The 56,863-nt window shown below is 65.1% G+C and carries 47 protein-coding genes and 6 pseudogenes (1 of these 53 cut by a window edge); 23 read left to right on the top strand and 30 right to left on the bottom strand.

The features are described from left to right. A protein-coding gene (locus tag ACFPOB_RS11470; protein WP_377798402.1) for a LysR family transcriptional regulator crosses the window boundary here: on the top strand, positions 1–782 show its 3' portion. It extends 133 nt beyond the left edge of the window; the window shows 782 of its 915 coding nt (coding positions 134–915); its start codon lies beyond the left edge, outside the window; it ends in the stop codon at positions 780–782. A 3-nt stretch (positions 783–785) separates the two neighbouring features. On the opposite strand, the gene ACFPOB_RS11465 is transcribed toward ACFPOB_RS11470, so the two are convergent. Then, on the bottom strand, positions 786–1,583 hold the full coding sequence (locus ACFPOB_RS11465; RefSeq protein WP_377798400.1) for an undecaprenyl-diphosphate phosphatase: 798 nt from the start codon (positions 1,581–1,583) through the stop codon (positions 786–788). A gap of 237 nt (positions 1,584–1,820) precedes the next feature. Here ACFPOB_RS11465 and ACFPOB_RS11460 point away from each other — a divergent pair, with 237 nt between their 5' ends. From ACFPOB_RS11460 to ACFPOB_RS11450, 3 genes are read left to right on the top strand one after another with little or no spacing between them, the layout of a single operon-like run. Beyond that, positions 1,821–2,513 carry a glutathione S-transferase family protein gene (locus ACFPOB_RS11460; protein ID WP_377010928.1) on the top strand — a complete coding sequence of 231 codons (693 nt, stop codon included), beginning with the start codon at positions 1,821–1,823 and terminating at the stop codon, positions 2,511–2,513. Continuing rightward, the gene (gene queG, locus ACFPOB_RS11455) at positions 2,411–3,649 is read left to right on the top strand and encodes a tRNA epoxyqueuosine(34) reductase QueG (protein WP_377798399.1); all 1,239 of its coding nucleotides are present in this window, start codon (positions 2,411–2,413) and stop codon (positions 3,647–3,649) included. The genes ACFPOB_RS11460 and queG overlap by 103 nt, the downstream gene beginning before the upstream one ends. Beyond that, a complete protein-coding gene (locus ACFPOB_RS11450; protein WP_377798397.1) occupies positions 3,646–4,512 on the top strand; it encodes an SDR family oxidoreductase in 867 nt (288 codons plus the stop codon). Before queG ends, ACFPOB_RS11450 begins: the two co-directional genes overlap by 4 nt. Before the next feature lie 4 nt (positions 4,513–4,516). Here ACFPOB_RS11450 and olsB read toward each other — a convergent pair whose 3' ends face one another. The 3 genes and pseudogenes from olsB to ACFPOB_RS11435 form a co-directional block, all read right to left on the bottom strand. After that, entirely contained in the window at positions 4,517–5,473 is a 957-nt protein-coding gene (olsB, locus tag ACFPOB_RS11445) for a l-ornithine N(alpha)-acyltransferase (protein ID WP_377798396.1), read from the bottom strand. Between the two features lie 124 nt (positions 5,474–5,597). Further along, a complete protein-coding gene (locus tag ACFPOB_RS11440; protein WP_377798394.1) occupies positions 5,598–7,694 on the bottom strand; it encodes a response regulator in 2,097 nt (698 codons plus the stop codon). A gap of 108 nt (positions 7,695–7,802) precedes the next feature. Beyond that, positions 7,803–8,498 (bottom strand): annotated as a pseudogene (locus tag ACFPOB_RS11435) (ATP-binding protein); the annotation flags it as partial. A gap of 128 nt (positions 8,499–8,626) precedes the next feature. Here ACFPOB_RS11435 and ACFPOB_RS11430 point away from each other — a divergent pair. From ACFPOB_RS11430 to ACFPOB_RS11390, 9 genes are all read left to right on the top strand, one after another. Further along, positions 8,627–9,280 (top strand): TnsA endonuclease N-terminal domain-containing protein, encoded by a 654-nt coding sequence (locus tag ACFPOB_RS11430; RefSeq protein ID WP_377798392.1) that lies wholly within the window; start codon positions 8,627–8,629, stop codon positions 9,278–9,280. Then, complete coding sequence (locus ACFPOB_RS11425; protein WP_377798390.1) at positions 9,277–11,235, top strand: Mu transposase C-terminal domain-containing protein; 1,959 nt, start codon at positions 9,277–9,279, stop codon at positions 11,233–11,235. Before ACFPOB_RS11430 ends, ACFPOB_RS11425 begins: the two co-directional genes overlap by 4 nt. After that, positions 11,232–12,125: a TniB family NTP-binding protein gene (locus tag ACFPOB_RS11420; protein WP_377798388.1), complete on the top strand. Its 894-nt coding sequence runs from the start codon at positions 11,232–11,234 to the stop codon at positions 12,123–12,125. Before ACFPOB_RS11425 ends, ACFPOB_RS11420 begins: the two co-directional genes overlap by 4 nt. Before the next feature lie 7 nt (positions 12,126–12,132). Continuing rightward, positions 12,133–13,308, top strand: coding sequence for a TniQ family protein (locus ACFPOB_RS11415; protein ID WP_377798387.1), 1,176 nt, complete (start codon positions 12,133–12,135; stop codon positions 13,306–13,308). Then, positions 13,305–14,876: a hypothetical protein gene (locus tag ACFPOB_RS11410; protein WP_377798385.1), complete on the top strand. Its 1,572-nt coding sequence runs from the start codon at positions 13,305–13,307 to the stop codon at positions 14,874–14,876. The genes ACFPOB_RS11415 and ACFPOB_RS11410 overlap by 4 nt, the downstream gene beginning before the upstream one ends. 174 nt (positions 14,877–15,050) lie before the next feature. After that, the gene (locus tag ACFPOB_RS11405) at positions 15,051–15,419 is read left to right on the top strand and encodes a hypothetical protein (RefSeq protein ID WP_377798383.1); all 369 of its coding nucleotides are present in this window, start codon (positions 15,051–15,053) and stop codon (positions 15,417–15,419) included. Then, entirely contained in the window at positions 15,416–17,911 is a 2,496-nt protein-coding gene (locus ACFPOB_RS11400) for an Hsp70 family protein (RefSeq protein WP_377798381.1), read from the top strand. The genes ACFPOB_RS11405 and ACFPOB_RS11400 overlap by 4 nt, the downstream gene beginning before the upstream one ends. Before the next feature lie 37 nt (positions 17,912–17,948). Further along, the gene (locus ACFPOB_RS11395; protein WP_265057350.1) at positions 17,949–19,313 is read left to right on the top strand and encodes an AAA family ATPase; all 1,365 of its coding nucleotides are present in this window, start codon (positions 17,949–17,951) and stop codon (positions 19,311–19,313) included. A gap of 16 nt (positions 19,314–19,329) precedes the next feature. Next, positions 19,330–19,974 (top strand): hypothetical protein, encoded by a 645-nt coding sequence (locus tag ACFPOB_RS11390; protein ID WP_265057349.1) that lies wholly within the window; start codon positions 19,330–19,332, stop codon positions 19,972–19,974. Here the strand turns inward: ACFPOB_RS11390 and ACFPOB_RS11385 are convergent, their stop codons facing one another. The 3 genes and pseudogenes from ACFPOB_RS11385 to ACFPOB_RS11375 all read right to left on the bottom strand — a co-directional run. After that, positions 19,975–21,633, bottom strand: coding sequence for a hypothetical protein (locus ACFPOB_RS11385; RefSeq protein WP_265057348.1), 1,659 nt, complete (start codon positions 21,631–21,633; stop codon positions 19,975–19,977). 156 nt (positions 21,634–21,789) lie between these two features. Further along, a complete protein-coding gene (locus ACFPOB_RS11380; RefSeq protein ID WP_377798377.1) occupies positions 21,790–23,406 on the bottom strand; it encodes a hypothetical protein in 1,617 nt (538 codons plus the stop codon). A 169-nt stretch (positions 23,407–23,575) separates the two neighbouring features. Beyond that, positions 23,576–23,788 (bottom strand): annotated as a pseudogene (locus tag ACFPOB_RS11375) (ATP-binding protein); the annotation flags it as partial. Between the two features lie 108 nt (positions 23,789–23,896). Between ACFPOB_RS11375 and ACFPOB_RS11370 the strand changes: the two are divergent. From ACFPOB_RS11370 to ACFPOB_RS11360, 3 genes are all read left to right on the top strand, one after another. After that, complete coding sequence (locus ACFPOB_RS11370; RefSeq protein WP_377798375.1) at positions 23,897–25,453, top strand: recombinase family protein; 1,557 nt, start codon at positions 23,897–23,899, stop codon at positions 25,451–25,453. Further along, positions 25,450–25,902 (top strand): hypothetical protein, encoded by a 453-nt coding sequence (locus ACFPOB_RS11365; protein ID WP_377798373.1) that lies wholly within the window; start codon positions 25,450–25,452, stop codon positions 25,900–25,902. The genes ACFPOB_RS11370 and ACFPOB_RS11365 overlap by 4 nt, the downstream gene beginning before the upstream one ends. A 173-nt stretch (positions 25,903–26,075) precedes the next feature. After that, positions 26,076–27,617, top strand: a complete 1,542-nt coding sequence (locus ACFPOB_RS11360; RefSeq protein ID WP_377798372.1) for a type IV secretory system conjugative DNA transfer family protein — start codon at positions 26,076–26,078, stop codon at positions 27,615–27,617. A 16-nt stretch (positions 27,618–27,633) separates the two neighbouring features. Here the strand turns inward: ACFPOB_RS11360 and ACFPOB_RS11355 are convergent, their stop codons facing one another. The 3 genes from ACFPOB_RS11355 to ACFPOB_RS11345 are packed head-to-tail and all read right to left on the bottom strand — an operon-like array spanning position 27,634 to position 29,357. Continuing rightward, positions 27,634–28,173, bottom strand: coding sequence for a hypothetical protein (locus tag ACFPOB_RS11355; protein ID WP_377798370.1), 540 nt, complete (start codon positions 28,171–28,173; stop codon positions 27,634–27,636). Further along, positions 28,170–28,889 carry a P-loop NTPase family protein gene (locus ACFPOB_RS11350; protein ID WP_377798368.1) on the bottom strand — a complete coding sequence of 240 codons (720 nt, stop codon included), beginning with the start codon at positions 28,887–28,889 and terminating at the stop codon, positions 28,170–28,172. Before ACFPOB_RS11350 ends, ACFPOB_RS11355 begins: the two co-directional genes overlap by 4 nt. Before the next feature lie 6 nt (positions 28,890–28,895). After that, a complete protein-coding gene (locus ACFPOB_RS11345; protein WP_377798367.1) occupies positions 28,896–29,357 on the bottom strand; it encodes a hypothetical protein in 462 nt (153 codons plus the stop codon). Between the two features lie 127 nt (positions 29,358–29,484). Between ACFPOB_RS11345 and ACFPOB_RS11340 the strand changes: the two genes are divergently transcribed. After that, entirely contained in the window at positions 29,485–29,754 is a 270-nt protein-coding gene (locus ACFPOB_RS11340) for an FCD domain-containing protein (protein ID WP_377798365.1), read from the top strand. A gap of 270 nt (positions 29,755–30,024) precedes the next feature. Here the strand turns inward: ACFPOB_RS11340 and ACFPOB_RS11335 are convergent, their stop codons facing one another. The 8 genes from ACFPOB_RS11335 to ACFPOB_RS11300 all read right to left on the bottom strand — a co-directional run bounded on the left by ACFPOB_RS11335 (position 30,025) and on the right by ACFPOB_RS11300 (position 39,951). Then, positions 30,025–31,434 (bottom strand): FAD-binding oxidoreductase, encoded by a 1,410-nt coding sequence (locus tag ACFPOB_RS11335; protein ID WP_377798363.1) that lies wholly within the window; start codon positions 31,432–31,434, stop codon positions 30,025–30,027. After that, entirely contained in the window at positions 31,424–33,106 is a 1,683-nt protein-coding gene (locus tag ACFPOB_RS11330) for an ABC transporter ATP-binding protein (protein ID WP_377798361.1), read from the bottom strand. Before ACFPOB_RS11330 ends, ACFPOB_RS11335 begins: the two co-directional genes overlap by 11 nt. Then, on the bottom strand, positions 33,096–33,947 hold the full coding sequence (locus ACFPOB_RS11325) for an ABC transporter permease (protein WP_377798359.1): 852 nt from the start codon (positions 33,945–33,947) through the stop codon (positions 33,096–33,098). Before ACFPOB_RS11325 ends, ACFPOB_RS11330 begins: the two co-directional genes overlap by 11 nt. After that, positions 33,944–34,915, bottom strand: coding sequence for an ABC transporter permease (locus ACFPOB_RS11320; protein ID WP_377798357.1), 972 nt, complete (start codon positions 34,913–34,915; stop codon positions 33,944–33,946). The genes ACFPOB_RS11325 and ACFPOB_RS11320 overlap by 4 nt, the downstream gene beginning before the upstream one ends. Before the next feature lie 75 nt (positions 34,916–34,990). Continuing rightward, positions 34,991–36,541: an ABC transporter substrate-binding protein gene (locus tag ACFPOB_RS11315; protein ID WP_377798356.1), complete on the bottom strand. Its 1,551-nt coding sequence runs from the start codon at positions 36,539–36,541 to the stop codon at positions 34,991–34,993. Continuing rightward, the gene (gene hisC, locus ACFPOB_RS11310) at positions 36,516–37,745 is read right to left on the bottom strand and encodes a histidinol-phosphate transaminase (RefSeq protein WP_377798354.1); all 1,230 of its coding nucleotides are present in this window, start codon (positions 37,743–37,745) and stop codon (positions 36,516–36,518) included. The genes ACFPOB_RS11315 and hisC overlap by 26 nt, the downstream gene beginning before the upstream one ends. Positions 37,746–37,759: 14 nt before the next feature. Next, positions 37,760–38,899: a 2Fe-2S iron-sulfur cluster-binding protein gene (locus ACFPOB_RS11305; RefSeq protein WP_377798352.1), complete on the bottom strand. Its 1,140-nt coding sequence runs from the start codon at positions 38,897–38,899 to the stop codon at positions 37,760–37,762. 8 nt (positions 38,900–38,907) lie between these two features. Beyond that, complete coding sequence (locus ACFPOB_RS11300) at positions 38,908–39,951, bottom strand: aromatic ring-hydroxylating dioxygenase subunit alpha (protein WP_377798350.1); 1,044 nt, start codon at positions 39,949–39,951, stop codon at positions 38,908–38,910. Between the two features lie 129 nt (positions 39,952–40,080). Between ACFPOB_RS11300 and ACFPOB_RS11295 the strand changes: the two genes are divergently transcribed. After that, positions 40,081–40,992: a LysR family transcriptional regulator gene (locus tag ACFPOB_RS11295; protein ID WP_377798348.1), complete on the top strand. Its 912-nt coding sequence runs from the start codon at positions 40,081–40,083 to the stop codon at positions 40,990–40,992. 285 nt (positions 40,993–41,277) lie between these two features. Here the strand turns inward: ACFPOB_RS11295 and ACFPOB_RS11290 are convergent, their stop codons facing one another. From ACFPOB_RS11290 to ACFPOB_RS11270, 5 genes are all read right to left on the bottom strand, one after another. Next, positions 41,278–42,216 (bottom strand): ROK family protein, encoded by a 939-nt coding sequence (locus ACFPOB_RS11290; RefSeq protein ID WP_377798346.1) that lies wholly within the window; start codon positions 42,214–42,216, stop codon positions 41,278–41,280. Further along, positions 42,213–43,244 carry an SIS domain-containing protein gene (locus ACFPOB_RS11285; protein WP_377798344.1) on the bottom strand — a complete coding sequence of 344 codons (1,032 nt, stop codon included), beginning with the start codon at positions 43,242–43,244 and terminating at the stop codon, positions 42,213–42,215. The genes ACFPOB_RS11290 and ACFPOB_RS11285 overlap by 4 nt, the downstream gene beginning before the upstream one ends. A gap of 2 nt (positions 43,245–43,246) precedes the next feature. Further along, a complete protein-coding gene (locus ACFPOB_RS11280; protein WP_377798343.1) occupies positions 43,247–44,068 on the bottom strand; it encodes a carbohydrate ABC transporter permease in 822 nt (273 codons plus the stop codon). After that, the gene (locus ACFPOB_RS11275) at positions 44,068–44,961 is read right to left on the bottom strand and encodes a carbohydrate ABC transporter permease (protein WP_377798342.1); all 894 of its coding nucleotides are present in this window, start codon (positions 44,959–44,961) and stop codon (positions 44,068–44,070) included. Before ACFPOB_RS11275 ends, ACFPOB_RS11280 begins: the two co-directional genes overlap by 1 nt. 61 nt (positions 44,962–45,022) lie before the next feature. After that, a complete protein-coding gene (locus tag ACFPOB_RS11270; RefSeq protein WP_377798340.1) occupies positions 45,023–46,285 on the bottom strand; it encodes an extracellular solute-binding protein in 1,263 nt (420 codons plus the stop codon). A gap of 131 nt (positions 46,286–46,416) precedes the next feature. On the opposite strand from ACFPOB_RS11270, the gene ACFPOB_RS11265 reads away from it, so the two are divergent. Then, on the top strand, positions 46,417–47,631 hold the full coding sequence (locus tag ACFPOB_RS11265) for an ROK family transcriptional regulator (protein ID WP_377798338.1): 1,215 nt from the start codon (positions 46,417–46,419) through the stop codon (positions 47,629–47,631). 221 nt (positions 47,632–47,852) lie between these two features. Here the strand turns inward: ACFPOB_RS11265 and ACFPOB_RS11260 are convergent, their stop codons facing one another. The 4 genes from ACFPOB_RS11260 to ACFPOB_RS11245 form a co-directional block, all read right to left on the bottom strand. Next, positions 47,853–48,542, bottom strand: coding sequence for a substrate binding domain-containing protein (locus ACFPOB_RS11260; protein ID WP_377798336.1), 690 nt, complete (start codon positions 48,540–48,542; stop codon positions 47,853–47,855). A gap of 73 nt (positions 48,543–48,615) precedes the next feature. Beyond that, positions 48,616–49,440, bottom strand: a complete 825-nt coding sequence (locus ACFPOB_RS11255) for an IS3 family transposase (RefSeq protein ID WP_377798735.1) — start codon at positions 49,438–49,440, stop codon at positions 48,616–48,618. Next, the gene (locus ACFPOB_RS11250) at positions 49,413–49,763 is read right to left on the bottom strand and encodes a transposase (RefSeq protein ID WP_377798334.1); all 351 of its coding nucleotides are present in this window, start codon (positions 49,761–49,763) and stop codon (positions 49,413–49,415) included. Before ACFPOB_RS11250 ends, ACFPOB_RS11255 begins: the two co-directional genes overlap by 28 nt. A gap of 33 nt (positions 49,764–49,796) precedes the next feature. Further along, positions 49,797–50,024, bottom strand: a complete 228-nt coding sequence (locus tag ACFPOB_RS11245) for a helix-turn-helix domain-containing protein (RefSeq protein ID WP_377798333.1) — start codon at positions 50,022–50,024, stop codon at positions 49,797–49,799. Between the two features lie 114 nt (positions 50,025–50,138). On the opposite strand from ACFPOB_RS11245, the gene ACFPOB_RS11240 reads away from it, so the two are divergent. The 3 genes and pseudogenes from ACFPOB_RS11240 to ACFPOB_RS11230 form a co-directional block, all read left to right on the top strand. Further along, positions 50,139–50,513 (top strand): Dabb family protein, encoded by a 375-nt coding sequence (locus ACFPOB_RS11240; RefSeq protein ID WP_377798331.1) that lies wholly within the window; start codon positions 50,139–50,141, stop codon positions 50,511–50,513. Between the two features lie 44 nt (positions 50,514–50,557). Continuing rightward, positions 50,558–50,971, top strand: a pseudogene (locus ACFPOB_RS11235) (iron-containing alcohol dehydrogenase); the annotation flags it as partial. Positions 50,972–51,016: 45 nt separating this feature from the next. Beyond that, positions 51,017–52,083: pseudogene (locus tag ACFPOB_RS11230) on the top strand (IS3 family transposase); the annotation flags it as partial. Between the two features lie 1,039 nt (positions 52,084–53,122). Here ACFPOB_RS11230 and ACFPOB_RS11225 read toward each other — a convergent pair. Next, positions 53,123–54,202 (bottom strand): annotated as a pseudogene (locus ACFPOB_RS11225) (recombinase family protein); the annotation flags it as partial. Continuing rightward, positions 54,192–54,425 carry a hypothetical protein gene (locus tag ACFPOB_RS11220; protein ID WP_377798329.1) on the bottom strand — a complete coding sequence of 78 codons (234 nt, stop codon included), beginning with the start codon at positions 54,423–54,425 and terminating at the stop codon, positions 54,192–54,194. The pseudogene ACFPOB_RS11225 and the gene ACFPOB_RS11220, both read right to left, overlap by 11 nt. Before the next feature lie 360 nt (positions 54,426–54,785). Here ACFPOB_RS11220 and ACFPOB_RS11215 point away from each other — a divergent pair. Beyond that, positions 54,786–54,920, top strand: a pseudogene (locus ACFPOB_RS11215) (IS3 family transposase); the annotation flags it as partial. 255 nt (positions 54,921–55,175) lie between these two features. On the opposite strand, the gene ACFPOB_RS11210 reads toward ACFPOB_RS11215, so the two are convergent. Next, positions 55,176–56,771 (bottom strand): methyl-accepting chemotaxis protein, encoded by a 1,596-nt coding sequence (locus ACFPOB_RS11210; protein WP_377798734.1) that lies wholly within the window; start codon positions 56,769–56,771, stop codon positions 55,176–55,178. Between the last annotated feature and the right edge of the window lie 92 nt (positions 56,772–56,863).

Here is a 56,863-nt window from a genome sequence, read left to right as displayed (position 1 = left end):
GCGCGGTCGGGGCGGCGCTGCTGGAGCGGACGACGCGCCGGGTCGCGCTGACTATGGTCGGGCGCGAGATGCTGCCGCTGGTCCGGCGCATGCTCGACGAGTTCGATACCTCGATCTTCGCGATGCGCGATCTCGGCAGCCGGCGTGCCGGACTGATCGCGCTCGCCTGCGTACCGACGGCCGCCTTCTACTTCCTGCCTTCGGTGATCGCGCGCTTCCAGGCGCAGTACCCGAACATCCGCTTCCGCATCCTCGACCTCTCGGCCAATGACGGCCTCGAGGCGGTGGCGCGCGGCGAGGTCGAATTCGGCATCAATCTGATCGGCGGCTCCGATGCCGAGCTGACCTTCGAGCCACTGATCGACGATCCCTTCGTACTCGCCTGCCGCCACGATCATGCGCTGGCGCAGAAATCATCACTGGGCTGGGCCGATCTCGAAGGCGATCCGCTGGTCACCGTCAGCCGCAGCAGCGGGAACCGCGCCATCCTCGATGCGGCTTTGGTCAAGATCGGCGTCAGGCTCGACTGGTCGTTCGAGGTGACGCACCTCTCGACCTCGCTCGGGCTGGTCGAGGCGGGCCTCGGCATCTCGGTGCTGCCGAAACTGGCGACGCCGGGCGCCGATCACCCGATCATCGTGACGCGGCCGATCCGCGATCCGGAAGTCTCTCGCACCATCGGCGTGGTCAGGCGCCGCGGCGTCAAGCTGGCGCCGGCAGCGGAACGGTTCCTCGAGATGTTGCTGGGAACCTGGCGGGGGCCCCTGCCTGCTTCAGGCTGACGCTCAGCCGAAGACCCAGAGCCCGGCGAGACCGGCCGAGCCGACGATGATCCGCCACCAGGCGAAGGGCGTGAAGCCGCGCTTCGAGACGAAATCGAGGAAGCTGCGGACCACGATCAGCGCCGAGATGAAGGCGGTGACGAAGCCGATCGTGATCAATGTGAGATCGTTGGTCGTCAGCTCCTTGTAGTTCTTCAGCAGGTCATAGGCGAAGGCGCCGGCCATGGTCGGCATCGCCAGGAAGAAGGAGAACTCGGCCGCGGCCCGCTTGTCGGCGCCGAGCAGCATCGCGCCGACGATGGTCGAGCCGGAACGCGACACGCCGGGCACCATCGCAAGGCACTGGATGAAGCCGATCTTGAGATACATCGGCAGCGGGAACTTGGTGGCGTCGTGATGCTTCACCTCGAGCTCAAGCTCGTCGATGACGAGCAGGACGAGGCCGCCGGCGATCAGCGTGCAGCAGACCAGGAAGGGGTTGAACAGCACGCCCTTGATGAAGCCGTGCGCCAGCGCGCCGATCACCGCCGCGGGCAGGAAGGCGACGAGCACGCCGAGGACGAAGCGCCGCGCCGAAGGATCGCTGCGCAGCCGCAGGGCGATGTCGAGCAGGCGGCGGAAATAGACCAGCAGGATCGCCAGGATCGCGCCGAGCTGGACCAGGATCTCGAAAGCCTTGCCCTTGGATTCGAAGCCGAGGAAATGCCCGAGCAAGAGCAGATGGCCGGTTGAGGACACCGGCAGGAATTCGGTCAGCCCCTCGACCACGCCGAGAATGGCGGCGACGAAAAGGTCATACATTGGAGGGTCCTTCCGAGCCTGCGCGTGCGGCGCAACAAAGCTGAGCCGAACGCGTTAAAGCTATCGCGCAGTGTCTTTGCAAATTGGTTACCAGATCGGCAAGGATTTCTGCGCAATCCGCCACTTCACCCCGTGCCGGGTTGTGAGGCTTAGCCGGCAGGCCTATACGGGGGCGCTCTATTGCGCTGCATCAGCGCCGGCCTACCTCATCCGAACCGTCCTCTGTTCCAGTCATCGATGGCCACGCTTCACCATTATCCGCTCTGCCCGCATTCGCGCTTCATCCGGCTCGCCCTCGGCGAGTTCGGCCTCGACGCCACGCTGGTCGAAGAGCGCGTCTGGGAACGGCGACGCGAGTTCCTCGAACTCAACCCGGCCGGCACGACGCCTGTGCTGCGCGAGGATAGCGGCCTCGTCATCCCCGGGCCGGGGCCGATCGCCGAATATCTCGACGAGACGCGCGGACTGGCCTTGGCCGAGCGCCGCCTGCTGCCGGAAGGCCCGGGCGGACGGATCGAGGTGCGCCGGCTGCTCGACTGGTTCAACATCAAGTTCAATGAGGAGATCACCGCTCCGCTCGTGCTGGAGAAGGTGATGAAGCGCTTCATGAGCCGGGACGAGGGCGGCGGCCCGCCGGAGATGAGCGCGATCCGCGCGGCGCGCGGCAATGTGCGCTATCATCTGCGCTACATCGCCTGGCTGACGGCGAAACGGAACTGGCTCGCCGGCGACAATCTGAGCTATGCCGATCTCGCCGCCGCGGCGCATCTTTCCTGCGTCGACTATCTCGGCGACGTGCCCTGGGACGAGGATGAGGCAGCCCGCGCATGGTATGCGAGGATCAAGTCCAGACCGAGCTTCCGGCCGCTGCTGAGCGACCGGATTCCCGGCATGGCGCCCTCGGCCCATTACGACGACCTGGACTTCTGAGCCCCGACAAGCTCAAGGCCGCGATCGCCGCGCGCGCCGAAGCCGAGGGTTTCTCGGTGATGCGCATCGCCTCGGTCGATGCAATTCCAGAGGCGCCGGCGCGCCTCGCCGGCTGGCTGGGGGCCGGCCACCACGGCGACATGACCTGGCTGACCGAGCGCACGGCGGAGCGCGCCGACCCGGCGACCCTATGGCCGGCAGCACGCTCTGTCGTCATGCTCGGCATGAGCTATGCCGACGAAGGCGACCCGCTCGCCGTGCTGGAGCAGCGCGACCGCGGTGCGATCTCGCTCTACGCCCGCCGGCGCGACTATCACGACGTGATCAAGGGCAAGCTGAAGAGCATCGCCGGCGTACTGGCGGCGCGCGGCGACGCGGAGGTGAAGGTCTTTGTCGACACCGCCCCGGTGATGGAAAAGCCGCTGGCACAGGCGGCCGGGCTTGGCTGGCAAGGCAAGCAGACCGTGCTGGTCTCGCGCCAGCACGGCGCCTGGCTCTTCCTTGGGGCGATCTACACCTCGGCCGAGCTGCCGCCAGACGAGCCGGAGCGCGACCATTGCGGCTCCTGCACGCGCTGCCTCGACATCTGCCCGACCAAGGCCTTTCCGGCGCCCTATCAGTTGGATTCGCGCCGGTGCATCGCCTATCTCACCATCGAGCATCGGGGTCATATCGACGCAGAATTCCGCGAGGGTATCGGCAACCGCGTCTTCGGCTGTGACGACTGCCTCGCCGTCTGCCCCTGGAACAAGTTCGCGGAAGCCTCGCATGAGACGCGCCTGGCGCTGAAGGGCGAGCTCGACGCGTTGCCGCTGGCCGATCTCGCCGGGCTCGATGACGCCGCCTTCCGCGCGCTCTTCGCCGGCACGCCGGTCAAGCGCACCGGCCGCGACCGCTTTGTCCGCAATGTGCTGATCGCGATCGGCAACAGCGGCGATCCGGCATTGGCCGCAAGCGCCGAAGCTCTGCTCGACGATCCCTCGCCTTTGGTGAGGGCGATGGCCGCCTGGGCGCTTTGGCAGCTTGCCCCCGATCGTGCTGCCGAACTCGCCCCAGCGCGGCTCGCGCAAGAAGCCGACCCCGAGGTCAGGGCCGAATGGGCTCAGCCTTTTCCGAACCAACTGGAACCCGCATGAAGCTCGTCATCTTCGGCCTCGGCTATTCCGCCGGGTTCTTCGCTTGCGCTGCTCTGGCGAAGGGCTGGGAGGTCACCGGAACGGTGCGCTCGGCCGAAAAGGCCGGCGAACTCAGCAAGCAGGGGCTCCATACGCTGGTGTTCGGCGGCTTCGCCGTGTCGACGCCGCTCGCCAAACTCGTCGCGGAAGCGGATGCCGTCCTGGTCTCGGCCCAGCCCGACGAGAACGGCGATCCCGTGCTCGGCGCGCTCGCCGACAAGCTGGCCGCGGCCGAGAAGCTGCGCTGGATCGGCTATCTTTCGACCATCGGCGTCTATGGCGACCATGGCGGCGCCTGGATCGATGAAACAGCCGAATGCCGGCCGACCAGCAAGCGCTCGCGGCAGCGGCTGGAGATCGAGCAGCAGTGGCTTGGCTTCGGCGAGCGCAGCGGCAAGCCGGTGCAGATCTTCCGCCTCTCCGGCATCTATGGCCCTGGCCGCAACCCGATCACCAAGCTGCGGGCCGGCAGCGCCAACCGGCTGATCAAGCCCGGGCAGGTCTTCAACCGCATCCATGTCGACGACATCGCCGGCGTGCTGATGGCCTCGATAGAACAACCGCGCGCCGGAGCGATCTACAACGTCACCGATGACGAGCCGGCGCCGCCGCAGGATGTCGTCAGCTTCGCTGCAGAGGTCTCAGGACTTACGCCGCCGCCGGAAACCCCGTTCGACCCCGCGAAGCTGTCGCCGATGGCCGCGAGTTTCTACGGCGAGAACAAGCGCGTCTCGAACGCGCTGGTGAAGCGCGAACTCGGCTATACCTTCCGTTATCCGGAGTACCGGCAGGCGCTGCGCGACATCGCCGCCGCGGGCGAGTAAGCGCTCAGGCGGCGTAGCGTCCGGCGTCGCCGTCGAGATACTCGATATAGCGCCGATCGATCGCGGCGACCGGCAGGATGACCAGCACATCTGTGGTGCCGAACTGCTTGTCGACCACGGCCCCCGCGCCGAAGCGGGCACCGAGGCGCAGATAGCCCTTCACCAGCGGCGGCAGGCATTTCAGCGCGAGCTTGGCGTCGACCATGCCAGCCGGCAGCCGGTCCATCGCGACATGCCGCTCAGGCTGCGCCACGACGCGCCACTCGCCCTGGGCGGTGGCGTGGTGGTGGATGAAGCTGAGCGGCAGCGCCAGCATGTCGGGATCGACGCCGTCGAAGCTGGCGCAGCCAAACATCGCGTCGATGCGGTGATGCCGGCAATAGGCCCAGATGCCGTGCCAGAGTAGCTCGACCGTCTTCTTGGTGCGGTAGGGCTTCAGCACGCAGGAGCGGCCGAGCTCCAGGAAGCGCATTTCGGGATGGCGCGCCAGCAGCGGCGCGATGTCGAATTCGGACTGGGTGTAGAAGCCGCCGAGCTTGGCGACGGCCTGCTCGCGCATCAGCCGATAGGTGCCGACCACCTTCGGCTTGATCCCGCCGAAACGGCCCCGCGCGGCATGATCGATGACGAGGAGATGGTCGCAGACCGCGTCGAACCGGTCGGCATCGCGGCGGAACATGCGCGAGACGACGTCGGGCTTGGCCGACATCTCCTGATAGAAGACACGATAGCGCAGGCGCTGCGCCCGCCAGATCTCGCGGGGCCCGCGCGCCAGCCGGACTTCGAGGGTTCCGGAGCGGCCGAGCGTGCCGGAGAGAGCGTCGGGACCAGGAAAAGCGAAGCCGCCGAGCTGCTTGCCGGCAGCCAGCAGATTTGAGGGAGCGAAACGCTGCAACAGGGCCTGACCGGCCGGCTTCTGCTTTGCCGGCTGACGGGAACCCTGAAAAACGTCGTGCGTCATAGACGGTCTGGCCCCTGCGAACCCGGATCGGCGCATGACAGCTCTGCGCCGACCGTCTTACGGGATCGCGACAAAACTACGTCAGAGCGATGACGAAGCCAACCGCCTGCCGAGGAAACCCGGCTCAGGCCGACAGCATTTGTGTCGTTCGCAGCTGCGAAAGCCGCTCGATCCAGCCGCGCAACTGCTCGCGCGAGAGCGGCTTAGCCAGGCAATCATCCATGCCGGCGGCGAGCGCCTCGCGCCGGTCTTCCTCCGCCGTATTGGCGGTCACGGCAACAATCGGTAGCCGTTCCGAGCCTGGCGCCTTCTCGGCCGCACGTATCCGCCGGGCGACGGCGAGCCCGTCCAGGACCGGCATGCGGACATCGAGCAAGGCGAGATCGAAGCCTTTCGCCTCGCCCGAGCGCGCCTCCTCGATCAAACGAACGGCCTCGCCGCCATCGCGCGCCCAGACAGCGCTGCAGCCGAATCGCTCCAGCGTGCGGGTCAGCAGCAGCGCGTTGATCTCGTTATCCTCGGCGACAAGCACCCGCAGACTGGCGACAGGCTGCCGCGCAGAGGCGTCGTCGGCCGGCGCTGCGACAGCCGTGCCCTGCGAGCGCCTGGCGGGATCGAGCCGCACCTGGAGCGAGCGGGCACGGACCGGCTTGACCAGGAACCCACTGAAACCCGCGGCATAGGGCGAGCCGAAGCTGCGGCGCTCGGCTGGCGCCAGCATGATCACGATGTCGGCGACGCCGGCCCGGCGCGCCGCAGCTGCAACAGCCTCGATCTCGCCGCCCGGGAGGTTGCGATCGATCAGCACAGCGGACGGGGCCGAGTCGCCGGCGAGCTCGACCAGGGCCTGAGCATGATCGCCAGCCTGCACAACCTGTGCGCCCATGCGTTCGAGGCCGGCGACGATATGCGCGGCACTGAACGGGGCGGAAGACGCGACCAGGATCCGCCGGCCTGCCCAATCCGACGAAGCGGGAGAGGCGCCGGCTTCCGCGGCTGCCCGCAACGGCAGGGCCAACCGGAACAGCGCGCCGCATCCCTCGCGATTGGTGGCCTCGATATCTCCGCCCATCGCGCGGGCGAGCCGACGGGCAATGGCGAGGCCGAGGCCGGTGCCGACCTGCTCGCGGTGGCCGGTCATGCCGCCCTGCTCGAACTCCTCGAAGATCGTCGCCAGGCGTTCCGGCGGGATGCCTGGACCGGTGTCGGCGATGCTGACGACGAACCCGCCAGCGACTGCGTCCGCCTCGATGCCGACGCCGCCCTCTTGCGTGAACTTCACGGCATTGCCGACGAGATTGAGCAGAATCTGGCGCAGGCGCTCGGCGTCTCCGACGAGCTGCCCCGGCACGTCCGGCCCGAGCAAGGCAGAGATCTCGATGCCCTTGGCTTGAGCGCGCGGCGCCATCAGCTCGGTCACGTCCTCGATCAGCACGGCCGGATCGAACGGTGCCTCGACAAGTTCGAGCTTGCCGGCCTCGACCTTGGCGAAGTCGAGAATGTCGTCGACCAGGCCGAGCAGGGCCTCGCCGGAGCTGCGCAACGCCTTGACGTAAGTGCTCTGCTCCGGATCGAGCCTGGTGTCGCCGAGCAGATCGGCCATGCCCAGAATGCCGTTGAGCGGGGTGCGGAACTCGTGGCTGACGGTCGCCAGAAAGCGCGACTTGGCAGCGCTCGCCTCCTCGGCCCGGCTGCGCGCCTCCTCAAGCGCCGTTTCAGTCGCGATCCGCCCGCTGATCTCGCGGCCGACACGCTGCAACACGGTCTGCCCGGCGGCGACCGGCACGATCGTCTCGACCCAGGACAGCCAGCGTTCGCCCTCTTGCGTCTCGATGCACTCGTCGACGACGCGGGCACCATTTGGCAGCACCTGGACCGGCCGAGCAATACTGACGCGCGGCTGTTCGACGCTGCCGACGGCCTCGACCTCGCTCTTGCCGATCAGCGCCGCATAGGCGGCGTTGGCGTAAACGATCCGGCCCTCGCTGCGACGCACGATCAGATCGCCCTGCGCCTCGATCAGGCTGCGATAGCGCTCCTCGCTGTCGGCGAGCACCCAGAGCCGGTCACTGAGCTTCTCGACATCGACCGTCAGAGCCCGCGCCTGCTGCGTGATCTCCTGCCGCTCGCGCAGGAGGCGGATCGCGACGACGGCACACGCAATCGCCAGGGCGACGGCGGCGCCAGACAGCAGGACGGCAAAGGACGGCACCTCGATCATGCCATAGCATCTAGCATCCACCCTCTTGAGAAAGGGTTCGCCCTATAAGCCAGGGTGCCGGATGGTTTGAATGATTTCGTTAACCTTTCATCAGGCGGCAACCCGTCGTCAGGCAGCCTGGGCCGCCTGGTCGATGCGCGAGCGATAGGACAGCGCCTCCGCGAGATGAATGCGCCCGAGCCGGTCCTCGCCGTCGAGATCAGCGAGCGTGCGCGCGACCTTGAGGACGCGGTGATAGCCGCGCGCCGTCAGCCGCATCGCCTCGGCGGCGTTTCGCAGCAGCGCCAGCCCGGCCGCATCCGGCCGCGCGACATCGTCGAGTTGCGCGGACGGACAACGGGCATTGGTGGTACCGCCCGGAAGCCCGAGCGCGGCGTAGCGCTCCGATTGGCGGGCACGAGCCGCGGCGACGCGGGCGGCGACCTCGGCCGAGCCCTCGGCCGCGGCCGGCAGGATGAGATCGGCGGCGGTCAGCGCGGGTACGTCGATGGTGATGTCGATCCGGTCCAGCATCGGGCCGGAGATCCTCGCCTGGTAGCCCGCCATGCAGCGCTCGTTCGGCTGCCGGCGGCAAGCATAGCCGGGCTCGGTCGCCTTGCCGCAGCGGCAGGGATTCATCGCCGCGATCAGCTGGAACTTGGCGGGATAGACGGTGCGGTGATTGGCGCGCGAGATCAGCACCTCGCCGGTCTCCATCGGCTGGCGCAAGGCATCGAGCGCCTGCGCCTGGAATTCCGGCAACTCGTCGAGGAAGAGCACGCCGTGATGGGCGAGCGAGACCTCGCCCGGCTTGGCCTGCAGCCCGCTGTGAAGTTTCACGATAGCTGAGACTGGAGGATTCGACATTTCAGATACTTGTGGGAGATTCGGTCACAGTTGCTGAGATCGGATACCCACAGAAAATGAGACTGCCTCACGTTTTGCCAGAGAAGATGGGACTGGATCTGCGCCTACCCGCGCGGATCATTCCCATGGGTCGGCGAAGCGTTACGGGACGAGTGATCGTCAGAGGCAAGGCCATCGGGTGCGAGTCGAACCTGGAGCACGACTTCCTGGTCCGACTTGCTATGGACCCGACCGTTGCAGACGTCTTGGAGCAGCCCGTAACGATTCCATACGTCGACATGAAGGGACGTCGGAGCCGCTACACGCCCGACTTCTTGGTCCGGTACGTGTGCGGCCGGCAGACGCTCTGGGAGGTGAAGTTCGCCGATGAGATCAAGACGGAGCGCAAGCGCTTGAAGGCCCGCTTGATCGCGGGCCGCAGCTTCGCCGCTGAGCATGGCCTGCGCTTCAGGCTGACCACCGAACGACTGATCCGCGGGCTCGACTTCAAAAACCTGACCTTCCTGCGCGGCTTCCTTGAGAACCACGAGCAGCCTGTGGTCGAGTCCGCGATCCTTAACGCGATCCGTCGAGAGGGAACCTCGACGCCTCGCCAGGCGATCGACGCAGCCTTCTCGAACGATGCCGATCGTCGAGCCGCCATCGCGCCGCTGTGGCGGCTCGTGGCGAACGGCATCGTCATCGCCGACCTCATGCACCCCCTGACGATGACCTCTCAGATCAGCGCGAGGGATCCATGACCCTTGCCCAGCGCACCATCTCCCTGGACATCGACTCCATCGTATCCTGCCGGGGCCGCGACTGGCGCGTGACGCACATACCGGCCTCGGACCACGTCCTCGCCGAGGACCTCGAAACCGGCAGCCGCGATCGCCTGACCATCCAGGAGATACTCGATGGAGCATCTCCTTCTCCAGACGTTCCTCAAACCGAAGTGGTGGAACGGCCCGACCTCTCCGATTTCACCGAAGAGCAATGGACCGAGGCGACGCGGCGACACAAGATCATCGAGAGCCTGGTCGACAAGGAAGACCTGAGCCGCTCGGACGTGGCCGCGATGGCAAAGAGGTCAGGAGCCTCCACCAGCACCCTCTACCGCTGGCTCGGCGACTACCGCACGACACGCCAGATCTCCGCCCTGATCCCTGCCCGGCGCGGGCCGAAGAAGGGCACCAAGCGCCTCGACCAGAACGCCGAGCTCGTCATCCGGACTGTCATTGAGGACACATTCCTCACCAAGCAGCGGCGCAAGGCGTCCACCGCGATCGTCGAGATCCGCAAACGCTGCCGCAGCGCCGGGATCACGCCACCGCCCGAGAGCACCATCAGGCGCCGGTTCGCAGAGATCCCAGCCGCCGCGATGCTGCGGCGGCGCGGTCACAACGAGGAGGCCGCGAACAGGTTCAGACCGATCATCGGCCATTTCCCAGGAGCCGATCAGCCTCTCGCGGTCGTCCAGATGGACCACACCAAGCTCGACGTCATCGTCGTCGACGACACGACGAGGCGCCCGCTCGGGCGGCCGTACATCACGGTCGCGCTGGACGTCTACAGCCGCATGGTCCTGGGCTTCTACGTGTCCATGGAGGCCGCCGGCGCGATGGCGGCGGGCCTCTGCCTGACGATGGCAATCCTGCCCAAGGACCGCTTCTTGGACGCCGTCGGCGTTTCAGGAAAATGGCCGGCCTACGGGCTGATGCGCTCTGTCCACTTGGACAACGCCAAGGAGTTCCGAGGGAACGTCCTCAAGCGCGCCTTCGACGAATACGCCATCGACCTCAAGCTGCGCCCGGCGAAGACGCCGCACTTCGGCGGGCACATCGAGCGCTTCATGGGTCGGCTCGCCAACCTCATGCACACGCTGCCGGGCACGACGTTCTCAAGCCCCTCCAAACGGAAGGGGTACGACGCCGAGAAGGAGGCGACCCTCACCCTTGGCGAGGTCGAGCGCTTCATCACCGAGTTCATCGTGAACGTCTACCATCGCGACTTCCACGACGGGGTCCAGATGACTCCGATCGACCGCTGGACATCGGCGATCGCGGGTGACGATCTGACGCCTGGCATCGGACTCCCGAAAATCCCGACCGACGCCCGCAAGCTGGCGATCGACTTCCTGCCGTTCGAGGAGAGGACGATCCAGAAGTACGGCCTCGTCATCGAAGGCATCCACTACTACCACGAGGTCCTCAGCCCACTGATCGGCTCTCAAGACCCGGTCACGGGCAAGCCCCGAAAGTACGTGGTGCGATACGACCCGCGCGACATGAGCCAGGTCTACCTCTCCGATCCGGATACGGCGTCGACCCATCCGATCCCCTACCGCGACACCTCCCGGCCGAAGGCAAGCCTCTGGTCGATCCGCCAGGCGACGGTGGAGGCCCGCAGGCGCGGCCTCGCGACCGTCGACGAAGACGCCATCTTCGCCGCCCTCGACCGTCAGGACGCCCTGGTGGCGGAGGCGGCCGCAGCGACGAAGGACGTCCGCAAGACCTTCCAGCGCCGCGTCACGACCAATGGACCGGCCATCGCCAAGACCGCGAAGCAGGCGCCGACGAGCCATCCAGCGCGGCCGATACATCCGGCTCCGGCGCCGGTCTTGAAAGACGACCTGGCGAGCCTCTTCGCGACGCCGGCCGTGCCGTTCGACGACATCGCCGTCTCAAAGCCGCGCAATGAAGGGGCCGACGAATGACCGCATCCGCCAAGACCCCAGCCGCATCCCTCGCGCACCTTGGTCCGGACCGCCAGGACATCGCCATCCTGACGAGCCAGGAGCGCATCAGGCTCGCCCGGGAGGACGCCTGGATCGGCTACAGCGCCGCCAAGAGCGGCCTCCAGCGTCTCGAGGACCTGCTCGACCACCCCAAGTCGCCAAGGATGCCGAACATCCTCGTGGTGGGCGACAGCGGCAACGGCAAGACGTCCTTGATCGGCCGCTTTCGCGACTTGCACCCGCCGATCATCAAGCCCGATGGCCGTGGCGCACAGCCCGTCGTCGTCATGACGATGCCGGCCGAGCCCTCGGAGGCGCGCTTCTGGAGCGACCTCATCGCCGCCATGGGCGTCGCGCGGAACGATTCCGGCACCGTGCAGGCGAAGATGAGCCAGGCCATGCTCCTGCTCCAGAGCCTCCACTGCCGGATGTTGATCATCGACGAGATCCACAACGTCCTGAACGGCAACCTGCCTAGGCAGAAGCAGCTGCTGGCCATGCTGAAGAACCTCGGGAGCAGACTGATGATCCCGATCGTCGTGGTCGGCACGGAAGCCGCCAAGCGCACCCTCCAGACAGATCCGCAGCTCGCCAATCGCTTCGAGGCCATCGTCTTGCCGAAGTGGGAGCTCGGAAAGGAATTCGTCTCGCTGCTCGCGTCCTTCGAGAGGGTACTGCCGCTCCTCGAGCGCTCCAACCTTGCCGGCCGCGAGCTCGCCGTCCTGTTGTTCAGCCTGTCCAAGGGCTCCATCGGCCAGCTGACGCGGGTGCTCCGCCGGGCGGCCGTCGAAGCCATCAGGAGCGGCGACGAAAGGATCACGCCCGAGATCCTGGCGGGCCTCGACGCCATCGACCTGGGAGGCGTCTGATCGTGCCATGAGCGCGAAGCGGCAGCCCCGGACGACGCACTGGACGTTCAAGCTCTCGCCGCTTCCCGACGAGCTGCTGTCGTCCTGGCTGTGCCGCGTCGCCCACGCGCACGGCATGACCCCACACGCCTTCACGACGCTGCACTGGCCCACGGTCGCCGTCTGGACCCGCGACATCGACAGGAGCGCCGCGGACGACTGGCTGGCCGACGTCGCCGAGGCGGCCGGCCTGACCCTGGACGCCGTCCGCGACCTCACGCTGCGGCCGCTCATGGCCATCCTCGCCAAGGGCGGGAACCAGGAGGGTTCCGACCACATGCGCGGGAACTCGCCGCTCGTCCTGTCCGCCGGCGTCTGGCACCGTCGCCGGCTCCTTCCGGCTCTCCAGTTCTGCCCCATCTGCGTCGTGCAGGACGAACCCTACTTCCGGCGGTCCTGGCGGCTCGCCACCTCGGTCGCCTGCACGAGGCACCAGATTCCCCTGCGCGAGCGCTGCACGGCCTGCAGCACGCCCGTCAGCCCGCACCGCGCGCCCGCCGGCCGCATGCTCGAGTGCCACGACTGCGGCCACCGCCTGGACCTCTACGCCAGCGACCGCTCGGGCATGGCACCGCCGACCACGCCGAGCAACGGCGCACGCGGCTTCCTCACGGCCATGGACCTCCAGCGCCGCTTCGAATGCGTGCTGATCGCCGTCAACGACGACGCGGAGACTCCCGCCCCTGCCAAGCCGTTCCATGACGAGGACGCCTTCGCGGTCCTTCGGACCTTGATCAGCGCGACGGTCTCGAAGCCCGCCCACACCAAGCTCCGGGAGGCGCTCGACGACTGCACCCCTCCCTGGCGCGGCATCGAGCACGGAAACCAGTTCGAGAAGATCGGCACGCAGGAGCGCGCCCAGTGGATGGAGACCATCGCCTGCTGGACCGCCGACTGGGCCCGGCGCTTCGCCCACGGCGCGGTGTCGGCCGGGATCACCCAGCGCACATTCGAGCGCCTCGCCAAGCCTGCCGTCCTCGCCAAGGAGATCAAACGGCTCAAGACCGGCGTCCAGCGCAAGCGCAAACCGTGGACCAGCATCCTGCACGACGCGACAATGCGGAAGCTGAAGCGCACCGACCCGGCGGCTTGGCGCCAGCTCAGGGCGGCCCGGATCCTCGCCGGCAAGGCGGTGCCGCCATGATGAGGACGAGGCGCATCACGAAGCCGGCGTTCCCCATCCCCGGCGTGAAGGTCTGCGACGAGTGCGAGCGGCCCAAGAAGATCAAGCGCAACCACGCCGGCAAGTCGTACTGCGACGCCTGCTACAAGCGCGGCTTCACCCACATGCCCTGCGCTGGCTGCGGCGAGGCGTGCGTGGCGAAGCGCGGCACCGTGGTCCCCTACTGCCAGGCGTGCGAGACCGCACATCGGCTCTGCAAGGGATGTGGCCGCCACGTCCCACACGCGGGAATGTACCACGAGGGCGCGGTCGTCTGCCCGTCCTGCGTTCCGAAGTACAAAGCGAAGGCGCCATGTCCGGACTGCGGCAAGCTTACCAGCCGCCTTTCGCGGATCGGCGGCGAAGGCGAGGCCATCTGCGACAGGTGCCGGAACAAACATGACCACGCCACCTGCGGAACCTGCGGGCGATACCGGAAACAGGCCAACGAGGAAGCCGGCAAGCCGATCTGCATCGAATGCTTAGAGGGCACCACACACATCTGCCCGGACTGCCAGCAGGACGTGCCCGGCGGCGGGACGAGCCGATGCCGCGACTGCGCGGCCAGGGCGCGCGGCCGCGTCGCCGTCGCGTCCCATCTCGATGGCTTCAGTCAGGGATGGGTTCGGGAGATCTTCCTCGCCCACTGCGCGGCGGACTTGCTGCGGCAGCCGCGCGGCGACGTCGTCCGACGTGTCGCCGGCGCAGCCGCTTTCTTCACGGCAGTGGATGCGAACATCGCCAACCCCTCGGCTATGTCGGCTGAGGCGCTACTCGGCATTTTCGGGCCGGAACGTTTGCGCCGCGCCTCCACCGCAGCGCGCTTCATCGTAACCTTCATGAAGATCCCGTGGCCCGACCATACCGGCGAGGAATTCGCCGAGCGCGCCAGGATCGACGCCATGCTCAAGGAGATCGCAGACCAATCATGGGCGCCGGATATTTCGGCCTTCCTCGATCATCTGCGATCGCCGGAACGGACCCGAGCACTGCGACCCCAGACCATCCGCATGTATCTCAGGGCCGCCATCGCGCTCATGGAACAGTCCGACCTGCAGTCCGCGGCCGAGGTCGAAGACGGCGACGTGATGAGGTTCTTGCGGCGGACGCGAGGACACGCGAACAGCCTCGCAGCCTTTACAAGTTGGATTGGCACGCCATCGGTGTCGAGCACGCCCAAGCGCCGTGAGCCGAAGAGCCGCGAGACGCGGCTCTTGCAGGAGGGGAGGGCAATCGTTGCGGCCCTGCAGATGGCCAATACCCGCAGCGAGGCGTTGGCCTTGCTGGCTGCCAGTATCGCCAAGCTCCACGGAGTGCCCCTGCAACGAGTCCTGCGACTGCGGGCGGATCAAGTTTCAGGGGGTGAACCGATGCGAATATCCGTCGACGACACCGCAATGGTGCTGGGCGCTCCGCTCGCCGCTGCGATGGCGCGCTGGAACCGAGCCCTTGGCGACACCTTGGTATTCGAGAGCTCCCGCACGGGACGAGCCATGTCGGCGAGCGGCGTCGCCCATCACGTCAAGCTCGCAAGATGCCGCCAATCGTAGCGGAAGAGGCACCGCGTGTTCCACATTTTCACATCAAAAGAGCTTGTAACCGCTGGTTGCAGGTCCACTGCCGCAATATCCTGCCTCCTTAAGATGTGTTGATTCGGGTGTCACGACGTTCCTATTCGTTGTCGGGTGCGGCGTTTGCAAACATCTCACGACATGGAAGAAATAATGGATTCGCGTGAAATCATCAGCCAGAGAGAAGCTTCGCTCTTGGAGCTCGCTTTGGAGAGCTGGCGCTTCCAACGGCTCTTCGGAAGAGCTCTCGCTAAACTTGATCCGCTCGAGGCCGCGCGCTTCACAAATCAACACAGATACTTCGTCGGAAAAATAGAAAGCTGCCTGGCAGACGCTGGAATGCGTTTCGTCAGCCACGAAGGGCAAATTTTCGAAACTGGTACGGCAGCCACTCCACTCAATATTGATGACTTCGAAGCCGAAGATGTCGTCGTTGTCGTAGAAACGATCGAACCCACGGTCATGAACACATCAGGTTTGGTTCGCATGGGTAGTGTAATGTTGAGGAAGGTCAATTCATGAGCACTTACGTCGGCATCGACCTGGGAACCACCAACAGCGCTATCTGCACATTCGGCGGTGAAACGGTCCAAATCTACAAGAGCCCGGAGCAGAACGACGTCACTCCGTCTGCGATCTCGATCGACCGTCGGGGCAACAGGTACGTAGGACAGCGGGCCTATGAGAGTGCCCCACGCAACCCAGACAGCACGGCAGTCCTATTCAAGAGGCTGATGGGAACCTCGACTCCGGTGAACCTTCCGGCGGTCGGCCTCACCATGACGCCGGAGGAATGCTCTGCCGAAATCCTGCGCACTCTCTTCGGCTATCTGCCCGAGGCGATCCGCAACGACCAGGACATCGCCACCGTCATCACCGTACCTGCCGCGTTCAACCAGATGCAAAAGGACGCGACGATGGAGGCCGCTCGCGCTGCCGGCCTTGGCCAGGTGGCTTTGATGCAAGAGCCCGTCGCCGCGGTCATGAGCGTGATGCGGAGTCGGCAGGGAGACGGCATTTTCCTGATCTACGATCTTGGTGGCGGGACACTCGACATCGCCATCGCCCAGAGCATCGGGGGCCGAGTAAGCCTGCTCGGACAGGGCGGGATCGCCATGTGCGGTGGCCGCGACTTCGATCGAGCGATCGTGGACAATCTCGTCATGCCTTGGCTGGCGGAGCAGTTCGACCTGCCGGAGAACTTCCTGGCAGCGCCCGAGTACAAGCTGCTGCGTCGCGTCGCCGACCGGGCCGTCGAGAAGGCCAAGATCGAACTCTCCAGCCGAGAAACCGCGGTCATCAGTGCCACCGAGAGCGAATGCGGCTGCCGGGATCTGGCTGGAAATGAAATTTACCTGGACGTGAACGTCACCCGCGACCAACTCGGATCGTTGATTGACGGCAAAATCCGCGAGAGCGTTACGGCGGCCCGAGAGACGATCGAGCACGCCGGTCTCACGCCGCACGACATCGAGCGCATCGTGTTCGTTGGAGGTCCGACGCAGTACAAGCCGTTGCGTGATCGCGTGGCCTTCGAGCTGGGGATCGCCGCTTCGACAGACGTCAACCCAATGACCGCCGTGGCGGCTGGCGCAGCCGTTTTCGCCGAAGCCATTGACTGGAGCACCCACAGCAGGTCCCGCAAGAGCGCGCGAGGCACGGTAAGCGTCGGGACGAGTATCGACCTCACGGTCAACTACGCGTCGCGCACTCCGGACAATAAGGCGAAGATTGCCCTGAAGCTGGGTAGCCCCGTCGTTCCGGGCTCGGCCTTCCAGATCGACAGCCTCGATACCGGATGGTCTTCCGGACGCGCCGAAATCAAGAATGGATCGATTCTTGAGGTTCCGCTGGCCAAGCCCGGCGACAACGCGTTCAAGCTTTTCGTGTTCGATCCGTCGGGCGGTCCGCTGTCCCTCGCACAGGATCGTATCGTGATCACTCGCACGGCTGCGACGGTCGACGCCGTCCCGGCCTCGCACTCGATCGGCGTCGAGGTTCGCGACGCCTTGGGCGATCTGCCGAAGCTCTTCTACCTGGTGAGGGCTGGAGATCAGCTGCCGGCGAGGGGCGTGGAACGATTCAAGGCGACGGAATCGTTACGTGCCGGCGCGCCGGGCTCGATCAAGTTCAAGGTGTGGGAGGGCGACATCGCGCATCCGGTGTCCGACAACACCTTCGTCGGCCTCTTCGAGATCACCGGAAACGATTTCGTCGACGGCGTCATCCCAGCAGGGGCCGACCTGATGCTCACCTACGAGATCGGATACGGGGGAAACATCGACCTTCAGATCGAAGTCCCGTCCATCGGTGGCTCGTTCAACAACACGAAGAACTTCTATTCCCGCGAGGGCGGCCTCACCGACTTCTCGCAGGCATCCAAGCGCATCCATGAGGACGCGACCAAGACCGCGGGTCAGCTGGCGGAGATCGCTGCGAAGGTGGACGACCCTGCACTCGCAGATGCAAGGGAGAAGCTGGAGCGGGCCAACGCCATCGCATTGAACGAGAGCGATCCCGAGGTTGCTAAGCAGGCCATGGACGATGTCCAGAAGGCGAAGAGCCTTCTCGCGGCAGCCAGGAAGGCGAATTTCAAAGTCATCCGACGAATGGATCTCGACCGTGTCGTCGAGTTATTCAATAATGCAGCGAGAAGCTTGGCGAAGCCAAACGAAGTAACGGCTTTCGAAGCGCTTCAAGCCGCGACGGAGAGGCTGATCGGGACGCCTGGGCAGGCATTCGACGCCAACATCCAGGACTTGAACGGCAAGATTTTCAGCATCCTTCGTCGCCAGGATTGGTTCACGGTCGATCGCTTCAACTGGTACGTCGAGGCGCCTTACCTCTTTGCCGACGCCAAGGTCTACGAGCACCTCATCACGAAAGGCCGCAAGGCGATCGCCAACAACGACGTCGAAGCATTGCGCGAAGTGCTCAACCACCTCGATCGCCAGAGGATCACCTCGCCGGACGCGGACGACCTCATCGCCGCAACGAACATCGTCAAGGGCTGAAATGTCCTCGGATCCCTGGCTCCCCATCGGACATTCATTGACGGGCACGGTCAAAGTCGGCCGCGTCCTCTCGTCCGGCATCGACTGGCAGATCGTCCAGACCAACGAAAGGGGGCGAGCGCTCCTCATGCGGGGCGCTACGCTTCAACGATGGTTCGACACCGGGCTGCTGACCGAAGACGTCTGTGTGGAAGTTCGCTACGGCACCTCCGCTTGGCATGCCGTCGTTAGCGGGGCTGGGTCGACGCTCGCGAAGCTGGACAGATCTCCGGCCCCAAACGACAAGAGCGAGGCATTGGCATTCGCGAGTTCGATCCGCGAGACACGAAAGTTGGACACCACGACGTCATTGCAGAACGGCCTCTACGTCGAGCGGCTGTCGAGGGTGTTGCCAACCTACGAGGCGGATGCCGACGCTGACGACGACCTGGTGCTGGGATCATGGTTGACGGGCGGTCTCAGGGTTTCGGTCACGCCTATGGCAAAGATGCAGAACCTACTGTCCTGGCTGCCGGCGGAAGGAGTGGCAGATGTCGTCCGCACTGCCGGACTGACCCCTGTTGGCATGGTGGCCGTTACCACCCCGGGGCAGAACACCCCATCCGGTGCGCTTCGCAACCAAGATGGTGGCAGCGAAGGGCGCTTCAGGCTTCCCGGTCGCTCGACCCTGGAAGAATTCTTCAACGACCACGTTGTCGACGTTGTCCAGAATCGCCAGCACTACGAAGCGTTGGGTATAGGAAATCCTGCTGCCATCATTCTGGAAGGCCCGCCGGGCTGCGGCAAGACGGTCGCCGTCGAACGACTCGTCGCCTTCCTGGGCTGGCCGCAGTTCGGCGTCGAGGCGAACAGCATCGGCAGCCCTTACATCCATGAAACCGGACGCAAGGTGGCGCAGCTCTTCCAAGCCGCTATCGACGCAGCGCCCTCCGTCGTCGTGATCGACGAGATGGACGCGTTCCTAGCCGCGCGGGGTTCCGGGGAATCCGGCCAGCACCGCGTGGAGGAAGTCGCCGAATTCCTGAGGATTATCCCGTCGGCAATCAAGGCGGGGGTAATGATCATCGGCATGACCAATCGGCTCGATGCGATCGATCCCGCCATCCTGCGGCGAGGACGCTTCGACCATGTCATCAAAGTCGACTTTGCGAACGGCGCGGAGATGCTCGACCTACTGTCGAGCTTGCTCGACGGGGTGCCTCTCGCCGATGACGTGCGACTGGACAGCTATGCCGAAAGGCTTGCTGGTAGACCTCTCTCCGACACGGCATTCGTGGTGCGCGAAGGCGCACGGCTTGCTGCGAAAGCTCGAAGAAACGAAGTCGATCGCGAGAGCCTAGAAGCCGCACTCAAGACTCTTCCGCCTATCGGCGAAGTGAAAAATAGGGTCGGCTTCCTATGAGTAATGGAGATCGGACTTGACCGACATTCACCAGCAATCGGCCGCAGCCAAAGGCTTTGCTGGCTTGACCTATTTGGCTTCCACGCTTTCCGCCGAGCCGATCGTCAAGCCCGCACCGATACCTCCGCGCACGGATCCGATCAGGGTCAGGCCAGAAGACGAGCCATTCGTCCCCGATGCTCAGAAGCCCGGGTTCTGGACCGGCAGCAGGAAGACCTGGGCAGTGGTCATAGCAGGCATCTGCTTGATCGCCTTCTTCAACTCGAACGCATCCAAGCAGAGCTACTCCGGGGCGAATTACGCGCCTCCGTCGACACCCGCCACGCGTCCTTCCAATCCGCCGCCGAGGCCCGCGCCAGCACCAACGCAAACATCCGAGCCAATGAAGATTCCTACTGGCGGCCTGAACCAGACGCTATCCCAAGGCGAAATTAAATACTGCTTAGCTGGAAAGATCAGAATTGAGGCAATGCGAGAGATACTTGACAATACAAGCGATAATCACATCACGAATTTCAATTTTCATGTTCGAGAATTTAACTCGCGATGCTCTAACTATCAATATCGCCAGTCCGATATGATCAGAGCACAGACCGAGATCGAGGACATGCGCGCAGCCTTAAGGGCGCATGCCGTCGAGCAAGTCCGGGGATGGCATTGATCAATCGAAGAGGGTCGATACACGATCCCTCCCGGTCTTGAAGAACGCAGAAATCATGTTCTCTAAGACCGGGACATTCTCGTCGTTCTGATATGATAGACCGACGTAGACCTTTTTGTCAGTGCGCGAGCCGATGAAGAAGTTGCCGTCTTGGCTCCAGATGTTGACTTCCCTCCAGGTCAGGCTGACCGGTTCGTTGACACCAAACACCTTGTGCCGGAGGAGCGTCACGCCGTCGTCGCGAACGATCGCCTGGCCGAACCGTATCGCTGCGCCTGCTTTCAGCTCCTTGACGGTCTGCACTAGCAGGCGAACGCCGACCGCTCGCCAGATGCGGTCGACCATGTTGGCATAGATCTCGCTCTTCCGGGTGTCGATCGTGAAGGACGATCGGTCGTCGCCCACGGCGATCATGAACGCCGTCCCCGTCGGGATTCCGTTGATGGAATGGCGGGTCCCGCCCCAACGGATGCGCGTCACCGCCTCCAGCGCGATATGATTGTTCTTCCAGGAAATGCCGGCAGGGGAGATACTCACCTTGTCCTTGAACATCGCGCCGATCTCGGCGCTGTAGGTGATAGCGCGAAGGAACTCCTGCTCATCCTCCTCGGACTTGCGTTTTCCCTCCTCCGCCGCCTTCAGATAGGCAATGTCGGTAGAGAGATGTTCCGCGACCGCATCGGAGAGTGCGAAGTTATCGTTCAGGAACTTCGTGATGCGGGACGGGGTGTCAAGAAACCCGAAATCGTTATGGAGCGAGATCGAGAGGCTTCGGATCTCGATGGCGAAATTTCGGGTGGGCGCGTGATCGATCCCATTGGCCTTGCTGACGATCTGGACAGGCCCCACAACGTTGTTGAAATTGATCGCTACCTTCTTGATTTCCTCGATGACCGGCGCAACCGACGCCTCTCCTTGCGACGCAAGAGCCAGAGCACGTGCGTTAAGTGCCTCAATGTTCTTCAGCTCGGCCTCCATGAAGCCTTGCAACGCAAACTCGTAGAACGCGACAACCTCCTGAACGAAGGCTGGCGCATGCTCGTTACCCTCCCTTGTCCCTCTTTGCACGACCGCATCGACGACCTTCACGAGGGTCCGACTGGGCAGACGATCCAGAACGTCATTACAAACCTTTCGATACTCAGCTTTCCTGAGTTCGAATTCCTCCAGGATCAAGTTCTCGTCGCGGACGGGAGGGAAGCCCGCGACTGAACGGTCCTCGTTGATGTCCCGCAAGACCGCATCAAGATCGACGTCCTCCACAGCCAAGGCTAGCCGGTAGAAGATCGTGGCCGCCTCTTGTGACACGACCTGATCGGACATCGCTTGCGCAGTCGCCGATAGCACGTTGGCCCGAGCGAGAGGCGGCAGGTCCAAGGGCACATCAACCGCGGTCTTACCTGAGAGGCTGTCGACAATCGCGGCAGCCCTTCCCGGAGCGACACCAGGGAACCATCCCATTTCCGCGGCGAGCCGTGCCCGAATGTTCAGTAACGCGGACTGTGCCTTCTGAACTCCGTCGCCGTCGACGATCAAAGAACGCTCATCAGCCAGTTCGATGAGGCGGCCTCGGCCATCCCTCGTCGTCGCCCCCAGCACAGCGAAAGAATTCGCCTGGAGCGATGACGTGCGCGGTGCCTCTTGCTCTACCATACTCATCGGTCACAGCGCCCCTGACAGGTCAAAAACCAAATCGGAAAATTACTTCATAGTCACCGATTCGGCATCTGCAGAGCATTTTACCACACGGGGGATGCGCCGTTAACGTGACCTGATTCGGATGCGCATCAAACTGCTGTGCCGGCTTCGCAATCTTCAGGGCAAGCCCGTCAGAAGGGCAATTGCCCTCGTAGCAGTGGCACGACCACCTGCCGAAGTGCCATGTCGAAAAGCCGCTGCGCCACGAAGGCCGACTGCGCTCGCGAGCGCAGTCGGATCACCCCAGATTCCGCGCGTATCGACGGCGTGACCGAGCAAGCGACGGATGGAGGCGGACGCTCCACTGGACCCTATGCCGAACGCTAGCGATCGGAAGGCCTCGCCAGGACGTGGTTCGATCTCAATCCAGTAGACAATCCGCCCACTGCTCAAAACGATCTCGCCCACCATCGCGGAACGGACGATACCCCGCTTCCGGTCGACATAGCGCCAGCGCCCCGATCGCCCGGGCGCCGACATCCCGAAGGACCAGACTTCGCGCGCCCCCACCTGTCTTGGGCGCCCCGGCTCCGGCAGAGTGCGCCAGGATCGGATATCGCCGCTGGCAGCCAATTGGTCGAACATCGCAGCGGTACCTTCGAAGCGGCCGCAGGCCGGCAGGCGAACCGCTTGCACGACCGACGCCTGTGTCACTGCGGCGCTCGGTGCGGGCGCACCAACGGCGGTCGCGGAGGCGACGAAGTTCGGCTTCGGGATCGGGCTGCGGCCAGGGCGCGGACGCGCCTCGCCGACGACCATCTCGGGAATGGGGGCACCGTACCAGACAGCGTCGGCGGTCCCCTTCGCCGTTTCGCCCATCTGCGCCGGAGCCTCGCCCGAGACGACGTCAACGGGCTCGTCCCGATCATAGGGCAGCGCGAGGACATCGATAGTGTAGGACCTTTGAGCGGCATCATCTCCGAGGTCCTCGAGCGGCCCAGGCTCGACCAGCGTGACGCCTTGCCGATGCGGCCATTGCGCTTGGGTGACCTCGACGACGAGGTATTTCCCCGGGTGGAGCTTGAGGCACCTCGCTTCGAAGCGCAGCCTGCAGCCATCGAAGGGCAACGCCGCCGAGATCCGTCCGCCCTGGGCGACCGCGGTCGCATGGAGCATGTTGGACGCCCTGGCGCCGACGGGATTGAATACCTGCATCAGGCTTGCGACCGATGAGACCCATTCCTTGCGCAGCTGCTTCCCTCGCGCCACGACGCGCCAGTTGCCGTGCTCGTCCACGTTTGAAGCGTCGAGGTCCACCAGCTTGGCGAGTCCGATGTCCCAAGGTTCGGAGAAGGCCAAGGTCGCGATGTCGGAATGCATCGCGATGAATGCGCGGACTACTTCGGAAGCCGGGATCACTGCGATCCCGTGATCGAACTGGCTCTGGAGGACGGCACAGAAGGAGTCAGGTCGGATGACCCGAGGATACGCCGCAGCCGAGATGACATCGTACTTCGACGAGCTCCACCAGGACGGTCGGCTGATCGGAGTGGGCTCTTGATTGGCCGCGAAGAGACCCACCCAGTCGCTGGGCAGATCGAAGTCGAAGGCGCGCTCTTCGGCCTCCAGCCGGCCCACCCAGACACCGTCTTCGAAGATCGTACCGATGACCAGGCCGGCGATCATACCGATCGCGACCTCGATAACCTGGCAGCCCGTGGCGTCCTTGGCGAGATCGGCCAGCTTGACCGTTCCGGCCGGCGACGGCGGCACCGGTCCGAGGACGACCTTCACCGTTGGCGTGCCTGGCGTCACGGAGATGATCGAGACGCTGTCGATCCAACGGACCCACCAGACCCCGGAAGGAAAGGCGGATAAGCGATGAACGCGATCGTCAGACATCTGCGGCCTCGAATGAGTCGCAGAATTAGTGACTGAGTCTCGTTAATAATGAGGATTCACACCCGCCACCGACCAGCGCCGCCATCGAGGCGGAATGATGCGGTGCGCGGAAGGGGCGCCGGTCGGTCAGCTCCCCATCGGCGAGATGGCCGGCGACCGAGAGCACCATCGAAACCTCGAGCAATTCGCGCGGATCGAGCGGCGGCAGGATCGAAGGCAGCCGGCTCGCCAGCATCGACTTGCCGGCGCCGGGCGGCCCGTTCATCAAGATGTCAGATGCATTATTGTCATTGCCAGTTAGGGACTTGTTTGGACGGGCTTGGCAATGTCGGTTGGTATGGCGAGAACGAAAGCACGAGCGCAAGCGACAGCGGAGCAGGTGGTGGCCTACTCCTATGTGCGATTTTCGACACCGGAGCAGGCACGGGGCGAGAGTTTCAGACGCCAGATTGAATCAGCGCGGGCTTACGCGGCCACCCACAATCTCGCTCTCGACGAGAGCTTTCGAGACGAAGGCGTATCGGCCTTCAAAGGCAAGCACCGCGACGAGCGGGCGGCGCTCGGCGCGTTTCTGAGGCGTGTCGAGAGCGGCGATGTCCGTCCCGGTTCCTATCTCCTTGTCGAGAGCCTTGATCGCCTGTCACGCGAAGAGGTGCTGGATGCGCTGGAGCTGTTTCTCGGGCTCACCCGCAACGGCATCGTGATCGTGACGCTTGCCGACCAGCGTGTCTATTCGCGACAGAGCCTGCGCGAGGATCAGACGCAGTTGCTGATCAGCATCGTGGTGATGTCGCGAGCGCATGAGGAAAGCGCGCTCAAATCGAAACGGGTTTCCGATGCCTGGGCAGCCAAGCGCCTGCGGGCTGCTGAGAACCAGCAGGCGATGACCGGTCGTTGTCCGGGTTGGCTCGAACTCGTCGGCGGCCCCAAATCAGGCAGATTCATCGAGATTCCTCACCGCGCCGAAATCGTCCGGTCGATGTTTGCCGACACCATCGCCGGGCTGGGGCGCCGGTCGATTCAGAAGCGCTTGAACGATGCCAAGGAGGAAACCTGGGGCCAGGGGCGGAAGAAGGCGGGGTACTGGCACGACAGCTACATCGCCAAGATTCTGTCTAACCCAGCGACGTTCGGGCGTTATGTTCCGCGTGGGAAGCTTGCTGGTGGTTCGGACGCCACTGCTGAAGCGCCGATCGACGGCTATTTCCCGGCGATCATCAGCGAAGAGACCTATTGGGCCGCGCAGGCGGCGTCGAAGGCACGGGGTTTCGGCAAAGGCAAGCCGGGACAGCGCAAAAATCTGCTCTCCGGCCTCGTCCGTTGCGAAGCCTGCGGCAGCACCATGGTGTTCCTCAACAAGTCGCTGGTCGGTGGCGGCTACAAGCTTCGCTGCGGCCGCGCCCATGCCAGCGCAGGATGCGATCACCGCACCATGTACGACTACAAGCGCGTTGAGTTGTCGACGGTGTTCGGGCTCGGCCAGCGCCGCAAGGCGCTGATCGACGCGGCCTCGGATCGCCAGAGCCAGGCACAACTGGCACTTTCAGCAGCCCAGGCCCGGCGGGAAGACCTTCAGCGCCAGCTCGATAATCTCATTCAACTCGTTCAGAGTTCAGGCGGGGCGAGCCGCGTCGGCCGTCAGGTTCAGGCTCTCGAAGCTGAACTTGACGCCGCCGACAGGGAGGTGGTCGAGCTTGACCGCGCTCACAAGCAGACCCGTCCGACCGACATCGACGCGGCTGCCGCCGATATCCAGAAGGTCTACAACAGCCTCGGTGCTGAGCCGGAGAATGCCGATCTGCGAGCGGCCTTCCAACAGCGGCTGAAGCTCTTGGTCGACCATGCCGTGCTCGGGCCTTCCGGCATCGTCGTGACCCATACCGATGGTTCCGTCTCGCGAACGGTGTTCGCTGGAGACAAGCGTGAGCAGAAGAGATGATTATTATCAAACATCAAACTGATTTAAGATCAGCTCTTAGGATTTTACGAGAAGATTTTATCTGGCAAGACTATTCTCTTCCTGCTGAGAAAGGTGCTAATTTTTTTGATACTGATAGAATGATCTTGGGCCAAATCACGAAAAAGGGCGTGGTCATTACCTTTGAGTGGCATGGGCAAGTTATCGAGTTTGATAATAATATTGAATATTTTGAGGATAATTTACTCTATGTTATTGAATATCATCGTCTTTTTATAAGGAGAAATTCTAGTAATAATTTAATTATGACCGATTTTCACATCGATTCGGACGCGTATTTAGGCTATTTCCGGAGCAATATTCAATATTACTTCAAGAATATTTATCGAATTTACCATGGCCGCCTTTTTTCGAAGAGACTAAGAAGTCCATTTCGCGTTCAAGAGCGGGCGGTCAGTGCTCGGCCATGAATTAGATTCACCGCTCAAATTGGCTGCTTCCTATGATCGAACCTGACGTGCCAGCACGAATTGTCTTAGCCTCGGCGATCTCCTTACTAGTCGCGCTATTGGCTTTTCCCATCGCGTTCTTGCTGGCGCATGGGTTCCTACCGGATGGCTGGCCGGCGGGACAAATTGATCCCTTGCGATGGTTCGGCGCGATTCTCAATGGCGAGTTCCCCGCGATTGGCGTTTTCCTGCTCGACCTCGTGCGGGGCCGTGTCGATGCGCTGCCCTATGGTGGCGCCGTCGCCGGCTGGGCGGCAGTCGCCCTGATTGTCGGAAGCTCGGCCCTGATCGTCTCCGGCGGCCGGCGCGTCCCACTGCGGGATGCTTCGAACCAATTCGGCAGCGCGCGCTGGGCGCCGGCGCGTGTGCTGAAAGGAATGCGCAAGGGGCTGGAACTCGGGCTCGATCCCGACACCGGCCGTGCGGTGCGCGTCCGGGTGGAAGGCAATCTCGTCAGCATCGCGCCGCCGCGCTCCGGCAAGACCGGGTTGCTGCTCGTCAATCTTGCTGTTCCCGAAGAGGGCGCCTGGACGGGGCCTGCGGTCGTGATCGACCCGAAGGGATCGGCCTATCTCGCCATGCGAAAACGCCGCGAGGCGCTGGGGCGGACCGTGCGTTGCATCGACCCGCTCGGGATCGTTGGCGGCACGGATCGCTGGAACCCGCTGCTCCATGTCGATCGCACCGACACGACCGCGCTGATGAGCATGGCCCGCGCCCTGTTGCCCGCTCCCAAAAGCAGTTCTGGGGCGGGAAGTTATTTCCGCGACCGCGCCAGCGTCATGATCGCCGCCGCGATCTTCGTGACGTTGCGCGATGACCGTGCCGATATCGGCGCCGCCGCCAGCATCATGCAGAATGTCGACACCTTCGCGCGAGCGCTGACTGGCGGCCAAACGCCTCTTGAACTGGAAGCGGCATCGATCCTCGCCACGGAACCGCGCGTGCGCGACCCGATCCTGTCGACGGCGGGACAAGGATTGCAATTCCTGCTCGATCAGCGGCTGCGTGCCGTGATGACCGATCACACGCTTGATCTGGTCGACCTGACGCGCGGTGACACCGACCTGTTCATCGTGACGCCGGCCGATGAGCGGCGCGAGATCACGGCGCCCTATCTGCGCTGGCTGCTATCTGATCTCTTCGTCACGATCCGCAAGCATCGCCCGGCGAAGCGGGTGATGATCTTCATCGACGAGGCTTTTGTCCTCGGCCGCTTCGACGCGATCCTGAAGGGCGTCGGCGAACTGCCGGGCTATGGCGCGAGCATCTGGACCTTCTGGCAAAGCAGCGCCCAGCTTCGCGAAGCCTATGGCGAGGACGGCGCGCGCACGATTATGGAAACGGCCGAAATCGTATCGGTATTCAATGTTCCCCGCCATAGTGGCGACGAAGCCGAACACTGGTCACGAGCGCTCGGCTCTTTCACGACTGTAGCAGTCTCCCGCAGCCCTGGCCCGAACGGCAAGCCCCAGGAGACGCGCAGCGCAGCGGCGCAGCGTCTGGCGACGCCCGATCAGATGGCCGAGTTGACCCGAACAAATGCGATCGTCTTCCTGACGGGAGCTGATCACACGAGCGACCCGATTCTCGTCAAGAAGACCCTGCCGCATCGCGATCCGCGCTTCGCCGGCATGGCGAATTGGCAAAAGCCGGTCGGCGCGATCGATACGTAACGTTTCGGCTGGTGGATCAGCGCGTCGGAGCGGCCAGCAATTCCAAAGGTACTTGCGCTCGCGCATAACCTTCCCGCGCCTGCCAGACCCGGATCGTTGCCTCTCGCTGATCGCGTCCGGTCACGACAACCGCCTGACCACGCGCCAAAGGCAGCCAGCCGACACTGCCATTCGACAGAATGGCCCGAACCTCGGTCGAGCGCGTCATGATCGCGCGCTGCCCGCCACTTCGGGCGGCAGCGACGCTGGCGCCCGCCCCCACGATCAAGATCGCAGCCACCTTCCAGTTCAGCAGCGCAGAAAAATCACGGCCGGTCAGCGGCGCCTTCGGCTTGGGAGCAGAACGCTTCTTCTCCGCAAGCAGGGGCGCCAGCGAGCGCCGCAACTGTTCGCGCTCGGCCGGCTCCAGGGCCGGATCGTTCAAGGCTTCAAGGCGCGCATGCGCAGGCTGGCGCAGCAGTTCGGCGAGACGATCTCGACTCGCGGCTGCTACATCCGCCTGAGCGGCATTGGCAGCACGTCGCGCATCTGCCAGCCGGTCCCCCGGCTTGCTCATCTGACGAGCCATTCGGCGGCGGGCCTGACGGCTTCCATCGCTTCCAGCCGGAAGCGGGCAAGGTCTCGGCGGATGCGCGATCCAAGGGCAAGCCCGTGCCTGTCATTGAGCTTGCCTGCATCCAGCTTCGGAATGCTGGCGAGACCGCCGGCCTGATAGAGAGCAACGGCCTGCTCTTCCATGACGTGTTCAGCGAGCGCGGTCAGGGTGGCGCCATCGGCGATCTTGGCGAGCACCTTGCCATCGACCTCGCCGCGAACCCGGTTCTCGATCAGGAAGCGGGCCGAGGCGAAAGGTTTCGCGATCTGCATGAGGCGCGGCGCCTCGGCGAGCGCTCCGGCTTCCGCCGTGGCGATGACGACGATGCCGATCTCGACCTTCGCCTCCTTGAGGTCCGGCGCGAGATCAGCGAGCAGCGCCAGCAGCGAGGCCGAGGTATTGGCACCGACATCGACGATGGTTGGCAAGCTCGCCTGCGTCATCGCGGAAATCAAGCCATCGAACTCGGCACGCGCCGCACGGCCACCGCTCTTCTCGATCGCAGCGCGGTCGGCTCGCATCGGGAAGAAGGCGGCACGACCTTCCAGCTCGATCAGCCGGCGACTGGCATCAACCTCGATCACCGGCGCTTCCGGCACGGCCTCGGCGAGGGCGCGGGAGATCAGCGACTTGCCGACGCCGCCCTTTTCCTGAGTGACGAGCAGAATGCGAGCCATAGGCAGTCAGTCCTTCTTGAGCAGGTCCTGGAGTGAAGCGAGCTGATCGCGCCGCAGGTCTTCCTCGGTGCGAGCAGGGTCGGAGGGACGCGACTCCGGCTTGACGAGATCGGACGCGAGCCCGAGCTTACGCGCCGGTGGCAACCGCAGGTCCGGACGGGCTTGTCGCTGCTCGGCTTTCGCCTCACGCTGCTGCCGCTGGCGGCGAACGCTGGCGATCAGGGCGGTGAGCTGTCGTCCGGTCAGCGCCTCGCCATCACCGCGCCGGATACCCTGTGCCGACAGGCCGGCCGCGATATCGACCCAGCTCGCCCCGGCGGCGTGCAAGGCCTCCAGCTGGGAAAGGTTGTCCCGCACGACCGCCATCGCACCCGAAGCAGGGCGCCCACCGGGACCAACGCCCTCGGGGCGGTCACGGCGTCGGCGATCGAGGTCGCGAGAAAGCTTGGCGAGATCGAGCTTCGGCACGATCTTCCCATAGCACGCGGGGGATTGCGGGAAGATCAACCGGACCCATCGAATGCGATGGAGCACAACAAGGGGCTGTTAAGGGCCGCAAGGGGCAATAGCAGAGGCAACTGAAAGGCAACAGATTGTGGGTTATCACAGCGCACTCATCGCCAAATGTGGCTCACGCCGGCTGATCAACCTGTCCGATCAGCTCCATGTCGAGACCCAGCGCTATCGCCTGCCAGCGCTCGCGGGAAAGATGCCGACGGGCACGCGCGACGTCGCGTTCGAACATCGGCAGATCATGGACGCGGCTCTCGCGAGAGATGCCGACACGGCCCAGGCTCTTCTTGCCGCGCATTATCGGAGGACGGCGGAGCTAATCGAGGCGCAGATGTCGCCTCGATCAGGCTGATGCCTTTCCAAGCGAGCCGGAGCGCCACCTGCGGTGATGGGCGGATCCATCAACTCTGTCTGGAAACGGCCTGCAGCATTGCAAGTCGATGACGCAGTCGCTCGACGGGCTTCCAGCTCTGCAAAGAGTTTCTAACTGGCTGCTTGGCGCACGACCCAGAGTCCGGTTTACTGGCGAAGGCTAGCGCGTGCTTGTGGCGCTTTGCGTGAATGGCGCGGGCGCCGGGGGCGACCGGCCGCAAGCGTAGACGACCTCTTCGGCTCACCAGATTCAAGCAACGATCTTGCCGGGATTGCAGAGGTTGTCGGGATCGAACAACCTCTTGAGCTCAGCCATCAACGCCAGTTTCACAGGGTCGGCGTTGCGTTTCAGGGCTGCGATCCGCTTGCTGCCGATGCCATGCTCGGCGGAGAATGAGCCGCCGAGCCCACGCAACTCATCATAAATCACAGTCTCTATAGCCGTACGGGCATCTGGCTGGAGCGGGCCGGGCTGGTTCAGGACGATGTGCAGGTTGCCGTCGGCGAGATGGCCGAACAGATAAGGTTCGATGGCTTGATCGATCGCCTTCAAAGCCGGCCGCAGGCGCGCCACGTACCCATCGAACTCGCGTGCCGGCAGCGAGATATCGTAGGAAGGTGCCTGGGGGTGGAGCCGATAGAGCGCGTCCGTGTCCTCGCGCAGCCGCCAGAGCTGCGCAGACTGGGCTATCGAGGCGCAGACAATGCCGTCGAGGTCCGGTTCCGTCTCGACGAGAGCTGCGAGCGCGTCTTCCAGCGCAGTGCGGGCAGCCTCGAAGCTGGCGCCGCCGAGCTCGACCAATAGCAGGCAGGGCGAGCGCAACGGCAATTGCGCCGAATCGAGGCCGAGCGCGGCACAAGTCACAGCCGCGAAGCCGGACCACATGATCTCCGCCGCGAGCAATGGCGCCGACCCACCCTGCAAATGGCGGACGATGTCGAGCGCCCGCGCTGCGCCGGTGGTGCCCAGCAGCGCGGTCGCGCGGCCGTTCGGCAAGGGATCGAGCCGGATCACCGCGCGCGTGACGATGCCGAGCGTGCCCTCCGCCCCGATCAGCAGCTGCTTCACATCATAGCCGGCGCTGGTCTTCAGGACGCGTGTCATGTCGTCGAGGAGGCGCCCATCGGGGAGCACGGCCTCCAGGCCGAGCACGCGGTGGCGCATGACGCCGGTGCGGAAGGCCGTGATGCCGCCGGCATTGGTCGCGATCAGCCCGCCGATCGTGGCCGAGCCGCGTGCGGCGAGGTCGAGGCCGGGATGGAGGCCGACGGCCGCCGCCGCCTCTTGCAGGGCGCCGAGCGTGACGCCGGCCTGGACCACGGCGATGCCGCTGTCGGGGTCGATCTCCTCGATCCTGTCGAGCGCGCCGAGATCGCAGATCAGCTGCTCGGGCGTGGTGACGGAGCCGCCGACGAGGCCAGTCCGCCCGCCTTGCGGCACGAAGGCGCAACGATGCGCCTGGCACCACGCCACCAGCCTTGCGACTTCCGCGACAGAGTCGGGGCGAACGAGCGCGAAGGCGTCCAGATTGCTGGCGTCCCAGCCGGGATCGCGCGTGGCGAGCGCATTGCGGTCGAGCACCTGGCTGTCCGGCAGATGCGCGCGCAGGGAGGCGATCCGGTCCAGCGCGGACCCGGCCGGCATGTCTTCAACCCGCATCGTTGATGTCCTTTGCGGCGGTGCGCTGCTGCAGGAGGCGGGTCAGCCAGTCCGGATCGACATCGGGCACGCAGGAGAGCAGCAGCCGCGTATAGTCGTAGGACGGCGTCTCCAGCACCGCATCGCGCGGCCCGCTCTCGACCACGGCACCCTGGCGCATGACCACGACCTCGTCGGCGATGGCGCGCACCGTCGCGATATCATGGGTGATGAAGAGGCAGGACAGGCCAAGCTCCTTCTGCAGCCGCTGGAGCATGGCGAGGATGCCGGCCTGGACGACCTGGTCGAGTGCCGAGGTCACCTCGTCGCAGATCAAGAGTTCGGGGCCGGCAGCGAGCGCACGGGCGATGCAGACGCGCTGCTTCTGCCCGCCCGAGAGCGCGTTGGGCAAACGGTCGAGCAGATCGGGCTTCAGCTCGACCAGCGCCATCAGCTCGCGCAGACGGGCCTCGCGTGCGGCGCCTTTGAGGCCGGAATAGAGCTGCAACGGTCGGCCGATTGCCTCACGGATGCTCTGTCGCGGGTTGAGCGCGGCGTCCGGGCTCTGATGGATGAGCTGGACACGGCGAAGCTGATCGCGTGAGCGATCCTGCAGGCGTCTCGGCAAGCCGTTTCCCTGCAGCCGGACTCCCCCGGCCGCGGGCGGCAGCAATCCAGCCACGACGCGTGCCAGGGTCGACTTGCCCGAGCCGGATTCGCCGACGAGGGCGACCGTGCCGCCTTTTCGGACCGTCAGCGAGACGTCCCTGAGCACCTGGACGGAGCCGTAGGAGGCGCTGATCCCGTCCAGTTCCAGCAGTGGTGCGCCGTGATCCGGCTCGGGCGTCTTCCGGATCTGGCGCACTGCCCAGAGCGAGCGGGTGTAGGTCTCGCGCGGGGCGGCGAGCATGGCCCGTGTCGCGGCTTCCTCGACGATGCGGCCATGGCGGAGCACGACGATTCGATCGGCGAGCTGGGTCACCACTGCGAGATCATGGGTGATGTAGATCGCGGCCGTCCCGAAGGCCTCGACGATGTTGCGGACGCAGGCGAGGATCTCGACCTGCGTGGTGACGTCGAGGGCCGTAGTCGGCTCGTCGAAGACGATGAGGTCCGGCCGGCAGATCATCGCCATCGCGATCATCACGCGCTGGAGCTGCCCGCCGGACAGCTCATGCGGGAAGCGCTCGCCGATATGGTCGGGATCGGGCAAAGCGAGGCGCGCGAACAGCTCGCGCGCGTCGTGCTCGGCCTGGCGCCGTCCCATGCCGGCCTGCCTCGTCGCGGTCTCGACGACCTGGTTGATCAGGCGGTGGGCCGGGTTGAAGGAGGCGGTGGCGCTCTGGGCGACATAGGCGATGCGGGTGCCGCGCAGCGCACGGCACCGCTCCGGCGGCAGGGCGAGCAGGTCCTGCCCGTCGAACAGGACGGAGCCTCCGGCGAAGCGGCAGCCGGGCCGGACATAGCCGAGCGCGGCGAGGCCGATCGTCGATTTTCCGGCGCCCGATTCCCCGATCAGACCGAGCACCTCTCCGGCATGCAGCCTAAGGTCGATGCCATCGACGATCCGCTGCGCCTTACCGGGCCCGCTCGTCTCGATCACGAGGCCATTCATGACGAGGAGCGGCGTGCTGCCCGCCTCAACCCGCAGGCGCGATGTCACCTCGGCGAGGCTTGCGATTTCAGCGTTCATCGCTCACCCCGTGATGGCCGGCGGCGGCCCAGTCGATGACCAGGTTAATGCCGATGGTCAGCAGCGCGATCGCGCCGGCCGGAAACAGCGGCATCAGGATACCGAACGAGATCGCGGCGGCGTTCTCGCGCACCATCGAGCCCCAGTCGGCGGTTGGCGGCTGGATGCCGAGGCCGATGAAGCTCAGCGTCGCGATGAACAGGAAGACGAAGCAGAAGCGCAGGCCGAATTCCGCCGCGAGCGGCACGACGATGTTGGGCAGGATCTCGCGGCGCATGATCCAGCCGGTTCCCTCGCCGCGCAGGCGCGCGACCTCGACGAAATCCTGGGCCGCGACGTCCATCGCGGCGGCGCGCGCGATCCGGAAGACCCGCGTCGCATCGAGCAGCGCGATGACGCCGATCAGCACGGGCAGCGTCGAGCCGGCGACAGCGAGCACCAGCAGCGCAAAGATCAGGGTCGGGAAGGCCATGACGAGATCGACCAGCCGGCCGAGGATCTGGTCGACTACCCCGCCGCGCACGGCCGCGACCAGTCCCAGTGTCGTACCGGTGAGGAAGGAGAGGGTGGTCGTCAGCAGCGCCAGCGTGATCGAGTTGCGGGCGCCGTAGATCAGGCGCGAGAGCACGTCGCGCCCGAGATGGTCGGTGCCCAGCAGGGTCGCGGGCCCCTCCGCCGCCGGATCCCAGAAGCCGCCGGTCCAGGGACCGCCGACGATCTCGGTCTCGCCATAGGGCGCGACGAGCGGGGCGAAGAGCAGGCAGAACAGGTAGAGGGCGACGATCGCCAGCCCGATCCGGGCGGAGAGCGGAGCGGTGCGGAGTGCCATGATGCCGGTCATGCCCGTGCCTCCCGCTGGCGCGGCCGGCGCAGCCGCGGATTGGCCAGCAGCGCCAGGATGTCGGCGAGCAGGTTGAGGCCGATATAGGTGCCGGCGAAGAGCATGCAGCAGGCCTGGACGACCGGAATGTCGCGCTTCGCGACCGAGTCGACCAGCAATTGGCCGAGGCCGGGATAGACGAACACCACCTCGATCACCACGACGCCGACGACGAGATAGGCGAGGTTGATGATGACGACGTTGATGATCGGCGACAGCGCATTGGGCAGCGCATGGCGGACGACGACGCCCCAAGGTCCGACGCCCTTGAGGCGGGCCATCTCGACATAAGGCGAGGCCATGACGCCCATGATGGCGGCCCGCGTCATCCGCAGGACATAGCCGATGACGGCGAGTGATAGGGTCAGGGCCGGCAGCGCCAGCATCTTCAGCGTCTCGACGAAGCCGCCCTGGCTCGACAGCGAGATCGCCGGTAGCCAGCCGAGGCCGACGGAGAAGCAGGCCACCAGCATGTAGGCGGTAAAGAATTCAGGGAACGAGATCGCGAGCAGCGAGGCGGTCGAGGCGACCCGGTCGAGCGCCCGGTCGCGATGCACGGTCGAGAGGATGCCGAGCAAGACGCCGAGCGGCAGCGCGATCGCCGCCGCCAGCGCCGCCAGCGACAAGGTCGCACCCAAGCGTGGCGCGATCAGCTCCGAGATCGGCCGATCGTTTGCGAGCGAGCGTCCGAAATCGCCGCGCAGCAGGCCCACCGTCCAGTCGGCATAGCGCACGACCAGCGGCTTGTTCAGGCCGAGTTCCTGCCGGAGCGCCGCGACCGAGGCGGGCGTCGCGCTCTGGCCGAGGATCGCCTCGGCCGGATCGCCCGGCAACATGTCGACGGCGAGGAAGACCAGCAGCGAAATCACGAACAGGGTCGCGACCCCGAGCGCGATCCGCTGGGCTATCATGGCGAGGACGCCGTGCATCGAACGATCCTTGCTGGCCTGACCGGCTCCTGGCGGGAGCAGGTCAGGCGGCCAAATCGAGGGGAAGGACGCGGCTCAGGCGAACCACCAGCGCTCGGAGGCGCGACAGCCGTCGAGCATCCAGTCGCCGGCAAGTTCTCCGAACGCCAGCTTGCGACTGGTCGCATCGAGGAAATCGGCGAAGGCGAAGATGTTCGAGCCACCCTCATCATGGATGATGCGCTGCGCTTCGCTGTAGAGCGCGCGGCGCTTGCCGGTGTCGAACTCCTTGCGGGCTTCGGCGACGATGGTGTTGAGGCGCGGATTGTTGATGCGCGTCTCGTTCCAGCCCGCCTTGGTCCCGGTGTCGGAATAGCCGAGCGTCAGCAGCACGTCGTCGTTGATGCGCCCGCTCCAGCGCGAGGTGCAGAGCGGCTTCTTGTTCCAGACCGAGGACCAGTAGCCGTCCTCCGGTTCCTTGGCGACGTCGACGGTAATGCCGGCCTTGGCCGCATGGGCCTTGAACAGCACCGCCGCGTCGGTCGCGCCCGCGAAAGGCGTCTCGGAGACATGAAGCTGCACGCGCAGGTTCGCCTCGCCCGCCTTGGCCAGGTGGAATTTCGCCTTGTCTGGATCATAGGCGCGCTGCGGGATCGAGCCGTCATAGAATTCATAGGCCGCCGAGAGCGGATGGTCGTTGCCTGGCGAGCCGAAGCCGCCGAGCACGCGCTTCACGATCTCCTCGCGATCGATCGCGTATTTCATGGCGAGGCGCACATCGTTGGAGGCGAAGGGCGCCTGGTCCACCATCATCGGGAAGGCGAAATGCGCCTTGCTCTTCACCCGGTTGATGCGCACCGCGCTGTTGCGCTCGAGCAGCGCCACGGTGCGGGGATCGACGGCATTGTAGGCGTCGATCTGGCCGGTCAGCAGCGCATTGGCGCGGGCCGTCGCGTCCTTGATGCAGATCATCTCGACCGTGTCGAAATTGCCCCGGCCGGCTTTCCAATAGTTCGGATTGCGCTTCACGCGCGAGCGCACGCCCGGCTCGAACTGCTCCAGGATGTAGCCGCCGGTGCCCATGCCGCGGCGGTAATCGGTATCGCCGTCGGGGATGATGACGAGGCCTACCGAGCTGGTCAGGGCCGGAAAGCCGACATTGCCGTCGTGCAATTCGAATACGACCGCATCGGGTCCGTCGGCCTTGACCGTGGCGATCTGGGCCAGGATCGGCTTGGTCATCGACTTCGAGCCGTCGCGGCGATGGGTGTTGAAGGAGTGGACGACGTCGGCCGGCGTCAGGCTCTTGCCGTCATGGAAAGTGACGCCCTTGCGCAACTTGAAGGTCCAGGTCTTGGCGTCCTTCGAGCCCTCCCAGCTTTCCGCGAGCTCGGGGACGAGCTTTCCGCCCGGCCCGGCCTCGACCAGATTGTTGCGCAATTGCCATTGCAGGTGCTGCGAGAACTGCGTCTCGACCAAGGTCGGATCGAGCGAATCCGAGGTCGCGAAGTCGGAGATGCCGACCCTGAAGGCGCCGCCGCGCTTCGGCACCTGCGCGAAGGCGCCGGAAGGCAGGAATTGCGCTGCGCCGAGTGCGCCGGCGCCGAGAAGAAGGCTTCGTCTATCTGGATATCCGTGGTTGGTCATTGCAGTTTCCCTCTGTGTTGTCGGAGCGGTTTCCGCTCTCGTTGAAAGCTGGCGGCCTTTTTGCGCCGAGGCAGGCGGCGAGCCCGGCGATCAGCCGGTCGTTGTCGGCGGCATGACCGATGGTGACGCGCAGGTAGCTGCGATAGCCGGCCTCGCGCCAAGGCTTGACGATGATCCCCTCGCGCAGCAGCGCGGCGGCGACGCCATCGCTGTCGGCGCCTATGTCGAGGAACAGGAAATTGGTCTGCGAGGGCGCGGGCTTGAGGCCGAGCCGGTGCAGCGCGGTCCGGACCCGCTCGCGCTCGGCCCGTAGCCGCGTGGTGGAAGCCTGCATCCAGGCTTCGTCCTGCAACGCCGCCATGGCGGCGATCTGGGCGGCGCCGTTGACGTTGAACGGCGTCTTGGCCGCCGCGACGGCGCGGGCGAGCCCGGCGTCGGAACAGACGGCATAGCCGACCCTGAGCCCGGCGAGGCCGTAGGCCTTCGAGAAGGTCCGCAGCACGACATGCGGCAGGCCGGCGGCGCTCAGGATCGCGCGCGCATCGGGCGCGCGTTCGTCGGCATACTCGAAATAGGCCTCGTCGAGGACGAAAAGCGTGCGCGGTGAAGCGGCTCCGGCGAGCCGTTCGAGCTCAGCCTGACCGAGCGCAGGTCCGACCGGATTGGACGGCGACGACAGGAACAGGATGCGCGGCTCGGCCGCGAGCGCGGCGGCGATGGCCGCGATATCGAAGCCGAGGTCGGCGGCCATCGGAACCTTGGTCACGCGGGCGCCGGCGGCCAGCGGCTCGATCTCGTGCAGGCCGAAGCTCGGCGTGACCGTCACGACCTCGCAGCCCGGCGTCAGCGCTGCCCGGGCGATCGCCGCGATCATCTCCTCCGAGCCGTTGCCAATCACGATCCGGTCGGCCGCGGCCGCGAGCTTTTCGGCGAGCGCGGTTCTCAGTTCCGTGCAGGCCGGATCGGCATAGCGCCAGGGCTCGAATTGCGACGAGCGCAGCGCCTCCAGCACGGCGGGCGAGCAGCCATCGGGATTCTCGTTGCTGGCGAGCCGGGCGATGTCGGAGCGCCCGCTCGCGGCGCGCGCCACCGCGACGGTCAGCCCGGCATTATAGGGCGGCAGCGCCGCGACATGCGGATTGAGCACGAGCGAGCCGCTGGACTGCTTAGCCACGTCGATAATGCGGATCGATGCTTCGCTCATGAGCACGGCTTCTCCTAGAGATCCAGGACGAGTGGGCCGCGCGGCCTGGCGCAGCACAGCAGCACCTCGCCCGGTCCGGGTGGATCGAGCGGCTCCTCGACATAGTCGACCTCGCCCTGCAGCAGGCCGGTGCGGCAGGTGCTGCAGATGCCTGCGCGACAGGAGAAGGGCGGATCGAGGCCGAGCCGTTCGGCGAAGGCGAGCAGGTTGGTGTCGCTCGCCTCATCCCATGCGGCCGAACGCTGTGATTGCGCGAAGCTGATCTGCGTGCCGCCTGTCTCGACCTCGTTCGCCTCGCTGGCGACGATGGGCTGATCGGCTTGGGGCAGAGTCTCGGCCGAGGGCGACGGCTCCGCGCTTTCGGCTTCGAGCACAGTCGCCGGGCCGAAGAATTCGTAGCGGATCCGGTCCTTGCGCACGCCGAGCTCGCGGAAGGCAGCGTAGACATTGGCCATGAAGGGCGGCGGCCCGCAGAGATAGACGTCGTAGTCGCCGAGCGGCAACCAACTGCGCAGCAGTGCCTTGGTCATCACGCCGTCGGCATGATGCAGCCCGGCCGCGGCGTCAGCCGGGGAGGGCGCGCGATAGCAATAGCGTGCCGTAAGGCCGGGGCGGCTGCCGACGAGTGCATCGACCTCCTGGCGCAGGGCATGGACCTCGCCATCGTCGCAGGCGTGCAGGAAATGGACCTCGCGCTCCGGCTCGCTCGTGAGGGCATGGAGCATCGAGACGAGCGGCGTGAGGCCGACGCCGCCGCTGGCGAGAATGACGGGCCGCTGCGTATCCCTGGCCAGCACGAACTCTCCGCGCGGCGGCGCGATCTCGACGAGGTCGCCGATGGCGACCCGGTCATGCAGGAAGCAGGACCCGATTCCGTCTGGCAGGCCCGGTTCTGGCGCACCCTCGCGCTTCACCGTGATGCGATAGCGCGACGTGTCGGATGGCGTCGACGAGATGCTGTAGGTCCTGAGCGCCGCTGCCTGCCCGTCCGTACCGGGGATGCGGATCGGCAGGTATTGGCCGGGCTCGAAGGCTCGCCAGTCCGCGGGATCGAGCGGCTCCAATGCGAAGGAGGTGATCGTCCGGCTCTCCGGCGTCCGCGACACCACGCGGAACGGCCGGAACCGGCTTGCAGCTTGCGCAGCGTCCGCCACGGCGGCGCCTATTCCGCCGCCTGTTGGGTGCCGGCAGCGGTCTCGGCGTCGATGAGCTGGGCCAGGCGGCGGCGGAACCGCAACGGACCGACATCGATCTTGAGGTCGAGATTGGGGGTGCGCTTGTTGGCCATGCCCTGATGCACGGCTGTGAGGACCGCCCGATCCTCCTCGAAGGCACCGCGCACCGAACTGGCGAACTGCGCCGAGATCTCCGGGTCGTTCGGCGCGAAGTTGCGCATCTGGAACCAGAAATAGCGGGTGCTGTTCTCGTCGACCGGGGTCATGAAGTTGTAGCTGTCCATCAGGAAGACGTCGGGATGGAGCGGCTGGCCGACACCGCCGCTTCCCGCCGGCGTGAAGATCGCCTTGATGATGGCGAGGCTGGGATAGCGCACCTCATAGTGCTGCTTGCGGTCGCAGAGACCCTTGAACTTGAGGAACGGGGCGTAGAAGGGCGCGGGCTCGGTCGCCATCATCCAGCGCCAGACGGTGACGCCGTCCTCGCCCACGGTCGTCTCGAGCGGCGTCTCCTCGGTTCCGGCCCCGGCGAAGGAGCTCTGGTGCACCCAGGCGACATGGGAGGGGTCGAGCAGATTGTCGGTCATGTAGAGGTAGTTGCAGGCGATCGTCATGCCGTCGCCCTGGTTGACGCCCCAGGCGGGATCGCCCCAATGGTCGACCGCGAAGATCAGCGCGGGGTCGGCCAGCGCCGCATCGCCCATCCAGACCCAGATCAGGCCGTAGCGCTCTTCGACAGGGTAGGACCGGACTCGGGCGACATGCGGAATCCGCTCGGCGCCGGGAACGCGGGTGCAGGTACCCGTGCAGTCGAAGGTCAGGCCGTGATAGCCGCATTCGACATCGTCGCCCTTGATGCGTCCCATCGAGAGCGGCAGCTTGCGGTGCGGACAGGCATCCTCGAGCGCGGCCAGCTTTCCGTCGCGCCGGCGGTAGAGCACGACCTTCTCGGACAGCATCGTCACCGGGTGGAGCTGGTCCCGGACCTCATGGTCCCAGGCCGCGACATACCAGGCATTTTTCAGGAACATCGACGCCCTCCCATCAATCGCCATCCAGGGGATGATAGGCACCGATGCGGCGCCGGCTTGAGTCCGAAGAATTGCGTTACATTTTAGATTTGCTAAAATGTGAAGACAGGATGGGAGGCAGGTTTGGCATTGCCGCCGCTCAAGGCGCTTCAGGCATTCGAGGCGGTCGCGCGGCTGGGGAGCGTGTCCGATGCGGCGGCCGAGCTGTTCGTCACGCCCGGCGCGATCAGCCAACAGATCAAGAAGCTGGAAAACTGCCTCGGCATCCGGCTCGTCGAGCGCAATGGGCGCGGCGTCGAATTGACGTCCTGGGGAGCGGCCTACCAGCTCGACATCACCGGCCCCTTCGCGGCGCTCCGCCAGGCCCATGCCACGCTTCACCGCAAGCGCGCCGGTTCTGGGCTCGTCGTCAGCTGCCTCGCGACCGTCGCCAGCCGCTGGCTTGGTCCGCAGCTCTTCGACTGGCAAGCCTTGAATCCAGCCTCGAAGATTCGCCTGGTCGGCGCGGAGTCCGAGCCGCGCCTCTTCGAGGACGGGGTCGATTTCAGGTTGTCATACGGTTCGAAGAGCCAGTCCTTCGACCACTACGCACCGCTCTTCACGGACTGTGTCGTGCCGGCCTGCGCACCGGGCCTGATCGCCGGCAAGGCCGTCACGGCACCGGACGATATCTTCTCCTACCCCCTGATCGGCATCGAGTGGGACGGATCGCACAAGCCTCCGCCGAGCTGGGACGAGTGGGCACGCAGCGTCGGGGTCTCCGTGGGGCACGTTTCGACGGAGCTCGCCTTCTCATTGTCGAGCACGGCCCTGGATGCCGCCGTCAACGGCCGTGGTTTCGTGCTCGCCCAGATCGCGATGATCCGCGAGGATCTCGCCTCCGGGCGGCTCGTCGTGCCGATCGACAGGCGGCTGCAGCTCGGCGAAAGCTATTTCCTGGCCTGGGACAGGGCCGCGCTGGAGAAACCATTCGGCGCGCAGTTCAGGGATTGGGTTTTGGCCATGTCGCGTGCGCAGCAACGCCAATCCGCAGCGCGCTGACAGCGGCATTTTTACCCTGTCATCTAGAACGTTGCTCAGACTTGCGCTGACAACAGATTCTTCGGGCATACGGTCTTAGACCTGACGTCTCGATATCGACGCGACCTAGGCGGGCTTCCCTGATTGCAGCATCGACATCGAGACGCGCAGACTTGAAGTCGGGGTGCATGGAATAGATGAGGCTGCGCTCAGTCGTGCATCCTGTTCCACTCTTCCAGGCAAAGTGACAACGTCAACCTCTGGCGCGAGTTTGCATCCGGAAGCACCGACCGCCCAGGCCGTGGTTCAGGATTTGGCCGCCTGCCAGGCTCCCCGAGCATGTGTCGACGCGGCTAGCCCCTCGAAAGCGAGCGAGGCGACGCCGAGCAGCCCGGCTGTGTTGCCGAGTTCGGCGATGCGGATATCGACTTTCGCAGCCAGAGACGGCCAGACATAAGCGGGTAGCAGCATGCGGATCCGGCGCGTCAACGCCTCGCCGGCTCCCGATACGCCGCCACCGAGCACGATCGCTTCGAGCATCAGCGCATTGATGAGGGCACCCGCCGCCTGGGCGATCCCGCGGCAGGTCGCATCGATAGCCGCTTCCGCTGCCGCATCCCCAGCCTCGGCTTGCTCGAACAGCTGTCGCACCGAGACAGCTGCAGCGTCAGTCTGACATGCGTAGGCCTGCAGCATGGCTGGCGCCGAGGAGCGCGCTTCGAGCGAGAGCGGTTCTCCCGCATCGTCGTTGCCGACGACGATGGCACCCAGTTCGGGAGGATGGCCGTTTCGGCCGATGATCGGTTGGCCATCGATAATGACAGCGCCTCCGACCCCTGTCCCGATCGTGATCAGCACGAAGCGGTTCAACCTTTGGCCGGCGCCATATCTCACCTCGCCCAGCGCGGCGGCGACACCGTCATTGCCGAACCAGGCCGGTAGGCCGAGGCGCTGTTCGAGGGCCTGCGTGATCGAGCCGTCACGCAGCGCCGGAACATTGCCGCCGCCGTCGATGACGACGCCGCTGTCAGGCGCAGCAAAGCCCGGCATTGCCACCGCCAGCGCATCCGCCGGGCTGCCTGCCATCGTGTCCTCATAAAGCCTTGCCAGCTGTTCGCAGAGCGCTGCGAAGGCCAGGTCACGCTCGAACGGCACCTCGCCCTGCTTGAGCAGGCGGCCATCCTCGGCCACCAGCCCGAACTTGACGGCGGTGCCGCCGATATCGAAGGCGAAGACGGTCTTCATGGCAGGCGGTCGATCTTGATGCCGAGCTTCTTCGACAGGCCGGGGAAACGCATCAGATGCGGCGGGATTCCGCGCCGCGCCGCCATCGCCTGCGCCAGCCGCTGCACGGGCAAGATCGCGGCGAGCGCATCATAGGGCGCTGCCAGCCTGTCGAGCCGCAGCCAGTCGAACGGCGTCGGCTCGGCGGTCAGGTTGAGGATCAGGATGCGGACGTCGAGCGAAACCATCACGCCTGCGGCATGCGCCGCGAGCCTGCGCTCGGCCGCATCCGCCGCGATCATGACGCAGAGACTCCTGCCCGTCAGCCCGTGCAGGCGGCCATGCATGGCTTCCTCGGTCGGGAAGGCCGCGGCGGGCACGCCGGTCATCTCCGCGAGCTTAAGCGAGGCTTCGAGCGCCGTGCCGAAATGGCGGCCCTCGCCGGTGAAGAGCAATCCGTCGGTCTCGTCGAGCTCTGCCGCCAGTGCCAAGGCCGGCGGCGTCGCCGCGTCGATCAGCGCGGCAATCTCCAGCTCGGTGACATCCTGGCCAGCGTGACCGGCTAGCGCCGCCGCAAGCTCGGCAAGCGCAGCCAGCGAGCCGCCATAGCCCTTGGTCTTCGGGCCGACCGGCTCGGGTCCGATTGGCATCACGACCTTTGCGGTCGCCACCTGGCCGATCGGGCTGTCGGCCTCGGCGGTGATGGTGACACAGGTCCGACCATTGTCCTGTGCGCGTCTGACAGCGGCGACCGTGGTCTCGCTGGTCCCGGTCTGCGACAGCGCGACGACGAGCGCCTTGCGGCCGAGCACAGGCTCGCGCTGCAGGAAGGCGCCGGGGTTCAGCACTTCGACGAAGGCGCCGCCGGCCTCCAGTGCGGGCTTTGCCACCATCAACGCATTTAGCGATGTGCCGGAGCCGACGAGGACGATGTGGCTCGCCCGCAGCAACGCGAGCTCGCGGAGGCGCTGGCGCACGGCCGCGATCGTCGCCGGCACGACCGGTGCCTGCGCCCTTATGAAGCCGTCGATGATGCTCTGGTCGACCATGGTCATCCCTTCACCGCGCCGATCGTCAGGCCGCGCACGAGATGGCGCTGGAAGAACAGCATGAACAGCAGGATAGGCAGCATGATCCCGATCGCGCCGGCGGCCGAGAGCGACCAGTAGTTCAAATCTTCGCCGCCATATTCGGCGATGGCGACGGGCAGGGTCTTGGTGTTGCTGCCGGTCAGGATCAGCGCGAACAGGAATTCGTTATAGGCGAGCAGCAGGCTGAACAGCGAGGTGACGACGATGCCGGGTTTGGCCAGCGGCAGGATCACCTTGGTGAAGGTCGTCCAGGCATTGCAGCCATCGATCGTCGCAGCCTCGTCGAGCTCGCGTGGAATCTCCAGGAAGAATGAGCGCATCAGCCAGACGGTGAAGGGCTGGTTGATCGCCACCATCGCCGCGATCATCGCCGGGTAGGTGTCGATCATCGCAAGCGAGCGCGCCACGATGAAGAATGGGATCAGCAGCAGGATGTGCGGGAACATCCGGATCACCAGCAGTCCCATCAGATAGGAGCGCGCCATCCGGCTCTCCAATCGCGACAGGCCGTAGGCGGCGAGCGTGCCGAGCGGCACCGAGATGAAGACGGTGCCGAGCGCGATGATCGCGCTGTTCAGGAAGAACTCGACGAAGCGGCGCTCGACCCAGATTTCGTAATGGAAGCGGAAGGTCGGCTCGAAGAACAGTTTTGGCGGGATCGCGAAGGCATCGGCCGGCTGCTTGATCGAGATCATCACCGCCCAGATGATCGGGGTCAGGCTGAACAATGCGAATAGCGACAGGAGGAAGACGACCAGCGGCTGGCCGAGCAGGGCGCGCATCAGAATGCTCCCCGCTCGCGCCGGTACATCAGCGAGATGATCATCAGCGTCAGCCCGGTGACGATCAGCATGGTCAGGACGCCCAGCGTCGAGGCGCGGCCGAGGTCGAGCTGCTTGAAGGCCATGGCGTAGGTGTACATGGTCAGCGTCTCGGTCGCGGTGCCCGGACCGCCACCGGTCAGCACATAGATGCTGTCGAAGGTGCGGAAGGAATCCATTAGCCGGATCGCCAGCACGAACAGGATTTGTGGCCGTAAGCACGGCAGGATGATGTGCCAGACCAGCCGTGGGCCGGAGGCGCCGTCGATCTTGCCGGCTTCGAGCAGCGCCTCGTCCATGCCCTGCAGGCCGGCATAGAGGATCAGCATGACGAAGGGCGTGAATTGCCAGACATCGGCGACGATGATGGTGACGAAAGCCCAGACCGGCGAGCCCAGCCAGTCCGGCGGGAAGATGTCAAAGGAGGCGATGACGGCGTCGGCGAGCCCCCAGCGCGCCGCGAAGATCCAGCGCAGAAACAGCGCAGCGACCACCGGTGTGATCAGATAGGGCACGAAGATCAGGGTCGAGAAGATGCGCGCCCCGCGCGTCAGCTTGTAGAGCCCGAGCGCGAGCAGGAGGCCGAGCGCGAACTCGATCGCGAGCGATGAGGCGACCAGGATCACCGTCGTCCTGAGCGAGGCCCAGACGCGATCCTGGCCGAGCAAGGCGAGATAGTTCTCGGCGCCGACGAAGCGCGGTTGCGCCTGGCCGATATGGTAGTCGAAGAAGCTGAGATAGACGGCGTAGAGCACGGGATAGAGCTGCACGCCGAGCACGACGAGCGCGCTCGGCACCACGAACAGCCAGAGCGATATTTCGCGGGGATAGGCCCGCGCCGACGACGACGCCATTAGTCCATGCCTTGCTGGAGCGGCCCGGTTCAGGCCCGGACCGTTCCGGAAGCGAGAATGCTCACTTGTAGACGCCGCGGCGCGTCAGGAACTCCTCGGCCTCCTTGGCGCCAGTGTCGAGCGCCTCCTTGACCGGCATCTCGCCGGTGACGGCCTGCAGGATGCGCCGCGTCACCGTCTCGCTGACTTCCTTGAACTCGGCGAATTTCGGGAAGATCGCGCCCTTGTCCAGCGCCGGCACCAGCACGTTGTAATAGCGGAAGCGTTGGCGCAGCTCCGGATCCTCCAGCACCGAGACGCGCGTCGGGCAGGCGAGGCTCGCGCCCTCGCGCTGGTTCGCCGGCGACAATGTCGCGGCGAGCAGGCGGAACAGCGTGTCCTTGTTGCGAGAGGAGAACTTAGAGATGGCGAAGGTGTCGGCGACGACGACCTGGCCGCCGCGCGGCGGCGGCGCCCAGTTGATCTTGCCGATCACCTTGGACTGGTCCTGGCGGTCCATCGCGGCGGTGCGCGTCAGCCACTGCATGCCCATGGCAGCGGCGCCCTGCTGGAACAGGATGGTCGATTCGTCGTTGCCGTTCGCTGTGTAGCCGCGCGGCGCGAAGCGCGTCAGCGACTTCATCGTCTCGATCGCCGCGATGCCTTTCGGGCTGTTGAATACCGGCTTCTTGTTGGCGTCGAACCAGCCATCGCCAAGCGCATTCAGATACCAGTGGCCCTCGTTGAGGACACCGTCGCCCTTCAACGTCATCACCGTGCCGGCGACGGAGGGCGAGTTCAGCGCCCCGGCGGCGGCGATGTACTCCTCGAACGAGGTCGGCGGCTTCAGGCCCTTGGCCTCGAACAGGTCCTGCCGATAGGCCATGAGCTGAGTGTTGGTCAGCACCGGCAGGCCGTAGACCTTGCCGCCGAAGGAGGCCGAGCTCATCGCCGTCTTGGCGAAGTCGTCGAGCTTGTACTCATCCTTGTGCTTGGCGATGTATTCGTCGAGCGGCTCGAGCCAGCCGTTCTGGGCGAAATTCGCGATCGTCAGATCGTTGCCGAGCATGATGTCGATCGAGTCGGCGCCCGACGACAGCGTGATCGTCTGCAATTCCTTCAGCGGCGCGTTCGGCATCAGGTCGGCGGTGACCTTCACGTTCGGCAGTGCGCCCTGCAGCTTCTTCACGTAGAATTCCAGCGCCGGATAGCGCTCGCCGACGAAGCGGACATTCATCTCCTGCGCCCGCGCGCCGAAGCCATAGGCGCTCGCCGCCATCGTCCCCGCTGCGCCCAGAACCGTCCGGCGGGACAGGCCTGTCTTGGTTTCGCGCTGCTGCGTCATGGTCTGTTCCCCGCTGGTTCCGGGCGGTCTTTCGCTGCCGCCCGATTTATTCCAATGAAGTGATTTAATCAGAGAGCACTTCGGCTGGCAAGCTCCCGGGTGTAGGCAGGAGCGATGAATCAGGGGCACAGATGAAGCTGTTCGGCGCCAACATGGATCATGCCCGCCGGTTCAACCGGCGGGTCGTGCTGGAGACGGTGCGGCTGCAGGCGCCGCTCTCGCGTGCCGAGATCACCCGCGCAACCGGTCTGGCGCCACAGACCATCTCCAACATCATCGGCGAGCTCACCGAGGCCGGGCTGGTCCGCAGCGTCAGCCGGCGTAGCGGCGCCCGCGGCCAGCCGGCGGTCGACCTCGACATCAATCCCGATGGCGGCTTCACCTTCGGCGTGTCCTTCGGCCATGGCGTCCTGCTGGTCATCCTGACCGACGTCGCCGGAACGGTGCGCGATCGCGCCGAACTCGACCTCGCCTCCGATGCGCCCGAGGCGGTCCTCGACCAGACCGCGGCGACGATCTCGGCCATGCTCGAGCGGCAGCAGGTGGCGCGTCAGCGCGTCTGGGGCGTCGGCCTCGTCATCCCCGCCCTGTTCCAGGATGACCGGCTCGTGGTGCTCGGCGAAGTCGCTTTGCCCGGCTGGAAGGATTTCCCGCTGCGGCAATCGCTTCAGGACAAGCTCGGCCTGCCGGTGCTGCTCGAGAACGACGCCACGGCGGCGGCTATCGGCGAGCGCCTCTACGGCGCCGGCCGTACGCTGACCGACTTCGCCTATATCTATATCGGCGCCGGCATCGGCGGCGGGCTCTTCCTGCGCGGCCAGCCCTATCGTGGCGGCTACGGCAAGTCGGGCGAGATCGGCCATCTCGTCGTCGACACCAACGGGCGGCCCTGCCCATGCGGCAATCGCGGCTGCCTCGAACGCTATGCCTCGGTCTCGCTGGCGCTGAAAGCGCTCGGCGACGTGCAGGCCGCGACCGTCCGGCATGACGACCTCGACCGCATTGCCGAAGCGCTCGCGGACGGCGACGCGCGCCTGCTCGCCTGGCTCGACGAAGCCGCTTCCAGCCTGCGGCAAGCTGTGGTGATGATCGAGAACATGCTCGACCCGCAAACGGTGATCCTCGGCGGCGTGCTACCCCGGCCGGTGCTGGAGGCGCTCGTCGCCCGGATCGAGCCGCTGCCGCGCAGCGTCAGCCTCAACAAGGCGGCCGATACGCCGCGCCTGATCGCCGCCGAGATGGGGCCAGACACGCCGGCGCTGGGCGCCGCGACGCTGCCGGTCTTCGACGGCATGACGCCGGAACTGTCCCTCTTATTCAAGCAGGATGTCGTCGAGCGGATTTGACCTTGTGGGATTATCCTGGGCCGTCGCCATTCCTCCCTAGGCAAGGCAACGCCCCTTTTGCTGAATGTCAGCTCTTGGCACTTCTCGTGCGTTGCCGAGTTGGAGTGCAAATCGGCCCCTCACCTTGGCAACCCCCCACGAAGTCGCGGAAGAATTTCGGTTGCAGGCGTTCTGGCGGGAAGACGGGATGCCTGCTGAAGTCAAGGCACCGCCAGGGGCGGTCAAGCTGACCAGATCTGGCTGTTCGACGTGGACCGCACGTGATTGACGAGAAACTCGTTGAACACCCGGATCTTGGCCGGCAGGTGATCGCGGTTCTGATAGGCGATGTTCATCGTCAGCATCGGTAGCTGCCAGTCGAGCAGAACCGGCATCAGGCGCCCTGCCTCGATATCGGCCTGCACGATGTAGAGCGGCTGGATGAGGATGCCGAGCCCGGCGATCGCAGCCTGGCGGATCACCTGCCCGTCATTGCAGTCGAGCGCTGCGCCGATCCGCACGATCCGCTCGGTATCGCCTCTGGTCAGGCGCAGCGAGAACGGGTCGGCGGCGAGGTTGTAGACCAGCATGTCGTGCTGGACGAGGTCGGCCGGGGTCGCAGGTCGGCCGCGCTCCTCCAGGTAGGCCGGCGAGGCGGCAAGGACCCGCCGCATCCGCCCAAGCCGCCGCACCATGATATGGCTGTCGGGCTCGTGCAGGCGCGTGCGGATGGCGACGTCGATACCCGCTTCGATGAAGTCTAGATAGCGGTTGGCGACGGCGATGTGGACGCTCAGCTTGGGATAGAGCCGGCGCAAAGCCGGCAACATCGGCGCCAGATAGATCGTTGCGAAGGAGAGCGAACTCGTGACGCGCAGCACTCCTTGTGGTGCCAGCGTGTGAGCATTGACGGCATCCTCGGCTTCGCCCAACTCGGTTAGCAGCGCGCCGCTGCGCTGGTAGAATTGTTCCCCCGCTGGAGTGCGCCCCTGCGGGAAGACAGGATCAGGCTGCGGTTTTGACCGTAAGCCGGGCGTGTTGATCCTCGAACTGCTGCGGGCTGAGATAGCCGAGCGCGGAGTGCAGTCGGCTTGCGTTGTAGACCTGATCGATGAAGGGCGGAAGGTCGGCTGCGACGTCCTCGAAGGTCTCGTAGGCCATCGGATAGACGGCCTCGACCTTGAGCGTTTTCATGAAGCTCTCGGCCTTGGCGTTATCGTAGGGATTGCCGCGGCGCCCCATCGATCCGACAAGACTATGTTCGGCGAGGGCCTGCCGGTAGCGCCCAGCCGCGTATTGCGACCCGCGGTCCGTGTGATGCACGCAGCCGGGTGGCGGCCTTCGCTTTTCAATGGCTGAGCGCAGAGCGGCCAGCGTCAGCCTGACGTCGATCGAGCGGCCGATTGCGTAACCGACGACCTTGCGCGACCATGCATCAAGGATCACGGCAACGTAGACGAAGCCCGCTTGGATCGCGACGTAGGTGATGTCGGCGACCCAGAGCTGGTTCGGCCCATCCGGGGCCATATTCTTCGCCAGGTTCGGGAAGATCGGCAGATCGTGATCGCCATCGGTGGTGGCGACATAGCGCCGGCGCTGTCGAGGCTGGAGGTCGTGCGCGCGCATCAGCCGCCTGATCTTCTTATGATTCACGACGAACCCGCGGTGACGCAGCGCCGCCTTCATCCGTCGATAGCCATAGGCTTCGAAGCTGTCGGAGATCGCCGCCATCGTCTCAACGAGTGCGGTGTCGTCGATGCTCATGGCCGGCTTGTCATAGTAGGTCGAGCGCGCGATCCCCATCAGCCGGCATCCTTCTGCGACGGAGATGCCGCGGGACCGGTGATGACGGATGTAGTCGCGCTTCTCGGCCGCGGTCCGTGCTTCAGAGCCCCCTTTAGAAACTCGATCTCCAGCGCCTGCCTGCCGACGAGCCGCTCCAGCGCGGCGATGCGCGCCTCGTAGGCTTCGATCGTATCGGCGGCTGCCGCCTCGTCGTCGAAGGCGCCGCCCTCGAACTTCTGGATCCAGATGCGGATCAGGTTGCGCGACAGGTCATGCCGACGGGCGAGGCTATGGAGCGTCTCCCCGGCCAGGTAATCCTGCGCCACCTGGCGCTTGAACTCGATGCTGTGGGTGCGGTGTCGGGGCATGGGCTTTCATCCTTCGAAAGCCCGGCTCCCCGGTCAATTCCCTATCGTCACACTGTCCGCCTCAAGGGGCGCACTCCACGCCTCGGTCAGCCAGAGACGGCGTGTGTTGCGCTCCACGAGCCGGGTCGAGAGGCGCTCCTCCAGGGCGGCGAGGTGTCGGCTGACGGCAGCGTTCGACATGCCGAGCGCCTCGGCGGCGCGTGACAGGCTCCGCAACTCCGCCGTCTTCACGAAAACCTCGATCTGGGTGAAGCGATCCATTTTTCCGATTTTTGTAAAAGAGACTTCCTGAAGCTCGGCTTTATTTCCGACTTTCGCAAGTCTTAACTCACCTCACAAAGCCGGCCCAAGATGGCCGAAGGTCGAGGAAACGCCATGCCCGGTCCGATCCGCCACATCGTGATGTGGCGCTTGCGCGGCGATACGCCGAAGGAGCGCGCCGATGCCCGTGCCAAGGTCAAAGCCGCCTTCGAGGGGCTCCGGGACCGCATCGACGGCCTCACCCATATCGAGATCGGCAGCGATATCAGCGGCGTCGACTATGCCTGCGACGTCGTGCTGGTCAGCGAGTTCGCCGACCGGGCTGCGCTCGAAGCCTATGGCAGCCATCCCGAGCATCTGAGGGTCCGGCAGGAGCTCGCCGATCTCAGGATCGCGCGCTTCCAGGTCGATTATCTCGCCGACAACGACGCTCTCGCCGCCTCGGGAAGCGGTCTGCACCGCCTTCGCGAAGCCGTGGCCGGCGAGTGAGCCGGCGCCGTCCGATCAACGCCTCATCCGCAAAGGAGCCTTCGATGATCGAGACCTTCGCCTATGAGGCCCTGCCATCGCGGGTCCGCTTCGGTCGCGGTACGATCAATAAGGTCGCCGTCGAGGTCGAACGCCTCGGCGCCAAGCGGGCGCTGGTCCTGACCACGCCACAGCAGACGGCTGCGGGCGAGCGTCTCGGTGCCCTGCTCGGCCCCGCCTTGGCCGGATATTTCAACGACGCGACGATGCATACGCCTGTCGAGGTGACGGAGAGGGCACTCGAAACCCTGCGCGAGACAGGTGCCGACTGCGTCGTGGCGCTGGGCGGCGGTTCCACCACCGGGCTCGGCAAGGCGCTGGCGCTGCGCACCGGCGTATCGCAGGTCGTGGTCCCGACCACCTATGCCGGCTCGGAGATGACGCCAATCCTCGGCCAGATGGTCTGCCCCCTGAAAAGTGGTCCTCCGTGAAGTAGGCTTTTGAGCCTTTGGAGGATGCCTTTGATGCCGCAGAAGAAGCACAAGCCTGAAGAGATCGTCGCGAAGCTGAGGCAGGTCGACGTGCTGTTGTCCCAGGGGCGCCCGGTGGTGGAGGCGATCCGGACCATCAGCGTGACAGCGTTCACGTATTATCGCTGGCGCAAGGAGTTTGGCGGGCTGAAGACCGATCAGGTGAAACGGCTGAAGGATCTCGAGAAAGAGAATGAGCGGCTACGGAAGGCTGTCTCGGATCTGACGCTTGAGAAGCTCATTCTCAGGGAAGCTGCGTCGGGAAACTACTGAGCCCCGCCCGCCGTCGCCGCTGCATCGACCACACCATAATGAAGTTTGGCGTGTCGGAGCGGTTGGCGTGCCGGGTTCTGGGGCAGCATCGTTCGACGCAACGCAAGATGCCAATGGGACGCAGCGACGAGGTGGCGCTGACTGCGGACATCGTCGCGCTTGCCACCCAATACGGACGCTACGGCTATCGCCGGATCGCAGCGATGCTGCACGCGTCAGGCTGGGCGGTGAACATCAAACGCGTTGAGCGGATCTGGCGGCGTGAGGGGCTCAAGGTGCCGGCCAGACAACCGAAAAAGGGGCGTCTCTGGCTGAATGATGGGTCGTGCATCCGGCTTCGGCCAGAACATCCCAACCATGTCTGGTCCTACGACTTTGTCGAGGATCACACCCATAACGGCAGGAAGTTCCGCATGTTGAACGTGATCGACGAGTTCACCAGGGAATGCATCGCGATCAGGATCGACCGGAAACTCAAGTCCACCGACGTCATCGATGTCCTGTCCGATCTCTTCATCCTGCGCGGCGTGCCTGGGCATGTTCGTTCGGACAACGGTCCCGAGTTCGTCGCCAAGGCGGTGCGGGATTGGATCACAGCGGTCGGCGCAAAAACGGCCTTCATCGAGCCAGGCTCGCCATGGGAAAACGGCTACTGCGAGAGCTTCAACTCCAAGCTTCGCGACGAGCTCCTGAACGGTGAGATGTTTTACAGCCTCGCCGAGGCTCGGATCGTCGTCGAAGGCTGGCGCCAGCACTACAACCCCGCATCAGAACACCCATCTGGCTATGTGATTGAAGTGAAGAGGTTTTGCTGTGCGGGTGACGATCCCGCGGGGTATTTGGGGTTCTGCCGGGCCCGTGCGGTGATGGATTGGGCGGCATCTGTGGCCAGAGTGGTGCGTGCGAAGATCCAGGGTCCGTCCGGCAGGGGATGGATCGCTTCGATCTCGCCGGCTTCGACCGCGAGCCTGAGCGTCCTGGTCGAGACCTTGAGGAGTCTGGCGGCGTCGGTGAGATTGATGTGTTGGAACGGCCCGATTGCGCCGTCTGCGCCTGGGAATAGCATCCCTGAATCCAGGGCTCGACGCCATCGGCCGCGGACTTGAACACAGGGATCCGGTAGTTCGACCGCATGGAGGTGACGCGCTCGCGCGTCCAGCGATTGCCATTGCCGGTCTTCAGGGCGTTGCGATTGAGAAGGCCGGCGATCAGGTCGTCGCTCGCGATCAGCACCAGTTCGCGGACTGCCGCGACGATATCGGTCGATGTGCTGTTACGCTGTCCGCGCCGGCGCTTCGGCAGGCGCATCTCGCTATGGGCGCCACCGGCCCAGTTGACGATCAGAACGATCTCGGAGGTGGCGTCGTCGATATCGGCAACCACTTCGTTGATCAGGATACGGACAACCCGCTTCTTCAGCCGCGCATCGGTGGTCGGCGCCGACCACACAGTTTGCAGGTTCGACGCGAGCAGGCCGAGCATGGCGGGATCGATGCTTGCCGCAGGCCGGGCCGTGTCGTGTGCGGCGACCCTGATCTCGATCTCGCCAACCTTGGCGAGCGCCTTGTTCCAACGCGCTTCGAGTTCACCGGCCACGAGCCGGTTGGCCGGGTCCGCGGCATCGTATTGCCGGAAGGCGCGGTCGGCAGCATAGCGCGCCGCTTCCAAGTCCCGGCCGAGGATATCGCGAACCTGATCCCGCTGCCCAGACGCCTGTGAGGCGGCCTCCTGCGCCGCGGTGACGGCGCCAGGGCCGACCACGCCAAGGAGCGCCTCCTCGATCGCATCGTCGACGCGCAGGCCGCCGAAGGCGATGCAGGACGGACCACCATGGTCCATCCAGGCACGCGAGCAGCTGTAGCGCGGGATGCCGTGCCTGGCCCCGGTGTAGCGAAGCGTCAGCTTGCGGCCGCAGCGCCGGCAACGGATCAAGCCCGCGAGCAGCGCCTCGCCATGCTTGGGCGCGCCGTGATGCCTGCCGGTCGGAACATTGCCTGCCACCATCGCGCGGATCGCTTCGAACCTCTCCCAGCTCACATAGCCGTCATGAGCACCGGGCTTCAGGGCGAGCCACTCGTCCCGTGTCCTGCGGCGGGTCTTCACCCTGATGCCGTCGGCGACATAGGCTGCCGCGGCGCTTGTCTTACCATAGGCATAGGCACCGCCGTAGACCGGGTTCGCGATGACCCGGTGGATGGACGCATAGTTCGGCCGGCGCCAGATCGTGTCGCCACTGCGCTGCTTCACGGGCAGGTCGAGACCATGTTCGTGCAGCCAGCACAGCGCCTGGCGCGCGCTACCGAGTTCCTCGACCTTGTCGAAGACGAGCGTGATCGCCTCCTGAACGCGCCGGTCCGGGTCCTTCTCATATCGGTCATCCGCCTTCACAAAGCCGATCGGCGCGGAGACGATCAGTTCGCCCCGGCGCGCCTTGGCGTAGCGGGCCGCGAGAGAGCGCTGACGCAGGAGATCGAGCTCGTACTCGTTGAGGCTGCCCTTGAGCCCCAGCAACAGGCGATCGTCGCCATGGCGCGGCGCATAGACCGTCTCCTGATCGACGAGCACCGTGTCGACCACCCGGCACATCTCGATCAACTGCTGCCAGTCGCGGCTGTTGCGGGCGAAACGCGAGACCTCCCGGGCGCAAACCGCGCCGACCTTGCCGAGGCAGACCTCGGCTACCATCCGCTCGAAGCCTGCACGCTGCACGGAGCCTGCGGCGGAACGGCCGAGATCATCGTCGATCACCTCGACCTGCGACCATCCCAGCGCGGTCAGGCGGTCCCGCATGGCATATTGCAGCGCGCTGCTCTCGCGGTTGTGCAACACCTGGTGGGTGGAGGACTGCCGCACATAGAGGATCGCCTTGCGCTCCAGGTGATGAGGTCGAACCTTCTCAGAGATCATCGCCGGCCTCCTTTGCTGGAAGCGGAACGGCCGTGGCGGCGTGGGCGAGGATCAGCCGCGCCATCAACTCCGTCAGCGCCGAGCGTGCTCGCTCCGGCAACTCCAGCCAAAGCGGCGCGCCGCTGGCTTCTGGCCTGGCGCTGTCGAAAAGATCCATCTGCTGACGCCCGCGCGGCCGCTTGTGCCTGCCGCTGTTCGCCGCCGTCGCCGTCGTCGCTCGCATGGGCCTCTCCCCGAATCTGGTCGTGAGAGGATCGCAATGCGCCCGAAAGCGGGGCATTCGATGATGCCGTGGGGGTCTTCAACGCCCGATCGATCAGCGCCGACAGCTCCGCCAATGCCTCCAGGCCGACGAACGGGGCAGCGGTCAGCTCAAGATCGCCAGGACATGACGCCCGCTCGAACATCCAGGCCGGAACCTCGAGCCAGCGGTCCCCTTGGGCGCCGGCTACCGCGCAGCGGAAATACACGCCGTCGCACTTCGCCACGACGCCATGAACGCCGACCTCACGGCCAAACCACGGATGATACCGATAGAGAACCTCGCGGAACTCGGTTCCGTGGGCGTTCCCAAGCCTTGTTGTATAACACCCGGCGCCCGCACTCCTCGTTGGGCTACCGGCCACCAGCACCGCTCGCTGTGGTGTGGCCGGCGGCGCAAACCCAACCCACTTCGCCGGACACCTCAACCGTGGCCGGCAAGCCCACAATCCATTAGACTTGAACCGGACCACCTAATGGGGGCAGGCCAGCGGGCGGCGTCACTTTGATCACGACGAACCTGCACAGAACTGCTCAGCTGACGCAAACTGTCGATCAGAGGATCGGAGAAATCCGGGAAGCCGTGAAGGTTATCGCCTGACCGCCCGGCAAAATACGTTTACGAGGTGCCGGGAACCTTTGTGAGCATTATTTCAATGGGATAGCAAGACAGCCGCCAGCATGAAACTGGCGGCTGGTCGTCTTCCTCCGATCAGAACTCTTCCCAGCCTGAGCTGATGCCGCCATTGGCGGTCTTTCGGCCGCGCAGCGGGGCAACCTTACTTTGGCTGAAAGCACTGGCAGCAAGCCTACGAAGGCGATGAAGCTCATTCGTCGGAGGCTGTGGCGCGGCGGCTGGGAGAGCGTCCTTCGTCCCAGCGTCGATCCGGAATGAGGCGATCAGCTCGTAAAGGCTTCCTGCCTTTTCCGAGAGAACGTTCGCCGAGGCCGCGCTTTCTTCCGCCAGGGCCGCGTTGGCTTGCGTGATCTCGTCAAGATGCGCGACGGTCTGGCTCATCTCGTCGATGCCGTTCGCCTGTTCCTCGGCCGCCGCCGAGATGTCCGCGATGGTGCCCGCGACCTTGCGGGACGATTCAAGGATCGCGGTCAGCGCCTCGCCGGCCTGGTGCACAAGCTTCACGCCCTCGCCAACCTCGGCATGGGAACTTGAGATGAGCCCGGAGATATCCTTGGCCGCCGCGCCGGAGCGCTGAGCCAACGTCCGGACCTCAGAGGCGACAACGGCAAAGCCCTTACCTGCATCGCCAGCGCGAGCGGCCTCGACCGCCGCATTGAGCGCCAGGAGGTTGGTCTGAAAGGCAATGTCGTCGATGACGCGGATGATATCCGAAATCTTCGCAGACGAAGCTTCGATCCGGGACATGGCCTGCACGGCCTGGCCCACGATATCGCCACCAGTTTCTGCCGTTCGCATCGCTTCAGCCGCGATGCCAGCGGCTTGTTGGGAAGCCTGGCTCGTCGACTTGACCGATGCAGCCAGCTCTTCCGTGGTCGCCGCAGTCTCTTCCAGGGAGGAGGCCTGTTCCTCTGTCCGCTTTGACAGATCGTCGGCGGCTGTTGAGATTTCACGCGAGGTGCTATTTACATCCGCAGCCGTGGATGAAACGGAGCCGATGACCTCGGCATAGCTTTTGACGAGGTCATTCACGCCGTTGCAGAGCGCGAGAACGTCGCCGCCAAGCCCCTCTGTCGAAATCCGTTTGGTCAGGTCGCGCCGCATTGCAGACTCGACGACGGACCGGGTTTGAGCGACTGCGCCCCGAAGATCGCCCTCCGCCTTCGCCGTCGTGATGTCGCTGGCGTATTTTACCACCTTCCAGGGCTTGCCGGCGGCGTCCAGGATCGGGTTATAGCTGGCCTGCAACCAGATCACACGCCCGCCCTTGCCGAGGCGCATATATTGCCCCTCGTCGTATTCACCCTGGCCGAGCTTCTTCCAGAATAGCTGATAGGCCGGGCTGGTTCGCGTCTCTTCATCGACAAACAGACTGTGATGGCGCCCCGCCACCTCTTCAAGCTTGTAGCCGGTCACCGCCAAAAAGTTGGGATTGGCGTTCAGGATTTTGCCGCTCAGGTCGAACTCAATCACCGCCTGCGCTTTGTTAATGGCCGCAATCTGCCCCTGAAGGTCGGCGACCATGTCCTTATGCGCGGTGATGTCGGTCGCGAACTTGATGACCCCGGTCACCTTCCCGGCGCGATTGACAATCGGCGTATAGGTCGCCTGCAGCCAGAGGCGATGGCCATCTTTGGCGATCCTGAGGAACTGGCCCTGAAGCGTGCGGATTCCGATTCCGACCGGCCATCATTCCGATAATTGACCGGCCGGGATTCCGATAATTCTCCGGCCACCATTCCGATTAATGACCGGCCACCAGC

Source organism: Allobosea eneae (genome assembly GCF_042657265.1).
Lineage (GTDB): Bacteria > Pseudomonadota > Alphaproteobacteria > Rhizobiales > Beijerinckiaceae > Allobosea > Allobosea eneae.
Note: the sequence above shows the minus strand (reverse complement) of the source record. Positions and strands in the feature narration are given on the sequence as shown.

What these genes read in the sequence shown, in the direction of transcription:
- ACFPOB_RS11440 (WP_377798394.1), bottom strand. Translation starts at nt 7,694, where the DNA reads ATGATCGAGGTGCCGTCCTTTGCCGTCCTGCTGTCTGGCGCCGCCGTC.
- ACFPOB_RS11330 (WP_377798361.1), bottom strand. Translation starts at nt 33,106, where the DNA reads ATGAACGCTGAAATCGCAAGCCTCGCCGAGGTGACATCGCGCCTGCGG.
- ACFPOB_RS11350 (WP_377798368.1), bottom strand. Translation starts at nt 28,889, where the DNA reads ATGGCTCGCATTCTGCTCGTCACTCAGGAAAAGGGCGGCGTCGGCAAG.
- ACFPOB_RS11450 (WP_377798397.1), top strand. Translation starts at nt 3,646, where the DNA reads ATGAAGCTCGTCATCTTCGGCCTCGGCTATTCCGCCGGGTTCTTCGCT.
- ACFPOB_RS11405 (WP_377798383.1), top strand. Translation starts at nt 15,051, where the DNA reads ATGGATTCGCGTGAAATCATCAGCCAGAGAGAAGCTTCGCTCTTGGAG.
- ACFPOB_RS11265 (WP_377798338.1), top strand. Translation starts at nt 46,417, where the DNA reads ATGAAGCTGTTCGGCGCCAACATGGATCATGCCCGCCGGTTCAACCGG.
- ACFPOB_RS11270 (WP_377798340.1), bottom strand. Translation starts at nt 46,285, where the DNA reads ATGACGCAGCAGCGCGAAACCAAGACAGGCCTGTCCCGCCGGACGGTT.
- ACFPOB_RS11290 (WP_377798346.1), bottom strand. Translation starts at nt 42,216, where the DNA reads ATGAAGACCGTCTTCGCCTTCGATATCGGCGGCACCGCCGTCAAGTTC.
- ACFPOB_RS11335 (WP_377798363.1), bottom strand. Translation starts at nt 31,434, where the DNA reads ATGCGGGTTGAAGACATGCCGGCCGGGTCCGCGCTGGACCGGATCGCC.
- ACFPOB_RS11420 (WP_377798388.1), top strand. Translation starts at nt 11,232, where the DNA reads ATGACCGCATCCGCCAAGACCCCAGCCGCATCCCTCGCGCACCTTGGT.
- hisC (WP_377798354.1), bottom strand. Translation starts at nt 37,745, where the DNA reads ATGAGCGAAGCATCGATCCGCATTATCGACGTGGCTAAGCAGTCCAGC.
- olsB (WP_377798396.1), bottom strand. Translation starts at nt 5,473, where the DNA reads ATGACGCACGACGTTTTTCAGGGTTCCCGTCAGCCGGCAAAGCAGAAG.
- ACFPOB_RS11240 (WP_377798331.1), top strand. Translation starts at nt 50,139, where the DNA reads ATGCCCGGTCCGATCCGCCACATCGTGATGTGGCGCTTGCGCGGCGAT.
- ACFPOB_RS11275 (WP_377798342.1), bottom strand. Translation starts at nt 44,961, where the DNA reads ATGGCGTCGTCGTCGGCGCGGGCCTATCCCCGCGAAATATCGCTCTGG.
- ACFPOB_RS11320 (WP_377798357.1), bottom strand. Translation starts at nt 34,915, where the DNA reads ATGCACGGCGTCCTCGCCATGATAGCCCAGCGGATCGCGCTCGGGGTC.
- ACFPOB_RS11425 (WP_377798390.1), top strand. Translation starts at nt 9,277, where the DNA reads ATGACCCTTGCCCAGCGCACCATCTCCCTGGACATCGACTCCATCGTA.
- ACFPOB_RS11245 (WP_377798333.1), bottom strand. Translation starts at nt 50,024, where the DNA reads ATGGATCGCTTCACCCAGATCGAGGTTTTCGTGAAGACGGCGGAGTTG.
- ACFPOB_RS11220 (WP_377798329.1), bottom strand. Translation starts at nt 54,425, where the DNA reads ATGCGAGCGACGACGGCGACGGCGGCGAACAGCGGCAGGCACAAGCGG.
- ACFPOB_RS11325 (WP_377798359.1), bottom strand. Translation starts at nt 33,947, where the DNA reads ATGACCGGCATCATGGCACTCCGCACCGCTCCGCTCTCCGCCCGGATC.
- ACFPOB_RS11460 (WP_377010928.1), top strand. Translation starts at nt 1,821, where the DNA reads ATGGCCACGCTTCACCATTATCCGCTCTGCCCGCATTCGCGCTTCATC.
- ACFPOB_RS11415 (WP_377798387.1), top strand. Translation starts at nt 12,133, where the DNA reads ATGAGCGCGAAGCGGCAGCCCCGGACGACGCACTGGACGTTCAAGCTC.
- queG (WP_377798399.1), top strand. Translation starts at nt 2,411, where the DNA reads ATGGTATGCGAGGATCAAGTCCAGACCGAGCTTCCGGCCGCTGCTGAG.
- ACFPOB_RS11400 (WP_377798381.1), top strand. Translation starts at nt 15,416, where the DNA reads ATGAGCACTTACGTCGGCATCGACCTGGGAACCACCAACAGCGCTATC.
- ACFPOB_RS11355 (WP_377798370.1), bottom strand. Translation starts at nt 28,173, where the DNA reads ATGAGCAAGCCGGGGGACCGGCTGGCAGATGCGCGACGTGCTGCCAAT.
- ACFPOB_RS11250 (WP_377798334.1), bottom strand. Translation starts at nt 49,763, where the DNA reads ATGCCCCGACACCGCACCCACAGCATCGAGTTCAAGCGCCAGGTGGCG.
- ACFPOB_RS11365 (WP_377798373.1), top strand. Translation starts at nt 25,450, where the DNA reads ATGATTATTATCAAACATCAAACTGATTTAAGATCAGCTCTTAGGATT.
- ACFPOB_RS11385 (WP_265057348.1), bottom strand. Translation starts at nt 21,633, where the DNA reads ATGAGTATGGTAGAGCAAGAGGCACCGCGCACGTCATCGCTCCAGGCG.
- ACFPOB_RS11280 (WP_377798343.1), bottom strand. Translation starts at nt 44,068, where the DNA reads ATGCGCGCCCTGCTCGGCCAGCCGCTGGTCGTCTTCCTCCTGTCGCTA.
- ACFPOB_RS11285 (WP_377798344.1), bottom strand. Translation starts at nt 43,244, where the DNA reads ATGGTCGACCAGAGCATCATCGACGGCTTCATAAGGGCGCAGGCACCG.
- ACFPOB_RS11430 (WP_377798392.1), top strand. Translation starts at nt 8,627, where the DNA reads ATGGGACTGGATCTGCGCCTACCCGCGCGGATCATTCCCATGGGTCGG.
- ACFPOB_RS11300 (WP_377798350.1), bottom strand. Translation starts at nt 39,951, where the DNA reads ATGTTCCTGAAAAATGCCTGGTATGTCGCGGCCTGGGACCATGAGGTC.
- ACFPOB_RS11465 (WP_377798400.1), bottom strand. Translation starts at nt 1,583, where the DNA reads ATGTATGACCTTTTCGTCGCCGCCATTCTCGGCGTGGTCGAGGGGCTG.
- ACFPOB_RS11410 (WP_377798385.1), top strand. Translation starts at nt 13,305, where the DNA reads ATGATGAGGACGAGGCGCATCACGAAGCCGGCGTTCCCCATCCCCGGC.
- ACFPOB_RS11315 (WP_377798356.1), bottom strand. Translation starts at nt 36,541, where the DNA reads ATGACCAACCACGGATATCCAGATAGACGAAGCCTTCTTCTCGGCGCC.